Raw genomic sequence first — 57671 nt, forward strand, 5'->3', positions numbered from 1 at the left:
TCCATATTAACTGCTCATTTAGAGATTATTTTATAAATAACGTACTCTATGTGTATAATAAATAAAGTAAAAAAAAAAGAGTACTAATTTAAGATTAATACTCTTTTCATGTGGGTAGTGATGGATTCGAACCACCGAAGCAAGAAGCAGCAGATTTACAGTCTGCCCCATTTGGCCACTCTGGAAACTACCCTGTAAGTGGGCGTTGACGGATTCGAACCGCCGACCCTCTGCTTGTAAGGCAGATGCTCTAAACCAACTGAGCTAAACGCCCAAAGCGTTGTTCCTCTAAAACGCTTGCAAAGGTAATAAAAAAAATATACACGCCAAAGTTTTTATATATAAAAAATAGACTTCTTGAAAAAACAGCAAAGTTTTAAGCAAAGATAGTTATATAGCATGATAGGAAGAATGGTAATAGAATAAAATAAATTGTAAATTGTGCAATTTGTTTTATTTAGAAAAATATTCTGAACTTTTTTCTTTGTTTGATATATGAATGTACATCACGTACACTATTAGTGTAGCGTATATACACCATAAGTGTACATCACGTACAGTAGTAGTGTATGTGATGTACACTTATTAATAGAATTATTTTAATAAGATGAAAACTAATGTAATTAGAATATTATGTATAAACGTATTAACTGAGATTAAGATAATCCTGAAGTTTATTTTATATTGTTGTTTCTTGTGGATTTGTCTTTTCTCGTTCGTTTTCCCATACCTTATATAGTTTTATAAGATTGTTAAGTCCTAAAGCTTTCATATCGGTATTATATATAACATCTAAACATAGGTCGAGTAAATCATTATTATTACCTTGCTCTGTTTCTAAGAGACTACGAACGTTTAGTTTAAGACGGTTTAGAGTATCTTCATCTACTATGCCTGTTGAGCCTATTAAGTCTTTAAAAAGAGCATACTTTTCTATTACTTCAAGGTGAGTATCTTTTATTATGATACTTCTTGTTCCACTTAAATTTGCCTGAATTTTATGCATAACTTTGTTTTATTAGTTAAGGTAAATATTTTATAATATATTTTTTTTACGTAATTAGATTTATTATAATAACAGGTATGTTAAGACTTCTTTCATTATCTGATTTCTAATAGTAGTATCTTTTATACAGTCTAAAGGAAAAGCCATAATAAAGGTACGGTAATCATTTCCTTTATAAGCTACAGCAGCATAATTACCATCTGCGTACATCATAAAAGGTTTAGACTGATTATTAGCTGGCATAATATTGTCAGGATTATAAGCTCCATAGTGATAGGCATTAATAGTACGATATATGTCAAACTTTTTCCCAAAGCCATTTATCAAAGAAGAGCTATTATTAAGGTTGCTACCTGCAAATGTTATTTTCAGATTATGAGATAACCAACTTTTTTCTTCTTCAGTTTTCATATCTGACGAAATGTAAGCACCATTTACAAAAATTCTGCCATTATGTTGTAGATAATTACTTATTTGGTGTTGCATTTCTGGAGTAAAGGTTTTATAATATAATAGACTGTACCCATCATCTTTTTCAAGACCAAGTGCAAAATCTATAGCATCATAGTTAATAAGGCGTACTCTATCTTTTTCTACAGCTTTTTTTGAGCAGCTCACAATATTATATTTACCTACATAAGCTATTGCTTCTGCATGTGTGCGAACATAGTCGAAATCATTGCCAGCAATAATATTACCCACTAACTCTTCTCCGCCAAATCCTAAGGCATTTGTTCCTTCTTGACCTAAATGTTTAGTGTTAAAAACAGTTTGCTGCCCACTCCAGCCTATAGTTTTACCATAAGTAATGCCTGGACCACTCTTTATATCAAACCCCTGTGCATCTATAGAGTCGATAACAGCAGGCGATGATAAGCGATTGAAGCCATTTATGATAAGTATTGTTTTGTCGGCATTAGGATTATAGTAGGTAGATAACACTTCTGTAGGAAAACTTTCCCCTCCACTATTACAAGCAGTTATACGAAAATGATAAATCTTATAAGGTTGTAATTCTACATCATAATAAGTATTTTTTATATTAATACCATTGTTAAAATCTCCTTTACCAACTGCCGTATATATATTATAAGAGGTTGGGGTAGAGGTAGGTTCACAAGGGTCTTTAACAATGTTCCACTGTAATCGTACTTTCTTCTTGTTGATAAATTTTATGCGAAATAAGGAGGGGGTAAGTGGTTGTACAGTGTAAGATGTATTATGCATCATAGCCTCATACCGTAGTATAGTCTTATAAATAGATCGAGCTATGATAAATTTAAAATTAGGATCTTGTCCTAATCTCATATCATTAAAGTTTTGATGTGATAACGTTTCAAGGATCATTGATGGCACTTTAGGTAAACGTGTTTCGCTATAATTGCGATCGTATATGTAACGTGTATTCCAATTGATATGTAACGTCTGGTCTATATCCTTCTTTATGTTATATATCATCTCTTCTGCAAGTGTTTTTGATACGCTGCGAGCCAGATTCTTACCTATACACTTATCGCCTTCTTGTGTTGTACATATTCCTAAAGAGCCTACATAGTTACCTTTAGGAGCAGTACCGGCATCGCTATGAATAGCTAAAGACAAATCGATAGGTACTTTTTCTCCTTCACCAGGTATATAAGATGATCCAGCAGCTAACCAGTTAGTCATTAGAGATCGTACATTTATATCATCTTTATAATCGTTCTTTCCATTACTTTTGCTAACAATTTCCCATGGTGCACCTGCCCATTGTGCATAATAGCGAGCTCCTTCTAAACATCTTGGTAAACCGCTTGTCTTACCTTCACGCTCTATATTACCCATGCCTCCACCAAAGCGTACAGCGTCAGCTGTAACTATGCCATGATGTGAACTATGATTTGTAAGTACTACAGAATTGAGCATACTACTGCCTGCATCAAAATTAAAAGTGCCTAAGTAGACCCACGTGCCTCCTCCCATTTTTTGATTTACTTTGAAGTGAGTTTCTTCTCCTTTATGGAACACTATATATTCGGCATCATCTATACTTTTTTTGTGTGTTTGATAGCTTACATAAACAGCATATTGTCCTGCTTCTTTAAAAGTGGGCTGATATACAATAGAACTTAATTTGCTATTGCGCTTGCGAGCTTTTGCCTTTCTGGCTGTGCCAGCTTTAAAAGGATTTTCGCCATCTTGATAATTACCTTCATGAAAAGCGAAGCCACATTTAGAACAATCTTCCCATTTTTTTTTACCATTAATCTCATGATAACCTCCTTCTGGACTATCATTATCAACAATTACTTCATTTATTTGCCAATCGCGCTCACGAGGTGTAAATACTACAGCTCCTGCATTTTGAAGCATTGGTAAGAGATATGGTACAACTATAGTAGGTGTGAACAAATCCTCTGTAGTAGAAAAAAGTATAGGGCGTTGCCATCTCCATTTGCTTTTTTCAATATCGTAATATCTTCCGTGCGAAGCCCATACAGCAATATGCCTGTTAGCTAAGCCATTAGATATAATATTAGGTTTAGATATATTTTCTACCCATGGAGCACCTTTATATTCGTATTTCCCCCAAATAGTGTCATTTTGAGCTTTCGAAAAAATACTTATTAAGGTAATAAACAAGGAAAACAGAAGTTTTTTATTCATATACTAAATGTCTCCAACTGTAAATTTTTCGGGATTTTTGCCTTTGAAATTTTTAAAGTATTGTTTTATTTCTTTCATTTGTTCGTCAATATTCCCATTAGGTATGATCATCTTATTGCAATAAATTGTTTTTGATTGGTAATCTAAAGCATATAAAATAATAGGAATATTAGCTTTAAGAGCAATATAATAGAATCCTTTTTTCCACTCTGCATTTATAGAGCGCGTTCCCTCGGGCGTGATACATAATTGGAAATTAGGCGTATGGCTGGCTAAAGAAGCAAGTTGATCTGTCATGCTGCAATGCTTGTTACGCCATACAGGAATACCTCCCATTTTCTTAAAGATTATTCCTAAGGGACCAACAAACCATTCTTTTTTCATTAAGAAATTGCTTTTTAAGCCTTCAGAGCAAGCAAATAGTTTACCAATAATAAAATCCCAGTTGCTTGTATGTGGAGCTAAGCATATAATACACTTCTTTGGCTGTGGAATGCTAACTAACTTCTTCCAACCTAATAGTTTATATAATATAAATCGCGATAACATTAATAAAGCTAAGTATTTTAATAAAGATTGTTTATGTGATCTATAATTTCGTTAGTTTCTTTATTTAGTTTTTCTTTTAAATCTTTGAAATATAATTTTACAGGCATACCAGGTTCTATATGAGATATGCGGCGAATATAGTTATCACGAATAGTAACTATAGAAGATAATAAAGCATTTATTTCTTCGGAATTGCTGTTAGTACCATAAAGTGAAGCTGCCATACATTCAGCAAACAAATCACTTGTTATGTAGTTAATAATACGTTTTAAATCTCTTTTATTACTCATGATTTTACCCTTTCTTTATAAAAAACTATGCCAAAGATAAGCAAAAATTACAATAAAGTGCATAATTTGCAAGAAAAAACCTCTTAATTTTATTTTTTAGTAGTTCTTAAAATAATTTTAAAAGCAAATAATGAAAAGTAATATTATGAAATAATATTTGTAAAAAATCTGCTTTGTCTTTAATAATCACAGAAAAAACAGTACTTTTGCACAAGAAAGAAATTTTTAAAATCCAAATTTAAAATAAATCATTTATGGAAATTAGTGCATTGCAAAAGGAAAGAGCAAACTATCAGCCAAAGTTACCAATTGCTTTACAAGGTGCAGTAAAAGTAAAAGAAGGAGCTTTAACACAAAGTGTAGACAATCAGGAAGACATTAAGAAATTGTTTCCTAACACTTATGGTATGCCCCTTGTAGAGTTTGAACCAGCTACAGAATTTAATAATGCCAAAATGAATGTAGGCGTAATATTATCTGGTGGTCAGGCTCCTGGTGGTCATAATGTCATATCAGGTCTTTTTGATGAGATTAAAAAGCTAAATCCAGAAAATCGTCTTTTTGGTTTTTTAATGGGTCCTGGAGGCTTAGTAGACCATAAATACCTGGAAATAACAGCAGAAAACCTGCAAGCATATCGTAATACAGGTGGTTTTGATATGATAGGTTCTGGGCGTACTAAGCTAGAAAAGGAAGAGCAATTTGAGAAAGGATTGGAGATTATCCGTAAGTTAGATATAAAAGCTATAGTAATAATAGGTGGTGATGACTCTAACACTAATGCTTGTGTTCTTGCAGAATATTATGCAGCAAAGAAATATGGAGTACAAGTAATTGGTTGTCCTAAAACAATTGATGGCGATTTGAAAAATGATCAGATCGAAACTTCTTTTGGGTTTGACACAGCTACAAAGACTTATTCAGAGCTAATTGGTAATATTGAGCGTGATTGTAATTCTGCACGTAAATATTGGCATTTTATAAAATTAATGGGACGTTCTGCATCGCATATTGCGTTGGAGTGTGCGTTACAGACACAACCTAACATCTGTCTTATTTCAGAGGAGGTTGAAGCTAAGGACATGTCTTTAAATGCTATAGTAGAAGATATAGCAAAAACTGTAGCTTATCGTGCTAATCAGGGGAATAACTTTGGAGTAGTACTTATCCCAGAGGGCTTGATAGAGTTTATACCTTCTATAGGGCGTTTGATACAAGAATTAAATGACTTACTTGCTGCACACGGAGATGAATACTTAAATCTTGATAAGGTAGCACAGCGTGAATATATCTTAGCACACTTATCATCTGAAAATAAGTCTACATTTGAAACTTTACCAGAAGGTGTTGCACGCCAGTTATCATTGGATCGTGATCCTCATGGAAATGTACAAGTTTCATTGATAGAAACGGAAAAATTGATATCAGAAATGGTAGGAGTAAAGCTTGAACAGTGGAAAAAAGAAGGTAAATATAATGGTAAGTTCTCTCCACTTCACCATTTCTTTGGTTATGAAGGTCGTTGCGCTGCTCCTTCTAATTTTGATGCAGATTATTGTTATGCATTAGGTTCTTCTGCCGCACAACTTATTGCTAATGGTAAAACTGGCTATATGGCTATAGTTAAGAATACTATTGCGGGAACAGATAAGTGGCTTGCAGGAGGTGTGCCTATAACAATGATGATGAATATGGAGAAACGTAATGGTGAGATGAAACCCGTAATACGCAAAGCTCTTGTAGAGCTTAATGGAGCTCCTTTCAAAGCTTTTGTAGCACAACGTGAAAAATGGGCTAAAGAAACTTGTTATGTTTACCCTGGTCCTATACAGTATTGGGGTGCTTCGTCTGTTTGTGATATAACAACAAAGACTTTATTTCTTGAGCAAAATAAGTAATAAGCATATATAATTAAAGAAGAATAGGGTAAAAGGGTAGCTTGTTTATTCTATTCTTCTTTTTTTATTTTAGTGATTTTACGTTTACATGTTTTAGCAGGAAAAAAGATCAAATAGAAACATATATAATTAAAATCATATAATGGCAAAAGAAGCATCTTTTTTTTTTCGCCGATTAAAGTATTTTCTAAAATCTCGTTCTTTATTAGAGAAATGGTGTTTTGGAATAATAATATGTGTGCTTTACTGTACCTTTATATATGTTTACATAGTATCTCCTACAGGATTTCGTTGGCGAGCTATATATGGCGAGCCTAATTACCCTAAAGGATATAATATACATGGTATTGATATTAGTAGGTATCAGGGTAATATTAATTGGAATCGTTTACATAATGCTCTTATAGATACATATCCTGTTCGTTTTATCTTTATAAAATCAACAGAGGGTGATAGCTATATGGATCCTAATTTTAGATCTAATTTTTTTGAAGCAAAAGAAAATGGTTTTTTGCGTGGAGTATATCATTATTGGAGTAATAATGTTCAGCCTCGTAGGCAGGCTTATTTTTTCTTAGCAATGGTAAAACTTCTACCTGGTGATTTCCCTCCCATATTAGATGTTGAAAATAAGCCTAAAGATATGACAATACAAGATTTTCAGCAAAACATTCTAACATGGTTACATATAGTAGAAGATAGATATCATGTAAAACCTATTTTATATACTTATTATAAGTTTAAACAACAATACCTTAGTGATCAGCGTTTTGATGATTACCCTTATTGGATAGCTCATTATTATGTTAGTCAAATGGAGTATAAAGGAGAATGGAAAATATGGCAGCATACTGATGCTGGCAGGTTACCAGGTATAAAAGGATATGTGGATTTAGATATTTATAATGGAAGTTATTATGATATGCAACAAATGTTAATACCTGAGTATTCTTCTACAGATTCTTCTGAAATATCAGACAGCACCAATTATCCTTAACACTGCGTTCTGTTTCGACAAGTCTTAAGCTGTTAGCTTTTTCCTTTAAAAGGTTAGCATCATCTTCATAGAAACCACTTAATATAACCTTACCTCCACATTTTAAGATATTAGAAAAAGCACTTAAATCTTCTATTAAAATATTACGATTGATATTAGCGAGAACTAAATCGAACAAACCATCTATTTTTGAAAGTATTTTTTTATCTCCCTTATGTACATTTATTTTTACATCATTTATCTCAGCATTATGTATAGCATTTTTCACACTCCACTCATCAATATCATATCCAAAAACTTCTGTCGCTCCACATTTTGCACTAATTATTCCCAATATTCCTGTTCCGCAGCCACAATCAAGCACACGCTTATCTTTTAAATTTAGGTCAATAAGTTTTTCTACAATCATTTGTGTTGTTTCGTGATTACCTGTTCCAAATGCTTGCTTAGCATCTATATAAATATTAATAGGAAAATTTCCTTTAACTTGTCCTTTTTGTGGAGGATTTGTAGTATTAAAGCAAGAAATAATGCATTTATTTTTTATTACAATTGGTTCGAAACCATTATTTTCCCATACTTCATTCCAATCTTTGTCTTCAACATCTTTTACATCAATGGTTATGTTTGTTTCTTCTAAGGGGAAAATAGATAGAGCTTTCTTTAGTCTGTCTTCATCATAATATTCCTTCTGACAATAGCCTATCAATAAGTTACTCTCATCAGTAAAAGATTCAAAACCACAGTCCCCAGCAATAGCTGTAACTAAATCACGAGTAGTCTGATTATCAGGATATATTGTAAAAATAGCTTGAATGTATTTCATTGTTTGTTAATTATATACTGCAAATATATAAAAAATAGGTAGAAACATATCATAGATTGAGAAAAATAAGTATATTTGCATAAGTTTAAAACAGATTATTGCTATATAAAACAACAACAAATCAAACAAGATATTTATAAAAATAGTACTAACAGAATAAAAATAAGGAGGGAATAAGATGAGAAAGAATATAATTATCTTAGCAATTATGAGCTTTATGCCTATATTTGCTGTGGCTCAAGATGATATGTATATTTATAAACAGAAAGATGTAGATAAATATAATAAATCTATAAAAGAATATTCAGCTTATTATAGTGGTATTGATAAAAGCAATGAAGATTATAATCGTCATGGCAAATTAAGAAAAACTTTCAAGGTCATAGGTCAAGACTCTTTGGGTAATGATATTATCCAATATATAAGAAATGGGAGAACAGGTAGAAGTGTAGTAGTAGATACACTATATGGCGATTATATGCGCAATTTTAATTATGATAATGATGATTTTGCTTATAGTCGTCGTATGAGCCGTTTTGATGATTATTATGGTAGCTATTATGATCCATGGTTAGATATAGATTATTATGATCCTTTCTATTATGATGTTCGTTGGAGATATAATAGTCCTTTCCGTCGTGGTTGGTATGATCCTTGGTATAACACTTATTATACGCGTTGGTATAACTCACCTTATATTTATGATGGCTGGTATGACCCTTATTATGGTTATTATAGATGGGGTGGAGTATATCCTTACTATGGCTATGGCAGTGGATACTATTATGGCATTCCTTATTATAGTGGTTTCTATACTTATAAAGGTCATACAGGTACTGCTAATCATTGGGGAGGTAGAAGGAGTTATAATCAAACTATTCGTAATTATGATAATAGCAATGTTCGTACCTTTAGTAATGGACAACGTTCGTTTGGTGATAGGTATAGAACATTCAATGAGAATTTTGGAGAAAATCGTAGAAACTTTGAAAGCTCACGTCCAAACTATTCATTTCCTTCTTCGCAACCTCAGGGTGGAACTTTTAACGGAGGAAGTTTTGGAGGCTCAGGTAATGGCAGCTTTAATAGAGGAAATAACTTTGGTGGCCATCGATAAAGGCTATCATATAGTGTAAATAACTTTTTATTAATAGCATTTTATTATTCAATAAGGAAATGTTATATTTTATGTGGAAAATATTTGTTAAATTGTAAATTGAGAGCAGTATGAAAAAAAAATATTATTTATTTGCTGTAACTTTATTGGCAGCAATGTCTATGAAAGCACAAGAAACTTATCAAAACGCCAAGCTTATAACTCAAGACCTTAATGGAACTGCTCGCTATGTTGGTATGGGTGGCGCTCTTGAGGCTCTTGGCGCAGATATTTCTACCATAAGTAGTAATCCTGCTGGTATAGGTGTTTTTCGTAGTAGCAAAATAAGTATGAGCACAGGTTTTATAGTACAAGAAAACTATAAAGGTTTTGATAATAATAAGAATGTTCATGCCAGCTTTGACCAGATAGGAGGGGTATTCTCTATCCGAACAGGTGGAAGATCTTTCCTTAATTTTGGTTTTAATTATCATAAAGGGCGTAATTTTAATTATGTATTAAATGCTGCTAACGAGCTTAAAGAAGCTTCGCTTAACAAACAGTCTTTTGCCAAAGGAATGTTAGGTAGTGAAGATGAAGGGGGCTTTTCTGTAGGTGCAAGCAACAATGGGGCTTATAATGGATATATAAATGGCAATTCTGATAAACAAGCATTAACTTTTGATCAGCTTGACTACTTAAATTACAATACTATAATAACCGATAAAACTGATGGTAAGTTTTATGACTATAGAGGGAAGTCATTCGACTTTTATCGTGATAATGTAGGTTATACGAGCAATTATGATTTTAATATTAGTGGGAACATTAACGATCGCCTATATTGGGGTATAACATTAGGGGTAAAAGGTGTTCATTATAAAGGGTATAATGAATATAAGGAAGAGCTTATTGATGGGAATAGTAATATTTCTTATAATAATAATAAGGCAATAACTGGCTCTGGGTTTGATGCAAGTGCTGGTATTATAGTACGTCCTATAGATGAATCTCCTTTCCGTGTAGGAGCATATATAAAGACACCTACTCGGTATGATCTAACTGTGGATAACTATACTGGGGTAAATACTAATAATTCGAATGCAGTAAATAAAACTTATTCTATTAATAATTCTTATTCTTTTAAGTTATTCAGCCCATGGAAGTTTGGTGTATCTCTTGGGCATACCATTGGTAACTATATGGCTCTTGGTGCTACTTACGAATATGAGGATTATTCAACTATAGATACTCGTATTAATAATGGAGGGTATTACGACTGGTATTATAATGAATTTGTAGAAACTTCTGTTCCTGATGGTAAAATGAATAATCATACTAAACGCACTCTTAAAGGTGTAAGCACCTTAAAGTTTGGTGCAGAATTTAGACCTACAGGAATTCTTGCTATACGTTTAGGTTATAATTATTTGACATCTGCATATAGAAACAATGGGCAGAAAGATCCTACATTAGCATCTTTGGGCAATAGTTATTCTTCTGAAGCAGACTTTACTAATTGGAAGGATATTAATCGTTTCACTTTTGGCTTAGGCTTTAAAATAAAGAAATTTAATATAGATCTTGCTTATCAATATAGTATGCAAAAAGGAAACTTTTATCCTTTTTCTAATATAGAAAAATCTAATGTTATTGCACCAACAGAAGTAGCTAATAATCGTAGCCAGCTATTATTAACTTTGAGTTATCATTTATAAGATAAATTGCATAATTACAAGATTACAACATATTTAGACATCTCAAATAAAATAAGCAGATTTCTATTATAGTTGTTTTCTTGTTTTTATATGTAAGGTTACATAATAAAGCTGATGCTTTTGTGTGCTATAAAGATAAGAGATAAATTATATTTCCTTGTAAGCAAGATAATATCTAAACACAGATAATTTTATAGTAAGTATTTAGATATGATACACATATCTTTCAGAATAATGCTTACGCTTTATAAAAAAGTTAGTGCTTATTATTATAGTAGCTTTTATTATCTAAAAAATGTGTAACTTTACTCTTATAACATATAAGGTAAATAAATAACAGTTATGTCGAAGAATGTAAAAAAAATAGGGTTAATAGCAATTATTTTGGGCTTACTTTGTTTTATTGTCCATATATTGCTTAATTATCATGGTAATAGTTTTCTATTTGTAGGAATAACTCTTATATTTGTTGGTACATTTTCTTATGTAAAAGGGTGGAAAGGTTAGTTGGAACTATTATATATAATAGTTTCATAAAAAGAAAATATTATATTAAAACCTGATAAAACTTACATAAGAATCTGTTTATATATTTTATTACTCTCTTATATTTCAGACTGTTTATTATTATTTTTTATTTCAGTCTTTATTTTAAGTTCTTCTAATTTCCTTTTATGAAGTTGCTCTATAAGTATATCTAAGCTATTAATAAGTTCCTCAATATCATTGGTTTGAAATTTATCTGAAGATAATTTATCTATCATGCAATGAGGAATATTTTTAGCTTTCTCCTCAAGCTCCTTACCTTTTTTCGTTAGAAAGATAAAAGTCTCTCTTCCATCTTTTTTCCCTTTTCTGCGATTTACAAATCCTTCTTCTTTCATTCTTTTAAGTAATGGTGTCATTGTATTAGAATCGAGTTCTAACCGATGCGATATCTCCATGACTTTTTGACAGTCTTTTTCCCATAACACCATCATAACAAGATATTGTGGATAGGTAAGTCCTATTTCATCTAATAAAGAATAGTATGCTTGAGTAATTAGACGACTTGCAGTATATAGTCTGAAACAGAGTTGGTTTTTTAATTTAAGAAGTTCGTATGCCATTATATTTGTTTTATTATTATTTAAATATAGATAAAAAATATGAGTAATTGCTGTTAGAGAACATATATCATTTGATTAATATACATTGATGTTTTATTTTATTTTTCTCAATATAAAAGTTTCTAAAGTAACATCACTCTTTTGTTGTAATCATGCTGGCTTGACTACTTTTAATATAATCTTACTGTATGTCATACCTAAATATGAAACAGTGATAAATATAGTTTTAACTTTTATAGTAAATGAAAATTTATCTCATATCTACTATTTCTGCCTTTGGATATAATTTTTTATTAAATTTAAAAATAGCATCATTGAGTTTCTTTGTTTTAATACGTATTATTTTAATAATAGTCCATTTTCCTCCTTTACGCATTTTTACTTGTTTTAGCTGATTTGACATACTTAAAGTTATATATGCTTCAGACACGCTACGCTTCTTATTTTGAGTTACCATATGTATTACTTTTTGGTTACCTGTTATAGTCATAGATAGCATATAACCATTTTTATATATACTGATAAAGCTATACGGATTTATTGATAATCGTTGAGCTTCTGTAGGATTAAAGACGCTTACCTCGTTTGTTGATTTTGTGTAAGTCCATTGTGTTTTACCATCAAACCATACTGAAACTAATGGCGTTATAGCCATAAACTTGTTACCTTTTATAGCTAAATTGCCAGATGTACCTCCTCCTATATCTGATTTTGACATAGAAAAGTACACTTGTAAACCTTCTTTATTATTTATGATGGCAGTGGCCTTATCTAAGCATATCTTTGCTTGTTTAGAATTTTGTGAATATAGCTCACTACTAAACATTAATATAACTAAAAGAAAAAAGCATTTTATAATTTTCATTGTAGTTTTTATTAAAAAGTTTGATATTGTTTTTATATAATATATTATTTTATTTAATTTAATAAGTTAATGATGACGTAACGTTGTCAGTAATGCTTCTAAAGAATTTTCATCACTTATAAGAACTTCTCGTGGTTTAGAGCCTTGTGCAGCTCCCACTATGCCAGCACTTTCCAATTGATCCATTAAGCGTCCTGCTCTATTATATCCTATAGAGAAGCGGCGCTGTATCATACTGGTAGAACCTTGCTGGGTTACAACTATAGTACGTGCAGCATCTTCAAAAAGAGGATCAACATTATTTGTATCCAATCCTTCTGTATTACTATTATCATCTTCTGATATAGGTTCAGGTATTTCGAGAGGGTGTATAGGACCAGGCTGATTAGCTATAAATTTGTTGACTTTATCTACTTCTATTGTATCAACAAAAGCACATTGTACACGAACAGGTTCCCCACCATTAAGATAGAGCATATCTCCTCTACCTACTAATTGTTGAGCACCTGGACGATCAAGAATAGTACGCGAGTCGATCATTGAACCTACTCGGAAAGCTATTCGTCCAGGAAAATTAGCTTTAATATTACCTGTTATAATTGTTGCTGTAGGACGTTGAGTTGCTATAATCATATGAATACCAACGGCACGAGCTAATTGTGCGATACGTGTAATAGGCATTTCTATCTCACGACCAGATGTTAATATAAGATCTCCAAACTCATCAATAATAACTACTATATATGGCATAAATTTATGCCCTTCTTCAGGATTTAGATGATGGTTTAAAAACTTATGATTATATTCCTTTAAGTTTCTAGCTCCTGCAGCTTTAAGCATATCATAGCGTTCATCCATAAGAACACAAAGACCTTTTAATGTTTTTACGACCTTTTTTACATCAGTAATAATAGGCTCGTCTTCATTGTCATCAATGGCAGCCATAAAAGATTTTGCGATAGGTGAATAAACACTAAATTCAACTTTCTTAGGATCAACAAGAACTATTTTTAACTCGTTTGGATGCTTCTTATATAACAATGAAGTTATAATAGCATTTAAGCCAACTGACTTTCCTTGTCCTGTAGCACCTGCTACTAAAAGATGAGGAATTTTTGCAAGATCTACCATGAAAACATCATTGGTAATAGTTCTTCCTAAAGCTATTGGCAGATCCATGTTCGACTCTTGAAATTTCTTAGAATTTAATATAGAGAACATTGAAACGATGCTTGGCTTAGCATTAGGCACTTCTATACCAATAGTTCCCTTACCTGGCATAGGTGCTATAATACGAATACCAATAGCAGCTAAGCTAAGTGCTATATCATCTTCTAAATTTTTAATTTTAGATATTCGTATACCTTGAGCTGGAGTAATTTCATATAATGTAATGGTTGGCCCTACTGTTGCACGTATGCTTCTAATCTGTACACCAAAATCATTTAAAACCTTAATAATCCTATTTTTATTTGCTTCTAACTCGTCTTTACCAACATAGTTTATATGCGTGTCAGAATCATATTCCTTAAGTAGATTTAGGGTAGGATATTTCCATTTAGTAAATGGCTCGCGAGGATTTATAGGAGTATCTATATCTGTAGAGTTTGCTACTATCGGGCTATTAGCTTTTTCTTCTGCTTTGGCAATTTTTACTTCTAATCCAATATCACCTCTTGCATTTTTTTTATTTATAGGTTTTTTGATTATACTTTCAGAAATATTTCCTTGAGCAGCTGTATTAGGTATAGTAAGCTCAACATACTCTTTTTTATTAGTATCAGTAGAGTCATTACAATATATTTCTTCATTAGAAAGAGGGGAGTCGTTTATAAGAGTTTCTTCCGTATTAGAAATAGTTCCCTTATCTTTGTTTACTACAGTAAATTTAACCTTATCACGTAAATAACCAATAGGATTAATAATCCTTCTTATAACAGTGATAGTTTCAGATGTAAGATAAGTAAGAAATGCTACTAAAACTATTACCAAAAGAACGATTAATCCGGGAGTTCCTACAAAATTTTCTATAAAGTGAACACTATAAGCTCCATGATCACCTCCTGGGTTAAATATCTGATTATTCATTAATGGCGTAAGAAATTTGGCAAAAGTAATAGATAACCAAATCATGCAAAGAGCCATACCTAAAAACCATTTCCAAAGATTTACGTTTTTATATGCTCCTATCATTTTTACGCCACATAAGGTTATAAATGCGGGTATAAAGAAAGCAGGTATACCAAAGCACCTTGATATGAAAAAGTAAGATATCATTGCGCCTAAGGATCCACAAATGTTTTGAAACTCTTGTCCTGTATTTTTTAGCTCTCCTGGACGAAGATCTGTTACAAGGCTTTGATCTGCCTGACCTGTAGAAAAATAGCTGAAGAATGCAAAACAAATATAAATGGCTAGTAAAACAAGCAACAATCCTATTATAAGCCCTGTTTTATCGTTAAAAATACTCTTTACCCCTAAAGCTTCTATAAAAGTCTTTGATGTACGTTCTGTCTTCTTTCTTACCATTCCATTTTCTATATTTTATCCTTGCAAAATTAATAATTTAGAGCCATATACATCTATGTTCTCGTAGTTTTTTTTTAAATTTGCACACAGAAAGCGTATAAAAATGAGATCTATAATTTATAGTAATTTTGATAAGAAAAAAATAAACAACCTTCCACGGGTTATATTTCCTGGTAAAATACAAGTTATAGAAACAGCTGATGCTGCTTCTGTCGCAGTAAACTATCTACTACAAAAAAAAGATTCTTGGTATTGATACCGAGACTCGTCCATCATTTAAAAAAGGTAGAAGTCATAAGGTTGCTTTGTTACAAGTATCTACTCATAAAGAATGCTTTCTTTTTCGATTGAATATTATAGGCATGACTAATAGCATTATTAGTTTGTTAGAAGATATTACTATTCCTAAGGTAGGCATATCTTTACATGATGATTTTCATATGCTACACAAAAGGATAAGTTTTAATCCTGGCTATTTTATTGATTTACAAGATTGTGTGAAAGATATTGGAATAAATGATTTAAGTTTGCAAAAGATATATGCTAACATATTTGGGAAAAAGATAGTAAAGCGTGAACAATTAACCAATTGGGAGAATATCGAGCTAACTGATAAGCAAAAACAATATGCATCAATAGATGCATGGGCTTGCATTAATCTTTATGAAAGAATAAAAGAGCTAAAGCAAACAGGTGATTACAATCTTATAAAAAATGATATAATATGTTCTGACTTACAAAAAGAAAAGTTAGAAGATAAAAAATAATAAGAGCAAACTAAAAATAAGTATGTATAAAAAGGTTTACTTAAAAAAAGGTAAGGAGGATAGTCTTCTTCGCTTCCATCCTTGGATTTTTTCAGGAGCTATAAAAACGATGGAAGAAGAAATAAAAGAAGGAGAGGTAGTTTGCGTGTTAAATAATCAAGGCAAATTCATAGCTATAGGACATTATCAGGTAGGATCCATAGCTATACGTGTTCTGTCTTTCGAAGAAGTCTACATTGATGAATCTTTTTATGAAAATAGATTATTTTCGGCTTTTGAAGCACGCAAGGCTATAGGAGTAATAAATAAAACTACCCCAAAAAGCATATCAAAAAATAATAATACTACTTTTCGTCTTGTCCACGGCGAAGGGGATAATCTTCCTGGATTAATCATTGACATATATGGTAATACAGCAGTTATGCAAGCTCACTCTGTAGGAATGCATGTAGATCGCCATCTTATTACTAATGCTTTAATTAACATTATGGGAGATAACCTAAATAGTGTTTACTATAAAAGTGAAACAACTCTACCTTACAAGGCTAATTTGGGTCAGGAAGATGGATTTATTTATGGTTATACAGATAATAATATAGCAATAGAAAATGGATTACTTTTTCATATTGATTGGATAAAAGGACAGAAAACTGGCTTTTTTATAGATCAGCGTGAGAATCGCAAGTTATTAGAATTTTATTCTAAAGATCGTAGCGTCTTAAACATGTTCTGTTATACAGGTGGGTTTTCGGTGTATGCGATGAGAGGAGGGGCAAAGGAAGTACACTCTGTTGATAGTTCAGCTAAGGCTATAGAGTTAACTAATAAAAATATAGAACTAAATTTCCCTAAAGATAAGCGTCATGCTGCCTTTTGTGAAGATGCCTTCAAATATTTAGATGAACATGACGATAAGTATGATTTAATTATATTAGACCCACCAGCTTTTGCTAAACATAGAAATGCTTTAAAAAATGCTTTGCGTGGTTATACCCGTTTAAATCTAAAAGGATTTGAAAAAATAAAAAAGAAAGGTATACTTTTTACTTTTAGCTGTTCTCAAGCAGTAACTAAAGATTATTTCCGTCAAGCTGTTTTTACTGCAGCTGCACAAGCAGGGCGTAAGGTGCGTATTCTACATCAGCTTCATCAGCCAGCTGACCATCCTATCAATATATATCATCCAGAAGGAGAATATCTTAAAGGATTAGTATTATATGTTGAATAAAGTTAAGAAATTTATAGCCAAATATCAGCTATTAAATAAAGAAAAATGTTATTTGGTAGCTCTTTCAGGAGGAGCTGATAGTGTATCTCTATTACTGATATTACACCAATTAGGTTATAAAATAAATGCTGTTCATTGTAATTTCAAACTTCGTGGTGAGGAAAGCTATCGTGACGAACAGTTTTGTATTGATTTATGTAATAGACATGATATCCCACTAAAGCGCATTCATTTCGATACAACAGAATATGCTTCTCTTAGAAAAATAAGTATTGAGATGGCTGCGCGTGAACTTCGTTATACTTATTTCGAACAATTACGAAAGAGTATTAATGCAGAAGGCGTCTGTGTTGGACATCATCAAGAAGATTCTGTAGAAACTATTTTGCTTAATCTTACTCGTGGAACGGGTATACATGGGTTAACAGGAATAGCACCTCGTAACGGAAATGTAATAAGACCGTTACTTAGCTGTACACGTAAAGATATAGAAACATTTATCATTGGCGAAGGTGAACACTATGTTACTGATAGTAGTAATCTTGTATCTAATGTAGTACGTAATAAATTACGTCTTCTGGTGATACCGTTATTAAAAGAAATTAATCCTTCTGTACAAGCATCTATTGCACAAACAGCACAATATCTCTCAGAAGCTGGAACGGTAGCCGATGATGCTCTTTTGCGTTATTTTGATAAGTTTGGCATCTCACACAGCAAACTTTACACATATGGCTCTTTGTCCATACCTTTAAAAGTGATTACTGAATTCCCATCAAAAAAATATTTTTTATTTGAACTACTTTCGCCATTAGGTTTCAACTCTGAGCAAATAAGCTCTATTTCCGATTTTAAGAAGAATATGGTAGGAAATCTTTGGCAAAGTGAAAAATATGAAATAACTTTAGATTCTTTTTCTCTTATTGTACGTAAAAAAGAATTACATGCAGATATAAATAAGCTATTACCGGAAACAGGATTATATATAATTGATAAAAATCGCTCTATACAAATTACATATATAGATAATAAAACCATAAAAAAAACAGATCTTAGTAAAGAGCCTTGTACTGTATATATAGATGCTGATAACATAACTTTCCCCCTTGTTTTGCGAAATATAACACAAGGAGATAGGTTTATGCCTTTTGGAATGGATAAATCAAAATTGATTAGTGACTATCTTACTAATATGAAAAGAAATCGTTTTGAGAAATCTGATCAACTTCTACTTACCGATACCACTGGAAAACCACTTTGGTTAGTAGGTCTACGTACAGACAATAGAGTAAGATATACTAATATATCAACCAAAGTTTTAAGAATAAAGTACTTAGAAAAAACGCATGAAACAACATAAAACACAGTATATTATCTAAGGCATCTTGTTTTTCTTTAAAACACTTATTCTTTTAGATTAGAGCTGTTATATAAATAAGCCAATATTATTTATTAAAATAATATTGGTAATAGCTATCATGAGGATATGGCGGGGAAGGAATACTATCTTTTAAATGTAATGAATAAATACGTACAGCTTCCTTATAGTAGCGAGGTAAAACACTTTTTGAAGGATAATACTGTGGGAGATAGCGGATAAATTGAGAGAGATTACGGTCTAATAAAAAACCCATTAGCTGATAATTAGCAGACAATCGTGTGTTTTTTAATATTATACTATCTGGCTGTAAATAAGAATGCACATAAAGAGGACGCATGACATGGCTACTACCCACTAAAGGGTAGCTAAACAAGTGGTTTGTAAGCTTATTGCTACGAGCAGCAGCATATATTGTAAGCATAGATATTACAGAGTCTGTATGTGATAAGGTCTTTACCACAGATAAAGCTTTAGTATATTGACGTTGGTCTATTAAATGTTCTATTTTTGCTCGTTTATGGAAATAAGGATCATTATTTGAAAAATAACCAACAAAAAAAAATAAAAGAAACAAAATAAATAGATTTCTCCACATACTTTGTGAAAACACCCCTATGTTGCGCTGTTGCAGTGCATACGGTTCGTAACGTTTAACAAAGAAAACTATAAAAATATATATAGGAAACAATATCAATAATATCCACCACCATTGACTAATAGCGAAATTATTATATTCTACATCTGATCGAATACTACTTATAAGAGATAGTAAAACGATAGGAGGGAAGTAAGTTAAAGCGAATACTCTGTTTGGTATTTTTACAAAAACATCAATACTATTTTGTAGCAGTTGTAGAATAACTGTTATTAAGATAGCACCTACTATTGGATTATAAAAAGTTTTACCATGCGAAGCAATATGCTGTGTTACCGTCATTACATCTACTTGATAAAAGAACAAGAAACAGAAACTAAATGAGCAAAAAAACACAGCACTAATAAAGCGCAATAACTTACTTTCCATTAATATATATTAATTATTTCTTTCTTAAAACTACTGCACTACGAGCAGGCAGATATAGTTTCACCCAACCTTTTTTATCTTTTTTATAAAGAGGATCTTCTATTGTAAAATGCTCTATGCTATCATCTGTTAATCCAAATCCTCCAAAATCCTTATTATCTGTGTTTAAAACAACATTGTAAGATCCTTCAGGAACTAAAAACCCATAATCTGTAAATGATTTATTAGGTGAAAAATTAAAAACAAATAGTAGCTCGCCACGCATAAAAGCAAGTATTTGATCTTCATCATTATGCCAGATTTCATTCACAGTGCTATCTATTAGCTTCTTTTCACTCTTAACAACTTCAAGCATTTTCTTATCAAAATCGCCTAAATATTTATAGTTAAGATCTTTATTATCTACTAAGCTCCATTGGCGTCGTGCATACTTATAGCTCCAATTATTTCCTTCGCGTGGGAAATCTATCCATTCTGGATGACCAAATTCATTGCCCATAAAGTTTAAATAGCCGCCATTTATAGCTGCTATTGTAGCTAAACGAATCATTTTATGTAAAGCTATACCGCGGTGTGCTACTTCGTTTTCATCTCCTATTTTAAAATGCCAATACATGTCAGCATCTATAAGACGGAAGATAATCGTTTTATCTCCAACTAAAGCCTGATCATGCGATTCGCAATAAGAGATAACCTTTTCATCTATACGTCTGTTTTTAATTTCCCAAAAGATAGATGAAGGTTTCCATTTTTCATCAGGTAATTCCTTTATAGTCTTTATCCAGTAATCGGGAATATTCATTGCCATACGATAATCAAACCCATAACCACCATCTTTTACTTTAGCTGCTAATCCAGGCATACCAGAGACCTCTTCTGCTATTGTTATTGCTTTTTTATTTACCTCATGAATAAGTAAGTTAGCAAGTGTTAGATAACAAATGGCATTATCATCTTGATGACCATTAAAATAGTTACTATAATTTGTAAAGGCCTCACCTAAGCCATGACTATAATAAAGCATAGAGGTAACGCCATCAAAGCGAAATCCATCGAAATGATACTCCTCTAACCAGTATTTACAGTTAGAAAGCAAGAAATGAATAACTTCGTTTTTACCATAATCAAAGCAAAGAGAATCCCAAGCTGGGTGTTCATGACGATCGCCTGTATAAAAGAACTGATTCGGATCACCAGCATAATTGCCTAAACCTTCTATCTCGTTTTTTACAGCATGCGAATGAACAATGTCCATTATAACAGCTATACCTTTTCTATGAGCCTCATCAATAAGCTGCTTCAATTCTTCAGGAGTTCCAAAGCGCGAACTTGGTGCAAAAAATGAGCTCACATGATAACCAAAACTGCCATAATAAGGATGTTCTTGTATAGCCATTATTTGGATTGCATTATAACCGTCTTCTACAATGCGTGGAAGAATATTTTCTCTAAACTCATTATACGAGCCTACACCTTCTTTTTCTTGCGCCATACCTATATGACATTCATAGATAAGTAGGGGTGAGGTTTTGGGTGTAAATACCTTTTTCTTCCATTTGTATGTAGTTTCAGGATCCCACACCTGCGCTGAAAAAATGTGTGTGTTCTCATCTTGCACTACACGTTGTGCCCATGCAGGAATACGTTCTCCTTCGCCACCGTCCCATTCTATAATGAGCTTATATAGCTGTCCATGTTTTAATGCTGTTAAAGGTAGCTTAAGTTCCCAGTTGTTAGTACCCTTAATACGTTTTACTTTATATTTAGATGATTTTTTCCAATTATTAAAATCACCAATAAGATAGATCGCTTTAGCATTTGGAGCCCAGTCCCGAAATATCCATTCTGAATCGGTTTTGTGCAAACCAAAGTACTTATAGCCACTGGCAAAGTCAGATAAAGAATTATTGGTAAATTTAGTTAACTCCTCTTTCTTATTTAAAATAAAGTTATGCCTATTAGAAATAATAGTCTCATACTCTTTCAAGAAAGGGTCATGCTCTACTATTCCTATGTGTTTTACTATATTTTTCTTCATAACTTTTGGTTTTGAAGTAGTAGTTTGGTTTGTTTGCTTTTCCATAAAATAGAAGTTTTAATGTTATTTATTTTGGTGTCTTACTCCGTTATTATAAGTACCTGTTGCTTTTATTTGTCCGTTTTTATCATATTCTATAAAATCGCCATTACGCTTATTGTTTTTATAAATACCTCTAAAAACAGAACCATCAGCATAGCTAACAGATACGTTACCATTAAGCATACCATCGGAAAAAGATCCTTCATATATATCTTGATTATGCTTAATTAGCTTGCCTTTACCATTTTGCTTATCGTTTTTCCATTCTCCTGTATAAATATCACCGTTATGCCATTTCATCATACCTGAACCACTTTTTTCTCCATCTACAAAATGGCCATAATATTCATCACCATTCCTATAACGTAACAGACCTGTTCCAGTACGCTGCCCATTAACATAATCGCCTTGGTAAACATCACGGTTGCGAAAATGATAAGTACCTCTACCGTTTTGTAGATCTTTTGACCATCCTCCTGAATAATCATCACCATTAGAATAAATAAAGATACCACGACCTTCTTTTACATTGTTTACCCAATTGCCTGTATAAGAAGACTTGTCTCTCCAGACAAACTGTCCATGACCATTTTTCATGTCATTTTCCCATGAGCCATCATAATATGATCCATCTGCAAATATATATTTTCCTTCACCACATCTTTTGCCATTTTTCCAGCTACCTACATATTTATCTTTATTATAATAATACATAGTACCGATGCCATGTTGTTGATTTTTAAACCATAATCCTTCGTAAATATTACCATTAGAATAAGTATACCTACCATAGCCTAATTGCTGATCTTGAAACCAGTTACCCTCATATTTCTCTCCATTAGGTTTAGTAAGTGTGCCAATACCCTCACGTACACCTTTAGCATATACTCCCTCATAAATACTTCCATCTGGATAAATTGTTTTACCCTTTCCCCATGGCTTACCACGAAACATCTCTCCATGAAACTTAGCATTATTTTTAAAAGTATAATTTCCAATAACTATGCCTTGGGAAAAAGTAAGAATAGGAAAAAGTAATAAAAGTAAAAAAATATATTTATGCTTCATCTTGTGATTGGCTATTTATAATAGAATGAAGGAATATCATTTAATTGCAAAGATAATTATATTGATTGATATAAACAAATATATAAATCTTTTTTAATCTTATGAGTTTTAACTTTAAAGATAAACAATATTATAAGTATCTATTAAATAAATTATTATAAACTGTTTAAAAGATCAACTTTACCCTCGCTAATTATCTTTAGAATTAACTCCCCAAAAAGTGTATTTTGCCAAGCAAACCATGGTCGTGTAAAATTGTTTGCATCATTCATATAAAACGATTCATGTATAAAACCAGTATTAGCATCGGTATTCATAAGCATAATAATACATCGTTTTATTTCTTCATCACTTGTCGAAGTAAAAGCTCGCATCATAATAGATATTGGCCAAATCATATCATTCCCTATGTGCGGACTGCCAATGCCTTCACCAGCTTTGCCATGATGAAAGAAAGGATTGTCTTCACTTAATATGAAGCGACGGGTATTTTGATAGATAGGATCCTTAATATCTACATCTCCAAGATAAGGCATTGATAGCAAACTTGGGACATTAGCATCGTCCATGAGAAGATGATTTCCAAACCCATCTACCTCAAAGGCATATATCTTACCATATTTGGGATGATTATAAATAGCATATTTTTTTAGTGCGTTACTAACCTCAGTGGCTAAGTTAATACATTCAGAAGCTATAGTTGAATTTTTATTTACTTTAGAAAGAATTTCTGTAGCTTTTTTTAATGAAGATACAGCCATAAAGTTAGAAGGGATAAGAAACTGAAACGTAGTAGCATCATCTGATGGGCGAAAAGCCGAAGCTATAAGCCCGACAGGCTTTACGGGCGACCCCCATCCGGCGTTACTTAATGTGTCGTATGCACGATCGGTAACACGTAGAAAAGAATAGGACCCTCTTCCGTTTTTTTTCTGTTGCTCATGAAAAACCATGAGTATGTTATCAATAGCTTTTAGCCATTCTTTATCAAAAATACTTGCATCGCCAGTTATTTTCCAATATTCATATGCTAAACGAATAGGGTAGCAAAGAGAGTCTATTTCATATTTACGCTCGTGCAGCTCGGGTTTCATTATTGTACCATCGCTCATCCACTTGCCTTTAGGATCAGGTGTTTTGTTAAAACCATTAGCATAAGGGTCTATATTAATACATTTAAACTGGCGAAGAATGAGCCCTTTTATCATATCCTTTATTCGTTTATCTTTATTTGCAAATTGTAGATAAGGCCATACTTGTGCACTGGAGTCTCGTAACCACATAGCAGGTATATCTCCTGTATATACAAAAGTATCAGGATTGCCATTAATGTCAGTTGTAAAATGAACAGTAGTATCTAAAGTGTTAGGAAAGCAATTTTCAAACATCCATGCTAATTTTCTATTCTTTAGCATTTTTAATATACGTCTTATTTCCTTATCTACAACGTCCGATTTAAAAAGCCTATCAGCTTCTTTTGGACGTTGACAAACATAAGTAATAGCATCTTTTACGCAAGTATTTACAAGTATTTTATCTTTATTGATAGATATATTATTAGCCATGATGTTAGGGCAAGTAACACTAAAAACAGCTGTTATAAGAAATGATATTTTCATTGATATGCTTTAGTTATATTAATATATAGATTATATGCAAATGTACATAAATTCTTCAAATTATAAGTTAGATATGAACAAAAAAGACAATAATTTGCAAACTGTTAGCATTTCTTTCTTTGTGTATATATTGAAAAAGAGTAAAATGTTTATATTTTATTGCGGAATAACATATATATTTGCAATGAAAAGAATAGGTATTATAAATAAAAATAGATTATTTTTGAATATAAAATAGATTAAAAATCTATCAAAAATAAGCTATTTTTCTTCTATAAAGATTATGTTTTTATAGTTTTAAGCATACTTATTATTATATAAAAGTTATATTAATATGTTTTGAAAATACCGTTTCCCTTTAAATATTTTAGAACAATATGTATAAAGTTTTATAATTAATAACTTTTGATAAGCATGTGCTTTTATATTTCCCTACATTTAGTACTTTAAAGCATATAAGTTATAGCGTATAAAACATATTGTCATATATTATAGTAAAGAAACTATTTTGTCGGATACACCTTTCTTTTATAGCTCATTGAATTACAATCTTTTAAACAGTTTTAGCAGACTAATAAGATATAAAAATATAAAACTATTAATCTTTTCATGTCTTTTTATTAACTTTGCAAAGATGAACAAGACAATTATAGAAAAACTTCCCTTATTGGGTAAGACTCTTTTTGAGCTAAAGCAAATAGCTAAAGATCTTGGTTTACCTGCCTTTGCGGGTAAACAAATAGCAGAATGGCTATATATAAAGCATATTAAGAGTATTGATGAGATGACTAACATATCGAAAGCTAATCGTGAGAAGCTTTCAAAGGTATATACTATTGGCTGTAAAGCTCCCATAGATGCACAATACTCAAAAGATGGTACAATAAAATATCTTTTCCCTACGGAAGAAGATAAATTTGTAGAGACAGTTTATATCCCTGATAACGACCGTGCTACGCTATGTGTTTCATCACAAGTAGGTTGTAAAATGAATTGCTTATTTTGTCAAACTGGGAAGCAAGGATTTGAAGGAAACTTATCGGTAACAGATATTCTTAATCAAATTTATTCATTACCTGAGCGAGAAAAGCTAACAAATATAGTTTTCATGGGTCAAGGTGAGCCTATGAACAATATAGACAATGTGTTACGTACTACTGAGATTATGACAGCAGAGTATGCATATGCATGGTCGCCTAAACGTATAACGGTAAGTAGTGTAGGAGTAAAAAACAAATTAAAAAGATTCTTAGACGAGAGCCAGTGTCAGGTAGCTATAAGCATGCATTCTCCTTTAGAGGAACAGCGAAAGGAGTTGATGCCTGCAGAGCGAGCTATGAGCATAAAAGAGGTAATAAATCTTTTACATAATTATGATTTTTCGCACCAGCGTAGATTGTCTTTTGAATATATTGTTTTTGGTGGGAAGAATGATAGTTTAGAACATGCTAAAGCTATAATAAATCTTGTAAAAGGATTAGAGTGCAGGGTTAATCTCATTAGGTTTCATCAAATACCAAATGTTCCTTTAAAGGGGTCTGATATTTCTACAATGGAACATTTTCGTGATTACTTAACAAGGCATGGTGTTTTTACAACTATTCGTGCCAGCAGAGGACAGGATATTTTTGCAGCATGTGGTCTGCTTTCTACGGCAAAGAAGAAAGAAAATGTATAAAAATATTTATTACTTTTGTCTACTCCCCATTATATTATTTGCTTTTTTAGGGTGTAAAGATATAGCAAGTAGACCTAAAAGTGTAGGTAAACCATATGAGGTATTAGTTGTGGGCGATGTGAATAATATTGTATATAATGCCCTATCTGTGCCTACACCGGGATTGCTCCAGGCTGAACCCATGGTAGATGTAATAAAAGCTAAAAAATTATCTGTGAGTAATAATAACTTTCGTACAATAGTAGTAGTACAGATAAAGAAGATAACTAAAAAAGGTATACCTTCAATCTGCTTAATAGAAAAAGATAATGAGTTCGTAGACAACCAATTAGTTATTTATATTAAAGCAGAAGATGAGGCTGTATTAAAAAGAATAATGCCAGAAGTTCTCATAAAAATTCTTCAAAAAGAGATTATGCGAGAGCAACAAAATCTCATTCAAAAACCTAATAATAAGGCGGAAGCATTAGTACTGAAACTTTTTAGGAAACAAATAAGTTTACCAACAGAGCTCACAGAAAGCAAAGTGGGAAAAGACTTTTTGTGGTTATCTAATAATGCTTCAGAAGGAATGATGAATATTTGTCTTTATTATATTAATGAAAAAAAGTTTCAAGCACAGCATGATAGTGTTATGCAACAAAACATTCAAGGAACTCAGAAAGGTGATTATCTTGCCCTTGCTAATATATCAAGTAAAACTATAAGCAAACATACAGGTAACATAACAATACGAGGAACATGGCAGATGAAGAAAGATGCAATGGGAGGAAGTTTTGTTACTTACTTATTACCAAAGGTCAGAAAGCAAGATAAATGTTTAGCAGTAGAGGCTTTCCTTTTTGCTCCAGAAAAAGAAAAACGTAATCGTATGCGTCGACTGGAAGCTGCCTTATATACGTTACACTGAAAATTCTTATGATAAAAAACATATTAAACACTTACCAACTCATATTACAGAATGGAAAATAACAAAAAACTACGCGTTGCGATAACCCATGGTGATACTAATGGGACTGGTTATGAACTTATTTTTAAAACTTTTGCAGAACCAGGCATGTTAGACCTTTGTACGCCCATTGTTTATGGATCGCCCAAAGTAGCTACTTATCACCGCAATGCTTTAAATATAGAGGCTAATTTTACTATCATTAATGATGCCACAGAAATGGCAGAAAACAAAGTTAATCTATTACCAATATTAGAAGAGGAGGTAAAAGTAGACCTTGGAGAAGCATCTGAAGAATCGGGTAATGCAGGCTTAGTAGCAATAGATCGTGCTTTAGAAGATTATAAAAAAGGTCTGTTTGATGTTCTTGTAACATGTCCGTTAGATAATAATTATAAATTTCATTTTAGCGGGCAAAGTCGTTATATAAACGATCATCTTGGTATAATGACAGAAGGTTTGACTATATTAGTAAATGAAGGCTTGCGTATAGCTTTAGCTACACGCAACTTACCTTTAAAGGACGTATGCGAATGTTTGACAAAGAATGTTATCGTAAAGCAAGCCACTCTTCTTCATAACTGTCTAAAACGCGACTTTCGTGTATCATGTCCTCGAATAGCCTTGCTGGGAGTAAATCCTAAAGCAGGAGATAGCGGATTATTAGGTTCAGAAGAAGTAGATATTATACAGCCAGCCATAGAAGAGTTAGCAAGTAATGGGATACAAGCTTTTGGAGCTTATCCTTCTGATACTTTCTTTGGCAATGGTGATTATGAACAGTTTGATGGTATTCTTGCAATGTATTACGAACAAGCATTTACACCTTTTCATATTATTCCTGCTACTAATGGAATAAACTATACAGCAGGATTATCTTTAATACGTACAGCTCCTGATATGCCTAATAATTTGTCGCAAGCAGGTAAAAATATAGTAAAAATAGATGCTTTTCGAAATGCTATTTATACAGCTATTGATATTTATCGTAATCGTTCTAATTATGATGAACCTTTTGCTAATCCTTTACCTAAGCTTTATAAAGAGCGTAAAGAAGAAGGCGAGAAAGTACGTTTTGCTATAAAACGCAATGATAATATGCCTAAAGAGTAAGATATAAAGTTAAGCAGAAATTAAGTCGGTGTCTTTTCCGAGACTTAATTTCTGCCATATTATAATATATATGTATGCTTATATCGTATATGAAATGGTGCTTTTCTAATTTTATTTTTCCATATCATATACTACTTGCATGAGCTTTTTACCTAAATCATCAGCTTCTTCCATAGTTTTTGCTTCGCTATAAACACGTATGATAGGTTCCGTGTTAGATTTTCTAAGATGTACCCACGATTCAGGGAAATCGAGCTTTATGCCGTCAATATCAGTAATAGCTACATCTGTATTATTACAATAAAGCTCTTTTATCTTATTAAGGATAGCATCTATATCAGTACCTTTAGTAAGATCTATACGATTCTTTGCCATAAAGTATTTTGGATAAGTATCACGTAGTTCACTCACTTTCATACCTTTTTGAGCTAATAATGTTAAGAATAAGGCTATACCTACAAGAGCATCACGCCCATAGTGAGACTCTGGGTATATTACTCCACCATTTCCTTCTCCACCTATAACAGCATTTACCTCCTTCATTTTAGTAGTAACATTTACTTCTCCTACGGCAGAAGGATAATATTTACCACCATGTTTTTCAGTAACATCGCGTAAAGCACGTGTAGAACTTAAATTACTTACAGTGTTGCCTTTCGTATTATCGAGAATGTAATCGGCTACAGCTACAAGAGTATATTCTTCACCAAACATCTTACCATCTTCCTGAATGAAAGCTAAACGGTCAACATCAGGGTCTACCACTATTCCAAGATCATAACCTCCTTTTGATAATTCATTCATTATGCTGGTGAGATTTTTCTCTATTGGCTCAGGATTGTGTGCAAAGTCGCCATTAGCTTTGCCATTAATAAAAGTGTAATCGACGCCTAATCTATCAAGTAGCTGAGGTAAAATCACACCACCTACAGAGTTTATTGAGTCTACTACAACTCTAAACTTACTCTTCTTTATAGCATCAACATCTACTAAATTGAGGTCTAATACAGCCTCAACGTGTCGTTCATCGAAAGTATCATCATCACGATAAGATCCTAAGGCATCAACACCAGCATAGTCGAAATCTTCAGATTCTGCAATACTTAATACTTCAGCACCCTCTTTAGCTGTAAGAAATTCCCCCTCATTATTTAATAATTTCAAAGCATTCCATTGACGAGGATTATGTGATGCTGTAATTATAATACCTCCATCAGCCTCCGACATACGAACAGCCAATTCTGTTGTTGGGGTAGTAGCTAAGCCTATATTAATTACATCAGCTCCCATACCCATTAAAGTGCCACATACAATGTTTTTTACCATCTTGCCTGATATGCGAGCATCACGACCTACAACTATCTTTAGCTTTTTATTTGGGTGTTTACGACCAATAAAAGTGGTATAAGCTGTAGTAAACTTTACTATGTCTAAAGGGTTTAAGGTATCGCCAACATGACCTCCTATAGTGCCACGGATACCTGAAATTGATTTTATTAAAGTCATAATAGTTTTTTATACTTAAATATTTCTTATTCTAATCCTCTTTGGAAAGTTATATCATACATACAAGGATAAACATCATGAGTGGCATTTGCTTGACCTTGCTGTGATGGGACTATAAGCCTAACATGGGCTAACTTAGAGCTTGAATGGATTAATCTTCCAATCTTTAAATAAGGTATAGGCACTAACCAGCCGCTTGGTACTGACGTGCTGCCATAAACAGTAGCCATAAGACTTGAAGCATTATTAAAAGAAGCTGTGTACGTACCTTTAAAGTTGGTTAAAGAGATTTTATCTACAACACTACTCCATAGCAATGTATTGTTTGATAATTGTATAGTGCCTGTTAATATATTATATTCCGAAAATCGTATAAGTATGCGTGCAGTCTCTCCACTTTTTATAAAATCGCCTGTACCTTTTTCCCTAATCTGCATATAAACACCGCTATTAGGAAACAAAACATATTGATTTTTTATAGTGTCTGTAGTGTTATTCTGGCTAGCAAATTGCTCTTGGCTTATTACATTTATTTTATTTTTTATAATATAAGAATTTATAGCATTATTCTCGCGATCTAATTGATCAGCATAAGTTTCATGTTTGTTGCATGAAGATATTACTATAACACTTGCAGCTAATGCGCATAAGGAAAATATTTTTTTCATTCTTTTAATTATTAATATACCTTGCAAAGGTAAGAAAAGTAATTAAGAAAGCTATTTTATACTTTGATTTTATATCTTTTTTATTTTTTATTTAGCATAATATCTATTTGAAGTATATATAAGTGTGATGTATTTGTAGAAAAAGAGGGTAAAAGTTTTCTATTATAGCAGAAAAATCTTACTTTTGCCATAACATACTCGTAAACTAAATATCATATATAAAACAAATAATATATAACTATGAGTTTAAAAATTGTAGTACTTGCTAAACAAGTGCCAGATACACGTAATGTGGGAAAGGACGCAATGACAGCGGCAGGTACAGTTAATCGAGCAGCTCTTCCTGCTATTTTTAATCCAGAAGACTTAAATGCTTTAGAACAAGCATTAAGGTTAAAAGAACAAAATCCTGATTCTACGGTAGGTGTATTAACAATGGGGCCTCCACGTGCTGGTGAAATTATTCGTCAAAGTCTTTATAGAGGAGCAGACACAGGTTGGCTGCTTACCGACCGCAAGTTTGCGGGTGCCGACTCTTTAGCTACTTCTTATGCTTTATCTATGGCAATAAAAAAAATAGGAAATGTTGATATTGTCATTGGTGGACGTCAGGCTATAGATGGTGATACTGCACAGGTAGGACCTCAAGTAGCTCAAAAATTAGGATTAAATCAAGTAACATATGCAGAAGAGATAGTTAAAATAGAAAACGGAAAGGCTATTATTCGTCGTCATATTGATGGTGGGGTAGAAGTGGTAGAAGCTCCTTTACCTGTACTTATCACAGTAAATGGTTCTGCAGCACCAGCTCGTCCTTGTAATGTTAAGCGTATAATGAAATATAAGTATGCTACTTGTCCTATGGAGCGTACAGGTAAAGAGACGTGGCAATATCTTTATGATGAGCGTCCTTATTTAACACTTAATCAGTGGTCTGTGGCAGATGTTAATGGTGATGAGGCTCAATGTGGTTTAGCTGGTTCACCTACTATGGTAAAAGCTGTGCAGAATATTGTGTTTCAAGCAAAAGAGAGTAAAACGCTTAGTAGCTCAGATGAAGATATAGAAGGATTCATGAAAGAGTTATTAGAAGAAAAGATTATAGGCTAAAATAAGGCAAAGTAATGAATAATGTTTTTGTATATTGTGAGCTTGAAGGTACTACAGTACAGGAAGTTTCACTAGAATTATTAACTAAGGGAAGAAAACTTGCTAACGAACTTCAAGTAGAATTACATGCTATTGTAGCAGGCTCTGGTATAAAAGGTAAAGTAGAATCTCAAGTGCTTCCTTATGGTATAGACAAGTTATTTGTGTTTGATGATGAGCATTTGTTTCCCTATACATCTGCACCTCATACAGATATTTTGGTTAATATCTTTAAAGAAGAATCTCCACAGATATGCTTAATGGGGGCAACTGTTATTGGGCGAGACCTTGGACCACGTGTATCATCTTCACTAACAAGTGGGTTAACTGCCGACTGTACTCAGTTAGAGATAGGCCCATATGATGATAAGAAAGAAGGTAAACACTATGATAAGATATTATATCAGATACGTCCAGCTTTTGGAGGAAATATTGTAGCTACGATAGTTAATCCTAAGCATCGTCCTCAAATGGCTACAGTACGTTCTGGAGTAATGCAGAAAGCTATTTATAATGGTAAGGCAAAAAATGAGGTGGTCTATCCTGATGTAAACAAGTATGTTAGTAAGTTGAGTTATGCCGTAAAGGTGTTAGAACGTCATGTGGAAGCAGCTAAGCATAACTTAAAAGGATCTGCCATAGTTGTTGCTGGAGGCTATGGCGTAGGTTCTAAAGATAATTTTGAGTTATTATTCCAATTAGCAAAGGAGCTACATGGCGAAGTAGGTGCTAGTAGGGCAGCAGTAGATGCAGGCTGGATAGATAATGATCGTCAAATAGGTCAAACTGGTATTACTGTTCACCCTAAGGTTTATATAGCTTGTGGTATTTCTGGTCAGATACAACATATAGCAGGTATGCAGGAATCGGGTATTATCATTTCTATAAATAGTGATCCTGATGCACCTATTAATCAGATTGCTGATTATGTTATAAATGGTACTATAGAAGAAGTGGTACCTAAAATGATTAAGTATTATAAGCAAAATACAAAATAGAAAATAATTAAAGTCCCTGAGAAAGAGATTTTAAGTCAGCAATTTTAAAGAAAAAATTTGAAAAGATATAATTATGGCTAATTACTATACAGAACATCCAGAGATTGAGTTTCATCTCGATCATCCATTAATGAAGCGCATAGTTGAGCTTAAAGAGCGTAACTATGCCGATAAAGAAAAGTACGAAGAAGCACCTGTTTGCTATGAAGATGCTATTGAAAACTATAAGCGAATACTTGATGTTACTGGCGAAATAGCAGGTGAAACAATTGCACCTAACTCTGAAGAGGTAGACTTAGAAGGTCCGCACCTTATTGATAATCGTATGCATTATGCAAGCAAGACTCTTGAAAATCTTGAAGCTACCCGTAAAGCAGGTTTGTGGGGTGTTAGTATGCCGCGTCGTTATGGAGGATTAAATCTTCCTAATGTAGTTTTCTCAATGATGTCGGAAATGATATCTGCAGGTGATGGGGGATTTCAAAATATATGGTCATTACAGAGTTGTATTGATACCTTATATGAATTTGGAAATGAAGAGCAGCGACAGAAATATATACCACGTATCTGTGCAGGTGAAACAATGTCTATGGACTTAACAGAGCCTGATGCTGGTTCCGATCTTCAGCGTGTAATGTTAAAGGCAAGCTTCGATGAGAAAGAGAATTGTTGGCGCCTGAATGGTGTGAAACGTTTCATAACGAATGGTGATTCTGATATACATCTTGTACTTGCACGGTCAGAAGAGGGTACTAAAGATGGACGTGGTCTGTCTATGTTTATTTATGATAAGCGTAATGGTGGAGTTGATGTACGCCATATAGAGAATAAATTGGGTATACATGGATCACCTACATGTGAATTAGTTTATAAAAATGCTAAAGCAGAATTATGTGGTAATACACGTTTAGGTTTGATAAAATATGTCATGGCATTAATGAATGGTGCTCGATTAGGTATTGCTGCCCAATCTGTAGGTGTTAGTCAAGAAGCCTATAATGAAGCCTTAGCTTATGCTAAAGAACGTGCTCAGTTTGGTAAGAAAATAATAAATATGCCTCCTGTTTATGATATGCTATCTAGAATGAAAGCAAAGCTGGACGCTGGACGCTCACTACTATACCAAACTGCACGTTATGTGGATTTATATAAGGCTTTAGAAGATATTGCTCGCTTTGAGAAACTATCACCTGAGGAGCGTCAAGAAATGAAGAAATATACTCGTTTGGCAGATGCTTTTACTCCAATAGCAAAGGGTATGAACTCAGAATATGTTAATCAAAACACCTACGATAGCATATCTGTACATGGTGGTTCTGGTTTTATTATGGAGTATAAGTGTCAGCGTTTATATCGTGATGCACGTATTTTCTCTATTTATGAAGGCACTACCCAGTTGCAAGTTGTTGCAGCAAATAGATATGTTATGAATGGGACTTACTTAGGCATTATGCGTGAAATGCTTGCTGAACCAGTATCTAAAGATATGCAACCATTATCTAAGCGAATAGAGAAAATGGTAGAAGAATATGAATCATCTATCAACAAAGTGAAAGAAATGGAAAGTCAAGATGCACAAGATTTACTTGCACGTCGTCTTTATGATATTACAGCTGAGATAATTATGGCTTTGCTAATTATTGCCGATGCATCAAAAGCTCCAGAACTTTTTGCAAAGAGTGCACATATATTTGTACAAATGGCAGAAGAAAATATAACCGGAAAGATAGCTTATATTAATAATTTCAAAGTTACAGACCTTGTTAATTTTGAGCAAAAATAGAAAGGTAATAAGTTAACTCATTATTATTTTCTACCTTTTTATAAAATGAAAAAGGGGTGTATCATAATAGATATACCCCCTTTTATTTTTAGAAAATAATAAAAATTTTATAAGACTACTAAAAGAAAAGAAACTCTTTGAAACGCTCTTAAAATATCTCCTTTAGTATTTCTTTACAATTATTGATTTCAAATATACTATCAAAATTTATAAATAAAAACAGCTTATCCATTCATTGATAGTAAAAACTCATCATTATCTTTTGTGCGACGCATTAAGTTGTTAAGAGAATTCATAGCTTCAAGTGCTGTCATATCTGCTATATTTTTTCGTAGAATCCACATTCTATCAAGAGTAGTCTTATCTTGTAGCAAATCGTCGCGACGCGTACTAGAAGCAACAAGATTAACTGCAGGGAATATTCGCTTATTAGAAAGACTACGATCTAGCTGAAGCTCCATATTACCTGTGCCTTTAAACTCTTCAAAGATAACTTCATCCATTTTCGATCCAGTATCAATTAAAGCCGTTGCTATAATTGTTAATGAGCCGCCACCTTCTATATTACGTGCAGCACCAAAAAAGCGTTTAGGCTTTTGAAGAGCATTAGCATCAACACCACCTGTAAGAACTTTACCTGAAGCGGGTGCTACCGTATTATACGCACGAGCAAGACGCGTTATAGAATCAAGGAAAATAACAACATCATGTCCACATTCTACCATACGCTTAGCCTTTTCTAATACTAATCCTGCTATCTTTACATGACGTTCAGCTGGTTCGTCAAAGGTTGAAGCTATAACTTCTGCATTGACTGTTCGTGCCATATCGGTAACTTCTTCAGGTCGCTCATCTATAAGCAACATCATAAGATAAGCCTCAGGATGATTAGCAGCAATAGCATTAGCAATATCTTTCATAAGAATAGTTTTACCTGTTTTAGGTTGAGCTACTATTAATGCACGTTGGCCTTTACCAATAGGTGAAAACAAATCGACTATACGTGTCGATATATTCATCACATTAGGCTTTCCATTTAAATTAAATTTCTCATTTGGAAATAATGGAGTAAGGTGCTCAAAAGGTATTCTATCACGTACTTCTGCAGGATTTCTACCATTAATTTTATCAATACTTGTTAGTGGAAAATATTTTTCTCCATCATGAGGAGGACGAACATGACATTCTACTACATCTCCTGTCTTTAAGCCATATTGCCTAACTTGATTTGCAGAAATATATACATCATCTGGAGATGAAAGGTAATTATAATCACTTGAACGAAGAAAACCATATCCATCTGACAATACTTCTAAAACACCATTTGCTTTTACAATATCATTAAATTCGTATTGTACTATAGGCATAGCTGCTGGACGAGATATAATTGGATCATTAATAGAAGCTATAGGAGCTGTAGGCTGGTCGAACATGTCATAATTAGGTATAGCCCCTTGATCTTCTATAGGAATATCTAACACAGTTATAAAATCTGTTCCATCATTAGGATCACCTTCCCATACACTGTCATTAACAGAGCTTTCAGGAATCATCTCTTGATTCATACTATTATGAGCCTGCACCTTTTCTTGAAGTTTAGCAAGCAGACTATTCTCCTCTTCAGTCCACTCTTCATTATCAGCGACTTTCTCTACAGTATTAGAATCCTCTTCCATAGGATTTTCATGCTTATGTAAAGTTTGTTCTACCTCTTGTAAATCAGTAACTACTACTGATGTTTCTTGTGGATTAAATGCTTCTTTAGATGAAACTTTCGGTTCTTTCAAAGCAGCTTCTGCACGTGTAATAGTTTCTATTTCTGCCTTAGATTTACGTCCTCTATGTTTTGGCATAGATGCAAGAGCCTCGACAGGAGAAACTACCTCTTCTACTGAATTTGGCTTTTCTTCCGTTTCTGCCTCAGAAGATGAGGCTTGGGTGCTCTTCTTTGAGTCGAGATTTTCACCAGCTTTACCTTTAACAGAATAAACATGGTCAGTATCTTTTCGCGTAATTCTATTTCTCTTTCGCTTTGATTCTAAAGGATGAGCATTGCCAATCTCTTCTGCAACCTTATCTAATATTGCATATATAAGAGACTCTTTATCCTCATTTTTACTAAATGACACACCATTTTCTAATGCAATACTTTGCAATTCTTGGACATCTTTGTCCGATAATTCTTCTTTGCTTAACATAAATAAACTATGTGTAGGAAATACATTTAAAGAATAATTTTTGTTTCTAACGAATGGAAACAATAATTAAATGTTTTGATTTTGCAAAGTTATAATATTTATATCAGTTTTCCAAAAAATAATATATCTTTTTTATTTAGGGTAGATCTACTTTAAAAAGCAACTATAATATGTATTATAATTTTTTCTATTGGTGAGCAGTATATATGTGTAATATATATTAATATTTTGTTCTTTTAATAACTACTTTTAATTTGTATATTTTCCTTTTCCTATGCTGTGCTTTGTCTACCCATGACTGTCGTTTGTTTATATTAATGCGTTTTTATATATACCCACATTAACAAACTAAAAGTGATTTTTGTTATTTATATGCTAAAGCTTGTATAAAAAAAGATGTAAAAGACAAGTATTTTGTATCTTTGCGAAAACGAATATATTCTATAAGTATGGAAGAGAAATTCACTTTTACAGAGGAAGAAAAGCTTAAAGTAGCATCAATACTAAAGGATTTGCGTGAAATACTTGGAGAAAGTTTCCCAAGTCAAGATATGAAAAAAATTCAAACGCATATAAATAATTCTATTAGCAATAATGAGGTTAAACGTAATATGTTTAACCTTAATCCTATTTTATGTGCTTTACAAACTACACTTATCGCAACTAAGAATATTGGTTTAAAACGAGACTCTGTTTTAGCTATACTTTTATATAATAGTGTACAAGATAATTTCACAAGTATAGAAGATGTAAAGAAAGAGTATGGAGAAGGAGTCGCAAAGATAATACATGGCTTAAACAAAATACAAAATTTATATATTAAAAAACCTATAATAGAGAGTGAAAACTTTCGCAACCTATTGCTTTCATTTGCTGAAGACATGCGGGTTATACTTATCATGATAGCAGATAGAGTGAACCTAATGCGACAAATCAGAGACACTGCGAATATAGAAGCTCGAAATAAAGTAGCAGAAGAGGCTAACTATCTATATGCACCATTAGCTCATAAATTAGGATTATACCAGCTTAAAAGCGAATTGGAAGACCTTTCCCTAAAATATCTTGAACATGATGCTTACTATTATATAAAAGAAAAACTAAATGCTACAAAACAAGCACGAGATGCTTATATAAAAAATTTTATAGAACCTGTTCAAAGGAAATTATTAGATGCCGGATTACATTTTTATATAAAAGGTAGAACAAAGTCAATACACTCTATTTGGCAAAAAATGAAAAAACAAAAGTGTAACTTTGAAGGTATTTATGATCTTTTTGCTATACGCATTATACTTAATTCTCCTATAGAAAAAGAAAAAATGCAATGCTGGCAGACATATTCTATCATTACAGATATGTATCAACCTAATCCTAAGCGACTAAGAGATTGGCTTTCTGTACCAAAATCTAACGGATATGAAAGTTTACATATCACAGTTTTAGGACCTGCAGCTAAGTGGGTAGAAGTGCAGATACGTACAGAACGTATGGATGAAATAGCCGAACATGGATTAGCTGCTCACTGGAGATATAAAGGTATCAAAGCAGAAGGAGGACTTGATGATTGGTTAGCCTCTATACGTACAGCTCTCGAAGCTGGAAACAACTTAGAGGTAATGGATCAATTTAAATCCGACTTATATGAAAATGAAATTTATGTTTTCACCCCAAAAGGAGATCTTTTAAAGTTTCCTAAAGGTTCTACAGTGCTTGACTTTGCATACCACATTCATTCTCGTATAGGGAATCAATGCGTTGGAGGTAAAATAAATAGTAAGAATGTATCCTTACGTACAGAGTTACATAGTGGAGATACTGTAGAGATTCTTACAAGTACTAACCAAAAACCAAAACAAGAATGGCTGTCTATAGTTAGATCATCAAGAGCTAAAGCAAAAATTCGTTTAGCTATAAAAGAAACACAAGCTAAAGAAGGACTACTTGCCAAGGAATTATTAGAAAGAAGATTTAAAAATAAAAAAATAGAAATAGAGGAAGGTACTATGATGCAACTGTTAAAGAAATTAGGATTCAAAGAAGTGTCCGATTTCTATAAGCAGATAGCTGTAGGTAAACTTGATCCTAACAATGTTATTGAAGAATATCAGAAGGTATATAACCATGTTCACAACTTAAATCCGCCAAAAGAAGCTGAAAGTGCCGAAAACTATGCCTTTAACAATAAAACAGACGAAATTCTTAAAACAAATGATGATGTTTTAGTGATAGACCAAAATCTAAAAGGTATTGATTTTTCGTTAGCAAAATGTTGTCATCCTATATATGGTGATGAAGTTTTTGGATTTGTTACAGTAAATGGTGGCATCAAAATTCATAGAACAAACTGCCCCAATGCTACTGATCTACGTTCGCGTTTCGGATACCGAATAGTAAAAGCACGATGGAGTGGTAAGGGAATATCACAATATGCTATTACTCTACGAGTGATAGGTAATGACGATATAGGTATAGTAAGTAATATAATGAATATTATTTCAAAAGATGAAAAAATAACCTTGCGCTCTATCAATATTGATTCACATGATGGACTTTTTTCAGGGAACCTTGTTGTTATGCTTGATGACAACTCTCGCCTCAATCTTTTAATAAAGAAAATTAATACCGTAAAAGGCGTAAAGCAAGTTATAAGAATATAATAAACTAAAAAATTCTTTCTACTAAAAACGTTTATTAAGATTTTATCTTTAACATCAAGTAAAATAATTAATTCTGAATATTTTTTATATTATTATAAAATTGTTATAAGGGTATGCTAAAATAGGCATACCCTGTTTCATTATTTATAACTTATTTAAAAGCAGCAACTTTATAACTTTTGTTAAGTTACTGAATATATAAAAAATAATAGCCTTTTCTATTTTAAATACTTACTAATAGCTTCACCATATATCCTATAAATACTACTATTAAACAAAAACCCTCCCAACGCTCAATGGTATATTTTGTAAAAGATAAAAACCATATCAAGATCATGGATATTACCATAATGGAAAGATCAAACATTGTTATTCCTTGCAGCAACATTGGATGTATTAATCCTGTAACTCCTAATATAGCAAGAATATTAAATATATTAGAACCTATAACATTACCAATAGCTATACCACTATCACCTTTACGAGCTGCAACTACACTTGTAGCAAGCTCTGGTAATGATGTTCCACCTGCTACAATAGTTAAACCTATTATTGCATCAGACACACCTAATGATGAAGCAACTTTAACCGCACCACTTACAAAAAGATTACTACCCAGAATAAGACATAATAGACCTACTATTATCCATATAACAGATACCCATATTTTCTTATGCTGCTTTTCTGATATTATATTCTCTGATATAATAGACTTGCTATTAGCTTTATCTATCTTTACATCACTCTTTGCTTCCTGTAAAGTCTTTATCATAAAGATAATAAACATAGCAAATATAATACCAGCATCAATCCTTCCTATCATACCATCATAACAAAGCATCATTAGTACAACAGAAGAAACTAAAGCAAAAGGAATATCTTTCTTTATAGTAATAGGTGTTATTAGAATAGGACTAAACATTGCAGAAACACCCACTATGAACAAACTATTAATAATATTAGAACCTATAACATTACCAATAGCTAAATCTGATGTACCTTTTAAAGCCGAAACCAAACTGACACTAAACTCTGGCATACTTGTTCCCATTGCTACTACAGTTAAGCCTATAATAACCTGAGAGACTCTCATTTTTTGTGCTATGGCTACAGACCCATCTGTAAGTTTGTCTGCTCCCCATAATACTAAAGTTACTCCTATAAAGATAAATCCTAAATTTAATAACATCTATATTTTATATTTTACCGCAAAGGTACTAAAAATAAATGTATAAAATATTTCAGTATAGAATATTCCTGTTTTATTATCATCTCTCTAAAAACTTAAATTATATCGAAACCTATTTATTTTATCTTTAAAAAGATATATAATCATATATTGTTTAAGATATATTTAGGAATTAAGCAGTTTTCCTGTATATGTTTAAAAAGAATTATTATCTTTGTATGTTATTTAGATATAGCATATATAAAAATATTTAATTAAAATACAAATAAGTATGAATAAGACTATTCTTGTTACTGGAGGAACCGGATTTATAGGTTCTCATACCGTTGTAGAACTTATAGAAACAGGATATGATGTTGTAATAGTAGATAATCTTTCCAATTCTAAGATAGAAGTGCTCGATGGAATAGAGCAAATAACAGGTGTTCGTCCTGCTTTTGAACAAATTGATTTATGCGACATTAAATCCACAGAAGGGATATTAAGAAAATACCCTAAGATAGAAGGCATTATCCACTTTGCAGCATCAAAAGCTGTAGGCGAAAGTGTGGAGAAACCTTTACTTTATTATAAAAATAATATTATCTCATTAATAAACTTATTAGAATTGATGCCTAAATATGATGTTAAGGGGATTATATTTTCTAGCTCTTGTACTGTTTATGGGCAACCTAAAAAAGAAGATTTACCAGTCTCAGAAAAAGCACCACATCAAAAAGCTACATCACCATATGGTAACACAAAGGAAATTAACGAACAAATAATATATGATTATATTAATAGCGGGGCAAATATAAAGAGTATTATATTGCGTTATTTTAATCCTATAGGCGCACACCCTTCAGCTTTAATTGGTGAGCTGCCAAATGGTGTACCTAACAATCTGATTCCATTTGTAACACAGACAGCTATAGGAATCCGTAAAGAACTAATTGTTTTTGGTAATGATTATAATACTCCAGATGGAACTTGTGTGCGTGATTATATTTATGTAAAAGATTTAGCCAAAGCACATGTAATTGCAATGGAACGTGTATTAGAAAAAAATACTGATAAAATAGAATATTTTAATATAGGTACAGGTCGAGGTAATTCTACTCTTGAGATTATAAATACTTTTGAAAAGGCTACAGGGGTAAAACTTAATTGGAAGTTTGGTAATAGGCGAAAAGGTGATATTGAGCAAATATGGGGAGACTGTACACTTGCTAATAAAGTACTTGGCTGGGAAGCAAATACACCCTTAGAAGAAGTTTTAGCAACTGCATGGAAATGGCAACTGAAATTGCGTGATAAAGGAATAATGTAATATTTTACTTTAAAAATAAAATAGCCCTTATACGTTACCAAACATATAAGAGCTATTTTTTATATAAAAACAAAAATATATGATACTTTATCTTTTCTCATAAGGTATTATAAGTTTAAAGCCTCTTCCAACAAGTACTACATACTTCTCTTTTACATCTTGTATATATAATTTATATTTACCTTCTTTTATAGAGCTAAACTCATCTGGGTAGCTAAGACTTAGTTTAGCTTCTATAAAACTACCTTTTTGAGGATTTGTTATGGCTGGAGTAATCTTAATCGTTTTCTTAGAAGTTGTAGGGTTTGCTTCATTACATATCCAAGTTCCAACTCCTTTGCGATGTACTACAAGAGTGTTGCGATATAACTCGCTTAAACTTCGTGAAGTTGTGCTATAAGCTCCTAACCCATTAGTTTCTCCTTTACATCGTACTTCAACTTTGATAGTTTTTGTTTGATTATTTTCTCCAACTATATGTAGATAAGCATCGCCCTCACAGTATGTATCTATTTCTATAATATTAGTTTTTGCATTCCATTTCACTTTCTTTAAAATATTCATAGGATCTTCCACTTCCATTTTGGCTAAGCTTCCGCCACCGTTAATACTTATTGAACGGTTCTCATCACGTGGAAACAATCGTATAATATCTTTTGTAGAAGTAATGTTAGGTACTATTATGTTTATATTTAATTTGCGACACTCATCGCCAGACCATATAGAAGCGTAAGTTTTACCTTCTAATATTCCAGTAATACGCAATGTGTCTTCATTGATATTAACAGTCGCCAACTTAGAATTGTTAACATTACTTTTATACTTACCAGTACCTCCTTTTAATATAAGCATACGAGTAGTATATGTAAATACATCAATAGATGAAGAGTTTTCATCTCCTATCAATATTTTAGATTGTTCTAATCCCAACTCGTTGTGGCATGCAGTTAGCGATATACTTAATATTACCACTGCTAATAAGTTATATATATGCTTCATGTTAATTAGATTATTTTACATTTAAGTTATATTCTAAAGTCCAATCTTTGCCATCACTTTCTGTAATGTTAATTACAAATAGATGTTTACCCGATTTATTAAAAACTAATTTATATCCATCTATAGGTATATATGGATTTCCATCAAGAGTATAAGCTATTTTGGCATTAGTATCATATAAGTCATTAAAAAACAATTCTATAGTTCGGGGTATATCTCCAAAGCCTTTTATTTTATATACATAAGGAATGCGATTTTCATCATCACGTTTTACCATAATCGGTTCTGTTAATATACTTTTTTTAGCGATTTTCGATTTTTTCCCATCACTCTTAATCGTTTGCACTCCTATCGTATATGTAGTATTAGGTTGTAATTTTTGCAATATATAGTTAGTACTATTTATAGTGGCAACTATTTTATCATTTAGTAAAATATTATATTTTACACCATCAATTTGAATAGGATGCCATGATATAAAGACCTCGCGTTGTTCTGCGGAAGCTTTTATCTCGTAAGGCATAGGTATTTCTTCTGAAGTAGTGCCACTTTTTATTTTCCTAAAATCAACATCATCTATAAGTAAATAGTTATTGGCATCAGAAGTCTCTTCTTTCATCTTAAAAGAAAAACCAGCTTTATCTACTCCTTGCGGTGCAACAAAATCTATAGTTTTTTGTTTCCATTCAGTAGGGGAGGCGTCTGTAACCATGTCTTTCTTTTTTGTCGATTCGTGTGTTGTATTTCCTTTATACCATGTTACTACTGAAAAACAATTCGCTTTTTTTAATGTTCCTTTATACCAATATTTAAGACGATATGTGGCACCTGGCTCAATACTTATGTAATTATAATTGTAAGATTGATCTATTGAAGTAAGTGTTTGTTCTGTCGCAAATAACTGAATGGAAAATTTACCACTGTGAGCTTGGCTTGATTTTCCAAAGTTATAACCAGAAGAATACCAATATTTTGGCTTTTCGCTAAGTCCACCAGTGCGCCACTCTTCAAATCCACTATTTAAAATCAAATTGGATTGTGCATTAACAGTTACATTTAATGTACAAAAAAAGGATATTAGAAATAAAATTTTATGTAAACTCATGCTTTTTCTTTTTTATAATATATAAAAATTATCATAGTATGCGCTGCTTTATTTGCGCCACAGTATAGGCTATAGAGCCAGTAATAGTGGTATCTCCTTCTAAACGCTGCTTATCCCATAATCCGGAATTTTGAGTAAGTGCGCCTAAAAGCGTTTGTACCTCATCAAAGGTATATAATGGCTTACCTTCTATATTTACGGCAAACTGCAATGAGAATATAGCCCCATATGCACGTGATAAGAAAACTAAAGCATTACTTATATCTTCGTCTAAATTTACTTTAGTAATTTCTCCAGATAATAGTTGTATGGCATGCACAGCTGCTACTTTAGAAAGTTCTTGTCTAATTATATCAAGACACTTTCTCATCTCATCAAATCTATATTCTGTCATGGCTAATCGTCCGGTAGCAAAAGCATTATAAAGCTTAATACGACTACCCTTTAAAATATTACGCTCATTTTTTTGTACTATAGGTAACCAGTATTGATAATAACCATAAGCTAAGTCCCAATGATGTTCCAGCTCTGTATAATTATGTCCATTTACAAGAATAGAAGATTCTTGGTCTTTTAAAAGTCGTTGATCATTATATAATTGAGGGTTAAGATGTACGTTCAATATTTTATCTAAATAAATACTACCTCTTATCATTTCGTTATATACTTCTGCTACAGCCAACCCTTTATTATTAACGAAAGCTAAGTTAACATCTCCAATATTATAACCTAAATATCCTCCCTTACCTGTTTGGGCTTTAGTATTGCGTACATCAGCGGGACGCTTATACCCATAGCCACTTAAAGCGCGTGAATCATTGAATAATTGTTGAAAAGTAGCGAGAACACGTTCTCTGTCAACACTATGCGCCATAGATGTAGCTATTTCATCAAATGGTGCTTTACCATATACACCTTGTTTAAAATATTCATTCATTCGTTCTTGCTGTGCGCCATTTGATATACGAGCCTCTTTCATGAAAGATTGATATATAATATCAGCAGGTTCTTTTAAAAGACTACACTCTAAAAGGTCAACACTGCTCTCATTGTTCCTGCTAAATTTATACTCTGGGTCAGGTAATGTAGGGATAATGTATGACGACTCAATTGTTTCGTCTTGCCATGTTGTACATGATATTATAGAATTAGATATAACTACCCATAATATAATGATATAAAACGATTTGTTAGCTTTATTTTTCATAATTTTATTTCCTAATCTTTAGGGTAATATAATATATCCACAGAATGGATTTTTTATTAAATTAATACCTTCTTCATTTTGAAACTGCTCTACATGCAAAGGGCGTACAATAGTAAAACCATCATTAGATATAGCTGAGATATTAGCGCGTACCGATGAATTGCTCGGTCCTCCACCTTTTACTTGCAAAAACATAGGGAAACCTGATAAAGCTTGATAAATTATTTTAAGCTCTTTCCCATTTTTAAGTATTTTAATATTAGTATCCTCAGTATTTTTCTCAGGATTATCCTCTGGATTATCCTCAGAGCTGTCATCAGAATCGTCATCAGTGCTTCCTTCAGGCTCATCTTCTTTGTCATCTTCAGAAGAATAATCTTTAGATGTAATAGTTCTTAATTTTTTATTGGCATCAATATATCTAATAATGTAAGTAGAGGAAAGATCCTCATCAGATATTAAGTTACCTTGCAAATCTTTCTCAAAAAAAGTACATGTCAGTGTTATGGTGTAAGTACGTTTCTCTCCTTTAATATCTACTCCTGGATATATATAGCTTTGTTCATTCATATCTATGCTTGCTAATTGCAAAGCTTGATCATCATATGATATTTTAGGCTTATCTATCCCTTTAAAAGGAAAGAGTTTATCATAATCTTCATCTGTATCGTTATTTACGCCAGGTGAACATGCTGATAGTAAGACTATGTTAAAGATACATAGAATTATATATATATTCTTTTTCATATTAATAATTATTACATATTGTTACATCTTATTCTATAATAGGTACATCTTTGATAATTGCCTTTAATCCTGTTATTTTTCCTTCAGGGTGTAAATGTTTACTTACAAGCCTTATTGTTTTCCATTTTGGATAATATACTTCTACAAGTTCAGCTTCAAAATTATTATTAACACGTTTAAAGTCGGCAAACACCTGTTTATTATTTAATCGTAATCCTGCTTTAAAAGTAATACCATCAGGAGTTCCACAATACCCTGACCCCAGTACGGAAAATTCTTTAGGAGGATAGTCAGGAATAGGGTTAGGTTTAGTAACCTCCATAAATAGGTAATATCTTTGTTTCTCAGTAGTATTTGCACGTCCTCCATTTCTACCAAGATAATAATCGCTTTGAAAATAAACACGTCCACCTTTATGTATATACAACTGTGGATTTTTCATCTTTTCAAATATTCTTCTATTATCGTATGCTTGTTTTACAGCATTATTAAAGTCTGACATATTCTTTAAAGGCTTCATTATAATATATTCACATGCAGGTCTTAGATAAGAAGCTGTTTTAAACACTAAAAAACCTTCTTCGTTATGTCCTTGATATAACCAATCACAAGCACCGCCATAACTATCATTAACCAATTTGTGTATATAGTTTGTAGTGAGAAAAGTAAGTTGAGTACTACTATTTGCACCAATCTTATATTCACTTGTTGTGGTAGTGGAAATACTTTGTTGATCCATATCAGCACGCATCTCTACTTTTCCTTGTTGTAGAAATCTCATGGTAAAACAAACTCCACCATAACCATATCTATCGGTACTATATTGATACGAATCCTTTATTTTATCACCTAAATTAGAAAATAATAAAGAGTCTGTTTTAGGAAAATATAAAACCAGCCATCCTGCCTTGTTGTTAACTAACTCTGAGTTTAGCGTTTCAATAGCTTGTCTTTTACGCTGAGTAGGTGTTTTATCAAACTCTTTTTCGTCCGTTTGACAGCTATAAAATATGCAACTAAGTATAGTAAATAATATATATAAAAGATACTTCATGTTATTTTTTGTTTAGATATTTATCCAAAGTTCTGATGCTTTTAAGTTGTATTGTAAGCAATTTAACATGCCAATTGTCCCAAGTGTATTTTTCGACAAACGCTTTTTTTGCTATAAAATCGTGGTAAGCACGTTCTGCTTCTTTTTTATAAGTATTATTTACTTCTGGATCAGAATCTTCATCTGGTGTTTTAGCTTCTTCTTCTGCTTTATTAAGCCTTGATGGTTTAGATGTTAAAATAACGCTTAACATTTCTGCCATATCATCTTCTGGATTTAGCATGGAAAGATAAGTGAAAAAACCACGCTTATTAGCATAACTTGTCAATCCTATATCATTATTAGCACCTTTTATATCGGATAATAATTGAGTGTCATTTATATATTTCCCATCACTGATAGTGGCAAATGTTTCTCTATCATATGGTATTTGTTCTAACATTCGTTTCATCATCTGATGATATACACTGCGAATAAGTCTATAAACTTTCTGCTTATCTTTAGCATCAAAATCATTAACATGGTAAATACTCATTTCTACAGGTTGTGATGCTATATTATACATACGCTCAACACTGTTTTTATCAGGATTTCCACCACCGTATAATGTAATGCGTATAGGTAAGCAATAATTAAGTAGGCTTCCTTTACCTTCTATTTGAATATCCTTAAAAGTGTCAAAACATAAAGTCCCAATAGCATTAAGTACTTGTTTTATGTTTGTAGTATCAGGAGGATAAACGTAAACTCCGTTTTGACTATTATCCTTTTGCCACTGATATATTACTTCAGGACCATACACTTTGGTAAAATTTTCTTCTATCCATTGTGCTGTTTGTGTTTGAGTAGTATTTCTGTCTATGACACTATCATCTGATAGCGTATCATGCTGACAAGATGTTGTTATAAATATCCATAGAACAGCATATACTAAAATATATTTATGTATGCTCATTTTGTATCGTTATAAATTATCTGTTATATATATTTATCTAATCGGTTCTTTGCGCTCACGTGGGTTAGGATCTAATCCGTTGTTTTGTGCTTCTATTGGGATTTGTAGCACCTTACGCGGATCATATTTCTCTAAAGGGAAATAATATTTAGACTTAGTATCACGTTTTACGCTTAAATGAAATCTCCTAATGTCAAACCAACGCAAGCCTTCTCCAAAAAACTCTTTTTGTCTGAAATCTGCAAATAGTTTTACTAATGCAAGCTGTTTTAAAGTCATACCATAGAAAGGTGTATATTCATCATAATTGTTTTCGCTTGTGCGCATATAAATATCTCTTTCTATAGTGGGCATAAAGCCGAACTTACCCTGCATATATTGTAGATAATCATTTATTGCATTATCATACTGCTTTAGCATAGCATAAGCCTCCATTCTATTAAGCAAAGCTTCATCGGCTGTAAATAACACATTGCTAACATAAATACCTCTTGGCTTTATACCAATGCTTTCAGTAGTAGACAACTCATCAAATTTAGCAATGTATTTACCATTTACTATAAGCGATGGTGAATAGATAAATGGATATGTACCTTCAAAAGTCATTTTTGAGAAATCTCCTCCACCTTCAATGCCTCTTTTATTGAATATTTCATTAACAGTTTGCTTGGTTGCTCCATAACGGTCTATAGGCATCTGTCTTGCCCATCGTGATTCTGTTGTACATATTAAAAGATTAGCAGGCTCATCAGGCGAAGTGTAACGTGTAAACATACGTTGCCGTTTAAACTCAAATTGATGTGAATATTCTATCCAATTTCTTAACATCGTTTTAGGATCTGCTCCTAAAACATAGTTCGCATAATCTATTACTTTTTGCCAATCTCCTTTCATTAAGTAGAACCGAGAAGCAAAAGTGTAAGCTGCTTTTTTATTAAAATGGTACTTAGGATGCTTATAATACCTATCATTAACTAAAGTTATTCCACGCTTTAAGTCGGCTTCTATCTTATCATACACCTCTTTTACAGTACCTCTTTTATAAGATATCAGTGCGTTTTTCTCAGGCTTAGTAATATAAGGTATACCAGGAGATTGTTTTGTGTTGTCATAAGGCTCTGCCCAAATATTTACTAACATGAAGTGAAGATAAGCTCTTAACAAAAAGGCTTCTCCATATAGGGCTTTAACGCGCTCTGTCTTAGGATAGGCTTTTAGCATTTCTAAAGCTTCATTAGCCTGCGCTATACCTTTATAGCAACTATTCCAATAATTCAAAGGTGTATCTATATCTTCTTGGTTATCATCTTCCCAATAAAACATTTCTTCGTTTAATTGTGTATGTGTACCATTTGTCCTAAGGCCAACATTATCGGTACGAGGTTCTAAGAAAGGAATATAACTTGCTTCAGGGTAGGCTCCAGTTAGCAATTGCGCTATACCTTTTTCGTTATTAATATTTAAATCAATATCAGAATCGGGTACTTTTGATAAAAAATCGTTACACCCACATAGAGCAATAGTGGTGAAAATTAAGATATATTTATATAGATATTTTTTCATTTTAAAAACCCACATTTAAAGTAAAAGTATATTGTATAGGAGTAGGTAGTGAAACACCGCCAGTCTGATAATATTCTGGATCTTGTCCATGTAGTTTAGGATCTGCATAAATAAGCAGTGGGTTAGTAACATTAAAACGTAGACTTCCACTTTTCAGACCTATTGTTTTCATCCATTTTTCTTTTAACAAATAGGATAAAGCTATATTTTTTAATCTAACGAAACTACCATCAGCTACACGCAGTTGCGAATAGTTGTAGGTGTTATATGCTTTTTCTATATTTTCTATTCCTATAATATTGATAATCTCTTTAGAAGGCAATGTTGGGACATCGGTATGATATTCATCTCCCGGGTTAAGCCAGCGGTTTAGATAATTTTTAGAAAATACATTCAAATCAGCAAACTGCATATCAAATGTAGGATTTAATCTTATCTTATTACCAGCCTGCATTGTAATGAAACAAGATAATTCCCAGTTATGCCATTTCACTGTATTTGCCAAACCACCTACTATATTTGGCTCAATAGGGCCATGGTATAGTAAATAAGTTTTAGTGTATTGTGTATCATTAAAATCTGCTCCCACAATATCTTTCAATTCGTTTTGTGGTAATGGATATCTTCCAAAATTAAAATTAGGTAATCCGTTTTTGTCTAACTTTTGAAAATTAAAAGAGAAAAGTGAACCTTTAGGATAACCTACCACATTTCCTCGACCTCTACCAGCTACCATATCAAAAGCATTTGGAGAATTAAGCATTCGAGTTATTTTCTGATTAATAGCACTGAAAGTAAAGTCCGTACTCCATTTCCATGAGTTAGTACTAATATTTGTAGTATGCAATCCTATTTCTATACCACGAGAAACCATATCTCCAAAGTTGGCGTATTTATAATATTGACCACCAACACCAGACGTACGCACTAAGTCTATTAAATCGAAAGTATTACGTTGATACACATCTATTGTAGCCGAAATACGATTATTAAAGAATGCCATATCAGCTCCTATATTTAGCTCGTACATTTTTTCCCAAGTAAGGTCTCTATTTTCTAATGAAATAAGATTTAATTTATTCTCTCTATCATTTAGATTTAGTCTATGTGCTATACCACCTTTATATATAACCGATGCGTTAGCCGCAGCTTCATTCATTTTAGCTGTTAAACCATAACTAATGCGGAAAGCTAATTTAGAAATAGCATTATTACCTTGCATAAATTTCTCCTTATCTACATTCCATTTAGCACCGACATTCCAAGTGGGTAACCATAATGCAGTTGCTCCTCTTCCTGCTGCATTAGAGCCTTCAATGTTTACAACTGTATTAAAGATATATTTTCCTTTATATCCATAAGTAGCATTCCCTGAAAAAGTAACTCCTCTCTCATCTCTATTGCGCAATGCAAAATAAGGATTATTCTCTTGGAACATCTTCTCAAAAATACCTGGCGCACTTTGCACCTCATTACCACGTTGATAGCTAATGCCATAACCTTTGAAAGAGCTTATTGTCTGTTGCAATGTTCTTATTTCGCCAAAAGCAAATCCTTTTAGGTCATGTGATCCTATTTGCTTGTCATAATCAATAGCTATACGAGCTAACATACTTTGCATATCTGCATTATTTAAGAAAAGTATGCCGCCTTGTTGTATGCCTGGTTTAGGCATAAGTCCGGGCTGGTATATATCTTTTACAAGGTATATATTTTGATTTGCCACCCATGGTGTTTCACAAGCACGATAAGCTCCTATTATATTAGAATTTTCACCTATTTCATGTTGTGTACTTGTATGTGCTCTTCGGTATGAAAACATTGTTTTTAGATTAAGAGCATCAGTAAACTTATAAGTGGCCTCTGTTTGCAACTTAAAGTCGACTACTCGTATTTTTAAATGATTGTTATCATACTCATTTAATATATTAAAAGGAGCCCAGTTATTACGATAATATTCACGTTTCCCATTTTCATCATAAGGGCGAAGAGTTCTGCTTGTACCTAAAGCATATGCAAAAGGGTTTATATCAAAATCACGTTCAAAGGCTCCTGATATTGTGTTTTTTTTCTGGGGTAGGGTACCAGGAGCATTTTGCAAACGCATATTGCCTTGCAAGGATAGCTTAGCAGTAAGATTATTTGTAATATAAAAAGTATTCTTAATATTGGTTGTTAACCGTTGTACTTGGTCGGCAATAGTCCAACCTGCATCATGGTAATAACCTATAGAAGCATAAGAGGCTACTTTTTTACCACCTGCCGACAAACTTAATGTATGGTTAGTCATAAGACTGTTTGCAAACAAAATCTGAAACCAGTCTGTGTTAGCATACTCTCTCTGCCGTAGGAAATTTTTTCGAGCATTCTCTGTGTTTAGTAGTAACCTATTATTAGTTTTCTCATCATAAGTAGTGAGCTGTTTATACATTTGGTGATATACTCCGCCTCTACGTCCATATAATGATGTTGCTGGATCAAAATATCCTTTTTCCTCCATTTCTTGATATAAGGCCATAGTTTCTTGAGAGTTTAGCAAGTCAAAGTGGCTATAATCTGGGCGAGGACGCCATGTGTTTTCTGTTGTATAATTAATTTGTAAAGGCGATTCTCTTTTACCACTTTTAGTAGTAATAACTATAACTCCATTAGCTGCGCGGGCACCATATACAGATGTAGCTGATGCATCTTTTAAAATCTGTATATCTTGTATATCTGCAGGATTCAGACCTGCTACTGCTGAGCTAATAAGAGTAACAGCATCTCCAGAAGCTAAATCTTCAGGAGATACATGTACTAAATCTTCATAAACAGCACCATCTATTACCCATAAAGGCTGAACATTGCCCATAATAGAAGCACCGCCACGGATATTAATGCGTGGTGCAGCACCAAATGTTCCAGAAATATTTTGAATAGACAATCCTGGCACACGCCCTTCAAGCATACGTGAAACATCTCCAACACCTTCGAGCTTTATTTCTGTCATCTTAACAGCTGTGGCAGCACCAGTATAAACACGATTTCTTATGTTTTGATACCCTGTTACAACAACCTCATCTATCATTTTACTATCATTTTGCAAAACTACTTTTAAGGCTGTTGTTTTAATACTTTCTTTAAAGGTACGCATACCTATAAAGGATACTGTAAGAGTTTGACCTTTAATAGCTTTTATACTAAATTTTCCATCTATATCCGTAACTGTCTTTTGTTTATTTTCTACAATACCAATAACAGCTCCTACAATGGGCTCACCACTTGTATCGGTTACAGAACCTGTTATGTATCCATTTTCTTGTGCCATTATTTTTGATAAAGAGCATAACAAGATAAATAGACATAATAGTCTTTTTATAGATATAGATTGTATATATACAGATCTTCTCATTAATATTATTTTTTTATATTATATTATTATTGATATGTTTTTTATTATAACTTCCATTGTACTCCTCCATATATACCAAAAGGTAAGCCTGCTCTCACTCCTGAAGGATGCCTCGAAACCATATAAACCTTATTTGTTAGGTTTACTATATTCATAGTAAAGTCTATATTTTTTATCAGATGTATCTTAGCAGTAGCATCTATTATGAAATTAGCTGGTATTTTTTCACGTTGAGCTATCTTCCCTTGTCCTGGAACTGTACGCATGTCGCCATTGTAACGCATATTAAAATGTATATCAGCCCATTTACTTTCTATACCTATTTGCCCATTAAGAGCATGACGAAAGATATAAGGAATTTCATCGCCATATAAAACATGCCCCCATGACGCACTTGTAAATGAGTTCTTCATTTTTGTATCTGTAAAGGTGTAAGATAGCTGTATGGGTAATTGCACCTTCCATGTAGCAGGTAATGGGCGGCACTGAACTAGCATTTCTATACCTCGCACTAATGCTCGTCCTACATTAAACTGGTCTAAGGTTCCTAATCCTCCTTGTGCAGCAAGGTCACTACCCAGCATGTTAGAATAGTTGTTATTAAAACCAATAAATTCTCCTTTGAGCCATTTATTTGCATAACGTACACCAGCCTCTACATTAATACTACTCTCTGCTTTCTGACCAAGAGAAGCACTTGGTGGTGCAAATCCTTTATGTATTCCTGAAAACAATGATAATTGAGGCGTTAACTTACAATTAATACCTATTCCAGGCATAAAAGCTCTTGCACTATTGGGTATTTCTATACGCATCATACCTGTACGCCTCCAGTCGGCTTTAGTATAATCGCGATTTAATAACTTTACATCTTCATAACGCACTCCTGCAGTAAAGGTAAACATACCTTTTGCCCATTTTGCTAAAGCATAACCTGATAAAGCATGAGCTGTAGTAATACGATTAGCTTGGCTACCCGGATCTCCTCTTAAAAAAAGCTCCATACGCCCATTATTCATAGAATATCCATCATCTTGCTGATAACGATCCTCACTATCGGCATGGTAACGCATACCAATTTCGCCTGTAAAGTACCCTCCATATAGCATTGTTTTATATTCGCCCTTTATCTGGACTCCTCGTGAATGGTACACACGATGGTTGGCACGCAGCATTAGAGCTTCTCCTATGTAGCTTGACTTGCCAGTAAGAATATCAAAGTAATCTTTATTTGTAATAGGATCGGCAAGCACATCGCCTATTGAACGACGTTCGGCTTTGGTATAACCTGTACGCACTTCGTTGAGTTTATACCAATTCCTAAAAAAATAATTATAATATGCCTGTGTAGTTATGTCCCATGAGCGCATACCTTTTATTATATATGTAGCTGAAAACTGGGAATGGCGCGTTACTAAATTATCTTTTTGTGCTCCTGCATATCTAAAATATGGCTTAACAGCAAAGTCCTGATCAGTAAGACCAAGGTATGTTTCATCGGAAGTTTCATTAGCAAATCCATACTTTAGCTCTAATCTGTGATTTATACCATCTTCTCTGTTTGTGCGTATCATCCACTTAGCTATTACGTCATTGCGTTTAAAACCTATTCGCTCATCGGGGGTATCATGCCTAAAGCCACGAGCCTGATAACGTAAATATTCTATCAGAAACCCTGTATACTTAAAGCTTTTACCTATGGCTGTTTGTAGTTTTAGACTACCAAAACTACCTGCCGACATACTACATCTTATTAATTTATCCTGCGGTATAGGGGTTGATACCAAGTTAATAGCACCTCCTGTTGTAAATGGCCCGTATTGCACCTGGCTACTACCTTTTAACACTTCTATGGCATACATACGTGCCGCATTAGGAAAGTAATAAGCTGCAGGAGCCGCATATGGTGCAGGAGCTGCTAATATACCATCTTCCATTAAGGTGATACGTTCGCTACGTTCAGCCTGTGTTCCACGCAAACTAATGTTAGGGCGTAACCCAAACCCGTCTTCTTCATAAATATTTACTCCTGGAACGCTCTTCAACATACGATTAATATCAGTATAATCGAATTTGCCAAGCTCTTTTGGTGAGATGTAATAAGCCGAACCTGTACGGTTACGGGCTTCAAACTGGCTGCCTAACATCTGGTTTGCTCTTACTACTACTTCGTTAATCTGATGCAAAGAGTCTGTCATAGACTTATTAGGCAACTTGGGTATGCTCTCATTTTGCTGAGCATACCCTCTAAATGGAGTCAGTGTTAATAGCAGAGACAGCATTTTTATTGAAACATGCATAAAGGGAAAGTCTTTTTATTAAATTAATTATTCTCTTTAAAAACTAAAAAATAAGAAGTTTAAAATTATTACTTAAATAAGTAAGTATTTATTCCGCTGCAAATTTAGCACGAGCAATAAAAACGTGCAATACCTATTTTTAAGTATTTTTTATTACAGCTATACACGCTTACGCGTGTTTGTGCGTTTCAAATTGTTTCAGATTGTTTCAGGTTATTTCATATAGAGTGGCTCCGATGGGATTCAAACCCACGACCTCAGGAACCGGAATCCTGCGCTCTATTCAGCTAAGCTACGGAGCCAACATATATGTTTTATAGCTTGCAAAGGTAAGCTAATATTTGCATATAACAAAGGGTAATTACTGAAAGTTTACAGCTTTATGATTTGCCTTGAGCGTCTTTTAGAAAAAATCGTATATTTTTTTAGTCTATAAACCTTTTTGTTATATCATTATATGCCTCTATACGCCTATCACGTAAGAAAGGCCACCAACGTCTAACCTCTTCTGAATGGTAGAGATCGAGCTTTATTATCATTTTTTCTTCTTTGTTGTTACAAGCTTGGTAAAGAATTTCTCCTTGCGGACCAGCTATGAAAGAGCTACCCCAAAACTCTATACCTTCGGTTTGTTTACTTGGATCAGGCTCAAAACCTACACGATTAACGGCAATGACAGGTAAATTATTTGCTACAGCATGTCCTCGCATTACTGTTTTCCAAGCATCTAACTGTCGCGCCTGTTCTTCCTTTGTATCACTTTTAGAATAACCTATTGCTGTTGGATAAATTAAGATTTCTGCCCCTTGCAGAGCCATTAGCCTGGCTGCCTCCGGGTACCATTGATCCCAACATACTAATACTCCTAATTTGCCAAGACTTGTGTTTATAGGGTGAAAGCCTAAATCGCCAGGAGTAAAATAAAACTTCTCATAATAAGCAGGGTCGTCAGGAATGTGCATTTTACGATACTTTCCTGCTATAGTGCCATCTTTTTCAAATACAACAGCAGTGTTATGGTATAATCCTGCTGCTCTTTTTTCAAACAAAGAGGTAACAAGTACAATACCAAGATCTTTAGACAATTTACTATAAAGATCTGTAGAAAAGCCGGGTATTGTTTCTGCAAGATCAAAATTATTAACATCTTCTACCTGACAAAAATACAGCGAATTATGTAACTCTTGTAAAACTATAAGTTGCGCGCCATCTTCTGCAAGACTTTTAATACCTTCTGTTATGTTTTTTATGTTTTCACTTATATCAGCTACATTATGCAACTGTAAAAAACCTATTTTTATTATTTTATTCATAATCAGTATTCATTTTTTTGTTATTAGAAATAATTCCTTTGGGCAATTGCATTGTTAAGCAATGTAGCGACCCATGCTGACGTATTACCACTTGCGCATCTATCCCAATTATATCATAACCTGAAAAGGCTAACTTAATAATCTCTAAAGCCTTAGCATCATTTTTAGGTTGATTGTAAGTAGGTACTAACACAGCGCCATTTAATATTACAAAGTTAGCATATGTAGCAGGTAGCCGCTCTCCATCATCATATATAGCTTCAGGAAAAGGTAAGGCAAGTAAGCGATAAGGCTTATCATCAAGTGTGCGAAGAGTTTTTAGCTGAACTTCTAATTTTTTAAAATCAGAATAATGAACATCATTTTTATCTTCACATTTTATATATAATAAGGTATCATTAGGTGCACATCTTACTATTGTGTCAATATGTCCGTCAGTATCATCTCCTTTTAAAGAACCATGTTCTAACCATATTATACGTTTTGATGGGATATTTTGGAGTAGGTAAGAGGTTATTTCTTTTTGTGTAAATGGCTCATTGCGATGTGGAGCAAGTAAACAGCTTGTAGTTGTAAAAAGCGTACCCTTGCCATCGCTTTCTATAGACCCACCTTCAAGAATAAAATCTTTATGACTCTTCATCTCTGCTTTAAATATGCCTGCTTGAGCCATTTGCAAATTGATCTTGTTATCTTTCCCATACGGAAATTTCTCCCCCCAACCATTAAAACAAAAGTCGAGCATTCGTTGTACGCCATCTTTGTTTATCAAACTTATAGGTGCTACATCACGTGCCCATGTATCATTATTATCACACTTAAAGAATATTATTCGCCTTATCTGCTTTTCTGATAATTTTGTAGCAAGAAGATCTTTGGTCTTTTTTATATTTCTTGTTATAAGAAGTAAGTCCTCATAGCGCGTAATAGCATCTATTATATCTACGTAAGTAGAGATAATTTCTTTCAGATATGGTTTCCAGTCAGTATCTTCATGCGGCATAATTAACATTATCCCACTTTGTTGCTCCCATTCTGCTGGTAATCTGAAAGAGTTTTCTATGTTTTTATTCATTTTATTATTCTATATTATTATGCAAAGATACGCTAATCCGATTAAAAGAAAAAGTTTTTCAATAGA

General features: G+C 32.9%; 41 protein-coding genes, 3 tRNA genes and 1 pseudogene. 15 read left to right on the top strand and 30 right to left on the bottom strand.

Annotated features, from left to right (window positions below; genetic code table 11):
• Positions 1–111: 111 nt before the first annotated feature.
• From HMPREF9018_RS03195 to HMPREF9018_RS03220, 6 genes are all read right to left on the bottom strand, one after another.
• Positions 112–193: transfer RNA gene (locus HMPREF9018_RS03195), tRNA-Tyr, on the bottom strand.
• Positions 194–199: 6 nt separating this feature from the next.
• Positions 200–274: transfer RNA gene (locus HMPREF9018_RS03200), tRNA-Val, on the bottom strand.
• Positions 275–679: 405 nt separating this feature from the next.
• Entirely contained in the window at positions 680–1006 is a 327-nt protein-coding gene (locus HMPREF9018_RS03205) for a hypothetical protein (RefSeq protein WP_008448112.1), read from the bottom strand.
• Between the two features lie 63 nt (positions 1007–1069).
• Positions 1070–3652, bottom strand: coding sequence for a golvesin C-terminal-like domain-containing protein (locus HMPREF9018_RS03210; protein WP_008448119.1), 2583 nt, complete (start codon positions 3650–3652; stop codon positions 1070–1072).
• A 3-nt stretch (positions 3653–3655) separates the two neighbouring features.
• On the bottom strand, positions 3656–4201 hold the full coding sequence (locus tag HMPREF9018_RS03215) for a 1-acyl-sn-glycerol-3-phosphate acyltransferase (protein WP_008448186.1): 546 nt from the start codon (positions 4199–4201) through the stop codon (positions 3656–3658).
• A 17-nt stretch (positions 4202–4218) separates the two neighbouring features.
• Positions 4219–4491 carry a hypothetical protein gene (locus tag HMPREF9018_RS03220; protein ID WP_008448126.1) on the bottom strand — a complete coding sequence of 91 codons (273 nt, stop codon included), beginning with the start codon at positions 4489–4491 and terminating at the stop codon, positions 4219–4221.
• Positions 4492–4745: 254 nt separating this feature from the next.
• On the opposite strand from HMPREF9018_RS03220, the gene HMPREF9018_RS03225 reads away from it, so the two are divergent.
• Both HMPREF9018_RS03225 and HMPREF9018_RS03230 read left to right on the top strand, forming a co-directional pair.
• Positions 4746–6389, top strand: coding sequence for a diphosphate--fructose-6-phosphate 1-phosphotransferase (locus tag HMPREF9018_RS03225; protein ID WP_008448175.1), 1644 nt, complete (start codon positions 4746–4748; stop codon positions 6387–6389).
• Between the two features lie 142 nt (positions 6390–6531).
• Positions 6532–7386 (top strand): GH25 family lysozyme, encoded by an 855-nt coding sequence (locus HMPREF9018_RS03230; protein WP_008448107.1) that lies wholly within the window; start codon positions 6532–6534, stop codon positions 7384–7386.
• Here the strand turns inward: HMPREF9018_RS03230 and prmA are convergent.
• Entirely contained in the window at positions 7343–8212 is an 870-nt protein-coding gene (gene prmA / locus HMPREF9018_RS03235) for a 50S ribosomal protein L11 methyltransferase (protein ID WP_008448108.1), read from the bottom strand. The two genes, HMPREF9018_RS03230 and prmA, sit on opposite strands and share 44 nt — an antisense overlap.
• A 178-nt stretch (positions 8213–8390) precedes the next feature.
• On the opposite strand from prmA, the gene HMPREF9018_RS03240 reads away from it, so the two are divergent.
• Both HMPREF9018_RS03240 and HMPREF9018_RS03245 read left to right on the top strand, forming a co-directional pair.
• Positions 8391–9329: a hypothetical protein gene (locus tag HMPREF9018_RS03240; protein ID WP_008448156.1), complete on the top strand. Its 939-nt coding sequence runs from the start codon at positions 8391–8393 to the stop codon at positions 9327–9329.
• Between the two features lie 110 nt (positions 9330–9439).
• Positions 9440–11026 (top strand): hemin receptor, encoded by a 1587-nt coding sequence (locus tag HMPREF9018_RS03245; protein WP_008448131.1) that lies wholly within the window; start codon positions 9440–9442, stop codon positions 11024–11026.
• A gap of 605 nt (positions 11027–11631) precedes the next feature.
• On the opposite strand, the gene HMPREF9018_RS03250 is transcribed toward HMPREF9018_RS03245, so the two are convergent.
• From HMPREF9018_RS03250 to HMPREF9018_RS03260, 3 genes are all read right to left on the bottom strand, one after another.
• Positions 11632–12135, bottom strand: a complete 504-nt coding sequence (locus HMPREF9018_RS03250) for a MarR family winged helix-turn-helix transcriptional regulator (protein WP_008448153.1) — start codon at positions 12133–12135, stop codon at positions 11632–11634.
• 250 nt (positions 12136–12385) lie between these two features.
• The gene (locus HMPREF9018_RS03255; protein WP_008448160.1) at positions 12386–13000 is read right to left on the bottom strand and encodes an outer membrane lipoprotein periplasmic chaperone LolA1; all 615 of its coding nucleotides are present in this window, start codon (positions 12998–13000) and stop codon (positions 12386–12388) included.
• A gap of 66 nt (positions 13001–13066) precedes the next feature.
• Positions 13067–15529, bottom strand: coding sequence for an FtsK/SpoIIIE family DNA translocase (locus HMPREF9018_RS03260; RefSeq protein WP_008448147.1), 2463 nt, complete (start codon positions 15527–15529; stop codon positions 13067–13069).
• Between the two features lie 103 nt (positions 15530–15632).
• Here HMPREF9018_RS03260 and HMPREF9018_RS03265 point away from each other — a divergent pair.
• The 3 genes and pseudogenes from HMPREF9018_RS03265 to tilS all read left to right on the top strand — a co-directional run bounded on the left by HMPREF9018_RS03265 (position 15633) and on the right by tilS (position 18884).
• A pseudogene (locus HMPREF9018_RS03265) lies at positions 15633–16296 on the top strand (3'-5' exonuclease).
• 22 nt (positions 16297–16318) lie between these two features.
• A complete protein-coding gene (locus HMPREF9018_RS03270; RefSeq protein WP_008448181.1) occupies positions 16319–17524 on the top strand; it encodes a class I SAM-dependent rRNA methyltransferase in 1206 nt (401 codons plus the stop codon).
• Positions 17514–18884: a tRNA lysidine(34) synthetase TilS gene (tilS, locus tag HMPREF9018_RS03275; protein WP_008448141.1), complete on the top strand. Its 1371-nt coding sequence runs from the start codon at positions 17514–17516 to the stop codon at positions 18882–18884. The genes HMPREF9018_RS03270 and tilS overlap by 11 nt, the downstream gene beginning before the upstream one ends.
• An 85-nt stretch (positions 18885–18969) precedes the next feature.
• Here the strand turns inward: tilS and HMPREF9018_RS03280 are convergent, their stop codons facing one another.
• The 4 genes from HMPREF9018_RS03280 to HMPREF9018_RS03295 form a co-directional block, all read right to left on the bottom strand.
• Positions 18970–19929 (bottom strand): hypothetical protein, encoded by a 960-nt coding sequence (locus HMPREF9018_RS03280; RefSeq protein ID WP_039864208.1) that lies wholly within the window; start codon positions 19927–19929, stop codon positions 18970–18972.
• Between the two features lie 13 nt (positions 19930–19942).
• The gene (locus HMPREF9018_RS03285) at positions 19943–22012 is read right to left on the bottom strand and encodes an alpha amylase C-terminal domain-containing protein (RefSeq protein ID WP_008448117.1); all 2070 of its coding nucleotides are present in this window, start codon (positions 22010–22012) and stop codon (positions 19943–19945) included.
• 18 nt (positions 22013–22030) lie between these two features.
• Positions 22031–23077 (bottom strand): phosphatidylinositol-4-phosphate 5-kinase, encoded by a 1047-nt coding sequence (locus tag HMPREF9018_RS03290; protein WP_008448164.1) that lies wholly within the window; start codon positions 23075–23077, stop codon positions 22031–22033.
• Between the two features lie 155 nt (positions 23078–23232).
• Positions 23233–24696 carry a glycoside hydrolase family 125 protein gene (locus tag HMPREF9018_RS03295; RefSeq protein ID WP_008448138.1) on the bottom strand — a complete coding sequence of 488 codons (1464 nt, stop codon included), beginning with the start codon at positions 24694–24696 and terminating at the stop codon, positions 23233–23235.
• A 634-nt stretch (positions 24697–25330) separates the two neighbouring features.
• Here HMPREF9018_RS03295 and rlmN point away from each other — a divergent pair.
• The 3 genes from rlmN to HMPREF9018_RS03315 are packed head-to-tail and all read left to right on the top strand — an operon-like array spanning position 25331 to position 28436.
• Positions 25331–26374 carry a dual-specificity RNA methyltransferase RlmN gene (gene rlmN / locus HMPREF9018_RS03305; RefSeq protein ID WP_008448170.1) on the top strand — a complete coding sequence of 348 codons (1044 nt, stop codon included), beginning with the start codon at positions 25331–25333 and terminating at the stop codon, positions 26372–26374.
• Positions 26367–27284 carry a DUF4837 family protein gene (locus tag HMPREF9018_RS03310; protein ID WP_008448129.1) on the top strand — a complete coding sequence of 306 codons (918 nt, stop codon included), beginning with the start codon at positions 26367–26369 and terminating at the stop codon, positions 27282–27284. Before rlmN ends, HMPREF9018_RS03310 begins: the two co-directional genes overlap by 8 nt.
• Before the next feature lie 51 nt (positions 27285–27335).
• The gene (locus tag HMPREF9018_RS03315; protein WP_008448166.1) at positions 27336–28436 is read left to right on the top strand and encodes a PdxA family dehydrogenase; all 1101 of its coding nucleotides are present in this window, start codon (positions 27336–27338) and stop codon (positions 28434–28436) included.
• Positions 28437–28547: 111 nt separating this feature from the next.
• Here the strand turns inward: HMPREF9018_RS03315 and glmM are convergent, their stop codons facing one another.
• Both glmM and HMPREF9018_RS03325 read right to left on the bottom strand, forming a co-directional pair.
• Positions 28548–29942: a phosphoglucosamine mutase gene (glmM, locus tag HMPREF9018_RS03320; RefSeq protein WP_008448136.1), complete on the bottom strand. Its 1395-nt coding sequence runs from the start codon at positions 29940–29942 to the stop codon at positions 28548–28550.
• Between the two features lie 26 nt (positions 29943–29968).
• On the bottom strand, positions 29969–30610 hold the full coding sequence (locus HMPREF9018_RS03325; protein WP_019036428.1) for a DUF4827 domain-containing protein: 642 nt from the start codon (positions 30608–30610) through the stop codon (positions 29969–29971).
• Positions 30611–30850: 240 nt separating this feature from the next.
• On the opposite strand from HMPREF9018_RS03325, the gene HMPREF9018_RS03330 reads away from it, so the two are divergent.
• The 3 genes from HMPREF9018_RS03330 (at position 30851) to HMPREF9018_RS03340 (ending at position 34540) form a co-directional block, all read left to right on the top strand.
• A complete protein-coding gene (locus HMPREF9018_RS03330; protein ID WP_008448100.1) occupies positions 30851–31720 on the top strand; it encodes an electron transfer flavoprotein subunit beta/FixA family protein in 870 nt (289 codons plus the stop codon).
• Positions 31721–31734: 14 nt separating this feature from the next.
• Positions 31735–32757: an electron transfer flavoprotein subunit alpha/FixB family protein gene (locus tag HMPREF9018_RS03335; protein WP_008448106.1), complete on the top strand. Its 1023-nt coding sequence runs from the start codon at positions 31735–31737 to the stop codon at positions 32755–32757.
• 73 nt (positions 32758–32830) lie between these two features.
• On the top strand, positions 32831–34540 hold the full coding sequence (locus tag HMPREF9018_RS03340) for an acyl-CoA dehydrogenase family protein (RefSeq protein ID WP_008448151.1): 1710 nt from the start codon (positions 32831–32833) through the stop codon (positions 34538–34540).
• 224 nt (positions 34541–34764) lie between these two features.
• Here HMPREF9018_RS03340 and rho read toward each other — a convergent pair whose 3' ends face one another.
• Positions 34765–36738, bottom strand: a complete 1974-nt coding sequence (rho, locus tag HMPREF9018_RS03345) for a transcription termination factor Rho (protein WP_008448145.1) — start codon at positions 36736–36738, stop codon at positions 34765–34767.
• Positions 36739–37187: 449 nt separating this feature from the next.
• Between rho and HMPREF9018_RS03350 the strand changes: the two genes are divergently transcribed.
• On the top strand, positions 37188–39398 hold the full coding sequence (locus HMPREF9018_RS03350; RefSeq protein WP_008448158.1) for a RelA/SpoT family protein: 2211 nt from the start codon (positions 37188–37190) through the stop codon (positions 39396–39398).
• 223 nt (positions 39399–39621) lie between these two features.
• On the opposite strand, the gene HMPREF9018_RS03355 is transcribed toward HMPREF9018_RS03350, so the two are convergent.
• Complete coding sequence (locus HMPREF9018_RS03355) at positions 39622–40587, bottom strand: calcium/sodium antiporter (protein ID WP_008448177.1); 966 nt, start codon at positions 40585–40587, stop codon at positions 39622–39624.
• A 271-nt stretch (positions 40588–40858) separates the two neighbouring features.
• On the opposite strand from HMPREF9018_RS03355, the gene galE reads away from it, so the two are divergent.
• Positions 40859–41896 carry a UDP-glucose 4-epimerase GalE gene (galE, locus tag HMPREF9018_RS03360; RefSeq protein WP_008448143.1) on the top strand — a complete coding sequence of 346 codons (1038 nt, stop codon included), beginning with the start codon at positions 40859–40861 and terminating at the stop codon, positions 41894–41896.
• 87 nt (positions 41897–41983) lie between these two features.
• On the opposite strand, the gene HMPREF9018_RS03365 is transcribed toward galE, so the two are convergent.
• The 12 genes from HMPREF9018_RS03365 to HMPREF9018_RS03420 form a co-directional block, all read right to left on the bottom strand.
• A complete protein-coding gene (locus HMPREF9018_RS03365; RefSeq protein ID WP_008448187.1) occupies positions 41984–42895 on the bottom strand; it encodes a hypothetical protein in 912 nt (303 codons plus the stop codon).
• Positions 42896–42905: 10 nt separating this feature from the next.
• Complete coding sequence (locus HMPREF9018_RS03370) at positions 42906–44000, bottom strand: carbohydrate binding domain-containing protein (RefSeq protein ID WP_008448128.1); 1095 nt, start codon at positions 43998–44000, stop codon at positions 42906–42908.
• Positions 44001–44031: 31 nt separating this feature from the next.
• A complete protein-coding gene (locus HMPREF9018_RS03375; protein WP_008448135.1) occupies positions 44032–45207 on the bottom strand; it encodes a DUF4856 domain-containing protein in 1176 nt (391 codons plus the stop codon).
• An 18-nt stretch (positions 45208–45225) separates the two neighbouring features.
• Positions 45226–45954: a hypothetical protein gene (locus HMPREF9018_RS03380; protein ID WP_008448171.1), complete on the bottom strand. Its 729-nt coding sequence runs from the start codon at positions 45952–45954 to the stop codon at positions 45226–45228.
• A gap of 28 nt (positions 45955–45982) precedes the next feature.
• Entirely contained in the window at positions 45983–47008 is a 1026-nt protein-coding gene (locus tag HMPREF9018_RS03385; protein ID WP_008448123.1) for a DUF4302 domain-containing protein, read from the bottom strand.
• A gap of 1 nt (position 47009) precedes the next feature.
• Positions 47010–47963, bottom strand: a complete 954-nt coding sequence (locus tag HMPREF9018_RS03390) for a putative zinc-binding metallopeptidase (RefSeq protein WP_008448179.1) — start codon at positions 47961–47963, stop codon at positions 47010–47012.
• Between the two features lie 33 nt (positions 47964–47996).
• The gene (locus tag HMPREF9018_RS03395) at positions 47997–49526 is read right to left on the bottom strand and encodes a RagB/SusD family nutrient uptake outer membrane protein (RefSeq protein WP_024992722.1); all 1530 of its coding nucleotides are present in this window, start codon (positions 49524–49526) and stop codon (positions 47997–47999) included.
• A 1-nt stretch (position 49527) separates the two neighbouring features.
• Positions 49528–52917 carry a SusC/RagA family TonB-linked outer membrane protein gene (locus tag HMPREF9018_RS03400; protein WP_008448184.1) on the bottom strand — a complete coding sequence of 1130 codons (3390 nt, stop codon included), beginning with the start codon at positions 52915–52917 and terminating at the stop codon, positions 49528–49530.
• 44 nt (positions 52918–52961) lie between these two features.
• Positions 52962–55217 (bottom strand): TonB-dependent receptor family protein, encoded by a 2256-nt coding sequence (locus HMPREF9018_RS03405; protein ID WP_008448110.1) that lies wholly within the window; start codon positions 55215–55217, stop codon positions 52962–52964.
• 228 nt (positions 55218–55445) lie between these two features.
• Positions 55446–55519, bottom strand: a tRNA-Arg gene (locus HMPREF9018_RS03410).
• Positions 55520–55642: 123 nt separating this feature from the next.
• Positions 55643–56530: a carbon-nitrogen hydrolase gene (locus HMPREF9018_RS03415; protein ID WP_008448104.1), complete on the bottom strand. Its 888-nt coding sequence runs from the start codon at positions 56528–56530 to the stop codon at positions 55643–55645.
• Positions 56523–57605 carry an agmatine deiminase family protein gene (locus HMPREF9018_RS03420; RefSeq protein WP_008448183.1) on the bottom strand — a complete coding sequence of 361 codons (1083 nt, stop codon included), beginning with the start codon at positions 57603–57605 and terminating at the stop codon, positions 56523–56525. Before HMPREF9018_RS03420 ends, HMPREF9018_RS03415 begins: the two co-directional genes overlap by 8 nt.
• Between the last annotated feature and the right edge of the window lie 66 nt (positions 57606–57671).

The sequence above is a fragment of the Prevotella amnii CRIS 21A-A genome (assembly GCF_000177355.1).
In the GTDB taxonomy this organism is placed as follows: domain Bacteria; phylum Bacteroidota; class Bacteroidia; order Bacteroidales; family Bacteroidaceae; genus Prevotella; species Prevotella amnii.

Excerpts from the sequence above, each read along its gene's own strand:
- HMPREF9018_RS03205 (WP_008448112.1), bottom strand. The coding sequence starts at position 1,006 with ATGCATAAAATTCAGGCAAATTTAAGTGGAACAAGAAGTATCATAATA.
- HMPREF9018_RS03210 (WP_008448119.1), bottom strand. The coding sequence starts at position 3,652 with ATGAATAAAAAACTTCTGTTTTCCTTGTTTATTACCTTAATAAGTATT.
- HMPREF9018_RS03215 (WP_008448186.1), bottom strand. The coding sequence starts at position 4,201 with ATGTTATCGCGATTTATATTATATAAACTATTAGGTTGGAAGAAGTTA.
- HMPREF9018_RS03220 (WP_008448126.1), bottom strand. The coding sequence starts at position 4,491 with ATGAGTAATAAAAGAGATTTAAAACGTATTATTAACTACATAACAAGT.
- HMPREF9018_RS03225 (WP_008448175.1), top strand. The coding sequence starts at position 4,746 with ATGGAAATTAGTGCATTGCAAAAGGAAAGAGCAAACTATCAGCCAAAG.
- HMPREF9018_RS03230 (WP_008448107.1), top strand. The coding sequence starts at position 6,532 with ATGGCAAAAGAAGCATCTTTTTTTTTTCGCCGATTAAAGTATTTTCTA.
- prmA (WP_008448108.1), bottom strand. The coding sequence starts at position 8,212 with ATGAAATACATTCAAGCTATTTTTACAATATATCCTGATAATCAGACT.
- HMPREF9018_RS03240 (WP_008448156.1), top strand. The coding sequence starts at position 8,391 with ATGAGAAAGAATATAATTATCTTAGCAATTATGAGCTTTATGCCTATA.
- HMPREF9018_RS03245 (WP_008448131.1), top strand. The coding sequence starts at position 9,440 with ATGAAAAAAAAATATTATTTATTTGCTGTAACTTTATTGGCAGCAATG.
- HMPREF9018_RS03250 (WP_008448153.1), bottom strand. The coding sequence starts at position 12,135 with ATGGCATACGAACTTCTTAAATTAAAAAACCAACTCTGTTTCAGACTA.
- HMPREF9018_RS03255 (WP_008448160.1), bottom strand. The coding sequence starts at position 13,000 with ATGAAAATTATAAAATGCTTTTTTCTTTTAGTTATATTAATGTTTAGT.
- HMPREF9018_RS03260 (WP_008448147.1), bottom strand. The coding sequence starts at position 15,529 with ATGGTAAGAAAGAAGACAGAACGTACATCAAAGACTTTTATAGAAGCT.
- HMPREF9018_RS03270 (WP_008448181.1), top strand. The coding sequence starts at position 16,319 with ATGTATAAAAAGGTTTACTTAAAAAAAGGTAAGGAGGATAGTCTTCTT.
- tilS (WP_008448141.1), top strand. The coding sequence starts at position 17,514 with ATGTTGAATAAAGTTAAGAAATTTATAGCCAAATATCAGCTATTAAAT.
- HMPREF9018_RS03280 (WP_039864208.1), bottom strand. The coding sequence starts at position 19,929 with ATGGAAAGTAAGTTATTGCGCTTTATTAGTGCTGTGTTTTTTTGCTCA.
- HMPREF9018_RS03285 (WP_008448117.1), bottom strand. The coding sequence starts at position 22,012 with ATGGAAAAGCAAACAAACCAAACTACTACTTCAAAACCAAAAGTTATG.
- HMPREF9018_RS03290 (WP_008448164.1), bottom strand. The coding sequence starts at position 23,077 with ATGAAGCATAAATATATTTTTTTACTTTTATTACTTTTTCCTATTCTT.
- HMPREF9018_RS03295 (WP_008448138.1), bottom strand. The coding sequence starts at position 24,696 with ATGAAAATATCATTTCTTATAACAGCTGTTTTTAGTGTTACTTGCCCT.
- rlmN (WP_008448170.1), top strand. The coding sequence starts at position 25,331 with ATGAACAAGACAATTATAGAAAAACTTCCCTTATTGGGTAAGACTCTT.
- HMPREF9018_RS03310 (WP_008448129.1), top strand. The coding sequence starts at position 26,367 with ATGTATAAAAATATTTATTACTTTTGTCTACTCCCCATTATATTATTT.
- HMPREF9018_RS03315 (WP_008448166.1), top strand. The coding sequence starts at position 27,336 with ATGGAAAATAACAAAAAACTACGCGTTGCGATAACCCATGGTGATACT.
- glmM (WP_008448136.1), bottom strand. The coding sequence starts at position 29,942 with ATGACTTTAATAAAATCAATTTCAGGTATCCGTGGCACTATAGGAGGT.
- HMPREF9018_RS03325 (WP_019036428.1), bottom strand. The coding sequence starts at position 30,610 with ATGAAAAAAATATTTTCCTTATGCGCATTAGCTGCAAGTGTTATAGTA.
- HMPREF9018_RS03330 (WP_008448100.1), top strand. The coding sequence starts at position 30,851 with ATGAGTTTAAAAATTGTAGTACTTGCTAAACAAGTGCCAGATACACGT.
- HMPREF9018_RS03335 (WP_008448106.1), top strand. The coding sequence starts at position 31,735 with ATGAATAATGTTTTTGTATATTGTGAGCTTGAAGGTACTACAGTACAG.
- HMPREF9018_RS03340 (WP_008448151.1), top strand. The coding sequence starts at position 32,831 with ATGGCTAATTACTATACAGAACATCCAGAGATTGAGTTTCATCTCGAT.
- rho (WP_008448145.1), bottom strand. The coding sequence starts at position 36,738 with ATGTTAAGCAAAGAAGAATTATCGGACAAAGATGTCCAAGAATTGCAA.
- HMPREF9018_RS03350 (WP_008448158.1), top strand. The coding sequence starts at position 37,188 with ATGGAAGAGAAATTCACTTTTACAGAGGAAGAAAAGCTTAAAGTAGCA.
- HMPREF9018_RS03355 (WP_008448177.1), bottom strand. The coding sequence starts at position 40,587 with ATGTTATTAAATTTAGGATTTATCTTTATAGGAGTAACTTTAGTATTA.
- galE (WP_008448143.1), top strand. The coding sequence starts at position 40,859 with ATGAATAAGACTATTCTTGTTACTGGAGGAACCGGATTTATAGGTTCT.
- HMPREF9018_RS03365 (WP_008448187.1), bottom strand. The coding sequence starts at position 42,895 with ATGAAGCATATATATAACTTATTAGCAGTGGTAATATTAAGTATATCG.
- HMPREF9018_RS03370 (WP_008448128.1), bottom strand. The coding sequence starts at position 44,000 with ATGAGTTTACATAAAATTTTATTTCTAATATCCTTTTTTTGTACATTA.
- HMPREF9018_RS03375 (WP_008448135.1), bottom strand. The coding sequence starts at position 45,207 with ATGAAAAATAAAGCTAACAAATCGTTTTATATCATTATATTATGGGTA.
- HMPREF9018_RS03380 (WP_008448171.1), bottom strand. The coding sequence starts at position 45,954 with ATGAAAAAGAATATATATATAATTCTATGTATCTTTAACATAGTCTTA.
- HMPREF9018_RS03385 (WP_008448123.1), bottom strand. The coding sequence starts at position 47,008 with ATGAAGTATCTTTTATATATATTATTTACTATACTTAGTTGCATATTT.
- HMPREF9018_RS03390 (WP_008448179.1), bottom strand. The coding sequence starts at position 47,963 with ATGAGCATACATAAATATATTTTAGTATATGCTGTTCTATGGATATTT.
- HMPREF9018_RS03395 (WP_024992722.1), bottom strand. The coding sequence starts at position 49,526 with ATGAAAAAATATCTATATAAATATATCTTAATTTTCACCACTATTGCT.
- HMPREF9018_RS03400 (WP_008448184.1), bottom strand. The coding sequence starts at position 52,917 with ATGAGAAGATCTGTATATATACAATCTATATCTATAAAAAGACTATTA.
- HMPREF9018_RS03405 (WP_008448110.1), bottom strand. The coding sequence starts at position 55,217 with ATGCATGTTTCAATAAAAATGCTGTCTCTGCTATTAACACTGACTCCA.
- HMPREF9018_RS03415 (WP_008448104.1), bottom strand. The coding sequence starts at position 56,530 with ATGAATAAAATAATAAAAATAGGTTTTTTACAGTTGCATAATGTAGCT.
- HMPREF9018_RS03420 (WP_008448183.1), bottom strand. The coding sequence starts at position 57,605 with ATGAATAAAAACATAGAAAACTCTTTCAGATTACCAGCAGAATGGGAG.